Source organism: Pseudomonas guariconensis (assembly GCF_024127895.1).
Lineage (GTDB): Bacteria > Pseudomonadota > Gammaproteobacteria > Pseudomonadales > Pseudomonadaceae > Aquipseudomonas > Aquipseudomonas guariconensis_B.
Map to the genome: position 1 here is coordinate 114,229 of NZ_JAMYBK010000008.1, position 48,585 is coordinate 162,813.

Annotated in this window: 80 protein-coding genes and 4 tRNA genes (2 of these 84 cut by a window edge); 47 read left to right on the plus strand and 37 right to left on the minus strand. The window is 61.1% G+C overall.

All coding sequences use genetic code 11. The features are described from left to right. On the minus strand, positions 1–295 hold the beginning of the coding sequence (locus NJF35_RS11405; protein WP_225789204.1) for a LysR family transcriptional regulator. 629 nt of this gene lie to the left of the window's left edge; 295 of the gene's 924 nt are visible here — the first part of the coding sequence; it begins with the start codon at positions 293–295; its stop codon lies off the left edge, out of view. A gap of 158 nt (positions 296–453) precedes the next feature. On the opposite strand from NJF35_RS11405, the gene NJF35_RS11410 reads away from it, so the two are divergent. Together NJF35_RS11410 and NJF35_RS11415 are read left to right on the plus strand one after the other, a co-directional pair. Beyond that, positions 454–1,500 (plus strand): sigma-54-dependent Fis family transcriptional regulator, encoded by a 1,047-nt coding sequence (locus NJF35_RS11410; protein ID WP_225789205.1) that lies wholly within the window; start codon positions 454–456, stop codon positions 1,498–1,500. 84 nt (positions 1,501–1,584) lie between these two features. Then, positions 1,585–2,367 (plus strand): SDR family NAD(P)-dependent oxidoreductase, encoded by a 783-nt coding sequence (locus NJF35_RS11415; RefSeq protein ID WP_225789206.1) that lies wholly within the window; start codon positions 1,585–1,587, stop codon positions 2,365–2,367. A 33-nt stretch (positions 2,368–2,400) separates the two neighbouring features. On the opposite strand, the gene NJF35_RS11420 is transcribed toward NJF35_RS11415, so the two are convergent. The 8 genes from NJF35_RS11420 to NJF35_RS11455 all read right to left on the minus strand — a co-directional run bounded on the left by NJF35_RS11420 (position 2,401) and on the right by NJF35_RS11455 (position 8,259). Further along, complete coding sequence (locus tag NJF35_RS11420) at positions 2,401–3,363, minus strand: glutathione S-transferase family protein (RefSeq protein ID WP_225789207.1); 963 nt, start codon at positions 3,361–3,363, stop codon at positions 2,401–2,403. A gap of 96 nt (positions 3,364–3,459) precedes the next feature. Beyond that, positions 3,460–4,443 carry a glycosyl transferase family protein gene (locus NJF35_RS11425; protein ID WP_225789244.1) on the minus strand — a complete coding sequence of 328 codons (984 nt, stop codon included), beginning with the start codon at positions 4,441–4,443 and terminating at the stop codon, positions 3,460–3,462. Between the two features lie 14 nt (positions 4,444–4,457). Then, positions 4,458–4,793, minus strand: a complete 336-nt coding sequence (locus tag NJF35_RS11430) for a TusE/DsrC/DsvC family sulfur relay protein (protein WP_225789208.1) — start codon at positions 4,791–4,793, stop codon at positions 4,458–4,460. Further along, positions 4,790–5,086, minus strand: a complete 297-nt coding sequence (gene tusB / locus NJF35_RS11435; protein ID WP_225789209.1) for a sulfurtransferase complex subunit TusB — start codon at positions 5,084–5,086, stop codon at positions 4,790–4,792. The genes NJF35_RS11430 and tusB overlap by 4 nt, the downstream gene beginning before the upstream one ends. Beyond that, complete coding sequence (gene tusC / locus NJF35_RS11440) at positions 5,086–5,445, minus strand: sulfurtransferase complex subunit TusC (protein WP_253091048.1); 360 nt, start codon at positions 5,443–5,445, stop codon at positions 5,086–5,088. Before tusC ends, tusB begins: the two co-directional genes overlap by 1 nt. 1 nt (position 5,446) lies before the next feature. Continuing rightward, positions 5,447–5,839, minus strand: a complete 393-nt coding sequence (tusD, locus tag NJF35_RS11445) for a sulfurtransferase complex subunit TusD (protein ID WP_225789211.1) — start codon at positions 5,837–5,839, stop codon at positions 5,447–5,449. 91 nt (positions 5,840–5,930) lie between these two features. Then, positions 5,931–7,310, minus strand: a complete 1,380-nt coding sequence (locus NJF35_RS11450) for a nucleobase:cation symporter-2 family protein (RefSeq protein WP_225789212.1) — start codon at positions 7,308–7,310, stop codon at positions 5,931–5,933. Between the two features lie 277 nt (positions 7,311–7,587). Beyond that, positions 7,588–8,259 carry a Bax inhibitor-1/YccA family protein gene (locus NJF35_RS11455; protein WP_225789213.1) on the minus strand — a complete coding sequence of 224 codons (672 nt, stop codon included), beginning with the start codon at positions 8,257–8,259 and terminating at the stop codon, positions 7,588–7,590. 124 nt (positions 8,260–8,383) lie between these two features. On the opposite strand from NJF35_RS11455, the gene NJF35_RS11460 reads away from it, so the two are divergent. Continuing rightward, positions 8,384–8,471: transfer RNA gene (locus NJF35_RS11460), tRNA-Ser, on the plus strand. 111 nt (positions 8,472–8,582) lie between these two features. On the opposite strand, the gene NJF35_RS11465 is transcribed toward NJF35_RS11460, so the two are convergent. The 8 genes from NJF35_RS11465 to NJF35_RS11500 all read right to left on the minus strand — a co-directional run bounded on the left by NJF35_RS11465 (position 8,583) and on the right by NJF35_RS11500 (position 13,365). Beyond that, a complete protein-coding gene (locus NJF35_RS11465) occupies positions 8,583–9,644 on the minus strand; it encodes a tyrosine-type recombinase/integrase (protein WP_253091049.1) in 1,062 nt (353 codons plus the stop codon). Between the two features lies 1 nt (position 9,645). Then, positions 9,646–9,888: a DUF4224 domain-containing protein gene (locus NJF35_RS11470; protein WP_253091050.1), complete on the minus strand. Its 243-nt coding sequence runs from the start codon at positions 9,886–9,888 to the stop codon at positions 9,646–9,648. Between the two features lie 39 nt (positions 9,889–9,927). Further along, positions 9,928–10,251 (minus strand): hypothetical protein, encoded by a 324-nt coding sequence (locus NJF35_RS11475; RefSeq protein WP_253080872.1) that lies wholly within the window; start codon positions 10,249–10,251, stop codon positions 9,928–9,930. 58 nt (positions 10,252–10,309) lie between these two features. Beyond that, positions 10,310–10,789, minus strand: a complete 480-nt coding sequence (locus NJF35_RS11480; protein ID WP_253091051.1) for a class I SAM-dependent methyltransferase — start codon at positions 10,787–10,789, stop codon at positions 10,310–10,312. A gap of 341 nt (positions 10,790–11,130) precedes the next feature. Continuing rightward, positions 11,131–11,400, minus strand: a complete 270-nt coding sequence (locus NJF35_RS11485) for a hypothetical protein (RefSeq protein ID WP_253091052.1) — start codon at positions 11,398–11,400, stop codon at positions 11,131–11,133. Further along, entirely contained in the window at positions 11,397–12,191 is a 795-nt protein-coding gene (locus NJF35_RS11490) for a hypothetical protein (protein WP_253091053.1), read from the minus strand. Before NJF35_RS11490 ends, NJF35_RS11485 begins: the two co-directional genes overlap by 4 nt. An 83-nt stretch (positions 12,192–12,274) precedes the next feature. Then, entirely contained in the window at positions 12,275–12,463 is a 189-nt protein-coding gene (locus tag NJF35_RS11495; protein ID WP_253091054.1) for a hypothetical protein, read from the minus strand. Continuing rightward, positions 12,460–13,365, minus strand: a complete 906-nt coding sequence (locus tag NJF35_RS11500; protein ID WP_253091055.1) for a hypothetical protein — start codon at positions 13,363–13,365, stop codon at positions 12,460–12,462. The genes NJF35_RS11495 and NJF35_RS11500 overlap by 4 nt, the downstream gene beginning before the upstream one ends. 142 nt (positions 13,366–13,507) lie before the next feature. Here NJF35_RS11500 and NJF35_RS11505 point away from each other — a divergent pair, with 142 nt between their 5' ends. Together NJF35_RS11505 and NJF35_RS11510 are read left to right on the plus strand one after the other, a co-directional pair. Continuing rightward, positions 13,508–14,146, plus strand: a complete 639-nt coding sequence (locus NJF35_RS11505; protein WP_253091056.1) for a hypothetical protein — start codon at positions 13,508–13,510, stop codon at positions 14,144–14,146. 92 nt (positions 14,147–14,238) lie between these two features. Continuing rightward, positions 14,239–14,418, plus strand: coding sequence for a hypothetical protein (locus NJF35_RS11510; RefSeq protein WP_100413979.1), 180 nt, complete (start codon positions 14,239–14,241; stop codon positions 14,416–14,418). A 22-nt stretch (positions 14,419–14,440) separates the two neighbouring features. Here the strand turns inward: NJF35_RS11510 and NJF35_RS11515 are convergent, their stop codons facing one another. From NJF35_RS11515 to NJF35_RS11530, 4 genes are all read right to left on the minus strand, one after another. Continuing rightward, positions 14,441–15,442: an RNA-directed DNA polymerase gene (locus NJF35_RS11515; RefSeq protein ID WP_253091111.1), complete on the minus strand. Its 1,002-nt coding sequence runs from the start codon at positions 15,440–15,442 to the stop codon at positions 14,441–14,443. Positions 15,443–15,796: 354 nt separating this feature from the next. Beyond that, positions 15,797–16,150, minus strand: a complete 354-nt coding sequence (locus NJF35_RS11520) for a four helix bundle protein (protein WP_253091057.1) — start codon at positions 16,148–16,150, stop codon at positions 15,797–15,799. A 52-nt stretch (positions 16,151–16,202) separates the two neighbouring features. Continuing rightward, positions 16,203–16,799, minus strand: coding sequence for a DUF1566 domain-containing protein (locus tag NJF35_RS11525; protein WP_253091058.1), 597 nt, complete (start codon positions 16,797–16,799; stop codon positions 16,203–16,205). Positions 16,800–16,915: 116 nt separating this feature from the next. Further along, positions 16,916–17,392 carry a hypothetical protein gene (locus NJF35_RS11530; RefSeq protein WP_253091059.1) on the minus strand — a complete coding sequence of 159 codons (477 nt, stop codon included), beginning with the start codon at positions 17,390–17,392 and terminating at the stop codon, positions 16,916–16,918. Between the two features lie 112 nt (positions 17,393–17,504). On the opposite strand from NJF35_RS11530, the gene NJF35_RS11535 reads away from it, so the two are divergent. Beyond that, on the plus strand, positions 17,505–17,783 hold the full coding sequence (locus tag NJF35_RS11535) for a hypothetical protein (RefSeq protein WP_253091060.1): 279 nt from the start codon (positions 17,505–17,507) through the stop codon (positions 17,781–17,783). Here NJF35_RS11535 and NJF35_RS11540 read toward each other — a convergent pair. From NJF35_RS11540 to NJF35_RS11585, 10 genes are all read right to left on the minus strand, one after another. Continuing rightward, positions 17,764–18,291 (minus strand): hypothetical protein, encoded by a 528-nt coding sequence (locus tag NJF35_RS11540; protein WP_253091061.1) that lies wholly within the window; start codon positions 18,289–18,291, stop codon positions 17,764–17,766. The genes NJF35_RS11535 and NJF35_RS11540 overlap by 20 nt on opposite strands. A 41-nt stretch (positions 18,292–18,332) precedes the next feature. After that, positions 18,333–18,527 carry a hypothetical protein gene (locus tag NJF35_RS11545; RefSeq protein WP_253091062.1) on the minus strand — a complete coding sequence of 65 codons (195 nt, stop codon included), beginning with the start codon at positions 18,525–18,527 and terminating at the stop codon, positions 18,333–18,335. A gap of 2 nt (positions 18,528–18,529) precedes the next feature. Further along, positions 18,530–19,018, minus strand: coding sequence for a single-stranded DNA-binding protein (ssb, locus tag NJF35_RS11550; RefSeq protein WP_253091063.1), 489 nt, complete (start codon positions 19,016–19,018; stop codon positions 18,530–18,532). Between the two features lie 10 nt (positions 19,019–19,028). Continuing rightward, positions 19,029–19,526, minus strand: coding sequence for a siphovirus Gp157 family protein (locus NJF35_RS11555; protein ID WP_253091064.1), 498 nt, complete (start codon positions 19,524–19,526; stop codon positions 19,029–19,031). Next, on the minus strand, positions 19,523–20,275 hold the full coding sequence (locus NJF35_RS11560) for a hypothetical protein (protein ID WP_253091065.1): 753 nt from the start codon (positions 20,273–20,275) through the stop codon (positions 19,523–19,525). The genes NJF35_RS11555 and NJF35_RS11560 overlap by 4 nt, the downstream gene beginning before the upstream one ends. A gap of 466 nt (positions 20,276–20,741) precedes the next feature. Beyond that, positions 20,742–20,957 carry a hypothetical protein gene (locus NJF35_RS11565; RefSeq protein ID WP_253091066.1) on the minus strand — a complete coding sequence of 72 codons (216 nt, stop codon included), beginning with the start codon at positions 20,955–20,957 and terminating at the stop codon, positions 20,742–20,744. Beyond that, complete coding sequence (locus NJF35_RS11570; RefSeq protein ID WP_253091067.1) at positions 20,954–21,145, minus strand: hypothetical protein; 192 nt, start codon at positions 21,143–21,145, stop codon at positions 20,954–20,956. Before NJF35_RS11570 ends, NJF35_RS11565 begins: the two co-directional genes overlap by 4 nt. After that, positions 21,142–21,561, minus strand: a complete 420-nt coding sequence (locus NJF35_RS11575) for a hypothetical protein (protein ID WP_253091068.1) — start codon at positions 21,559–21,561, stop codon at positions 21,142–21,144. The genes NJF35_RS11570 and NJF35_RS11575 overlap by 4 nt, the downstream gene beginning before the upstream one ends. A gap of 20 nt (positions 21,562–21,581) precedes the next feature. Continuing rightward, positions 21,582–21,923, minus strand: coding sequence for a hypothetical protein (locus NJF35_RS11580; protein ID WP_253091069.1), 342 nt, complete (start codon positions 21,921–21,923; stop codon positions 21,582–21,584). 610 nt (positions 21,924–22,533) lie between these two features. Continuing rightward, positions 22,534–22,764, minus strand: a complete 231-nt coding sequence (locus NJF35_RS11585; protein ID WP_253091070.1) for a hypothetical protein — start codon at positions 22,762–22,764, stop codon at positions 22,534–22,536. A gap of 634 nt (positions 22,765–23,398) precedes the next feature. Here NJF35_RS11585 and NJF35_RS11590 point away from each other — a divergent pair. Both NJF35_RS11590 and NJF35_RS11595 read left to right on the plus strand, forming a co-directional pair. Next, a complete protein-coding gene (locus tag NJF35_RS11590; protein WP_253091071.1) occupies positions 23,399–23,725 on the plus strand; it encodes a DUF1654 domain-containing protein in 327 nt (108 codons plus the stop codon). Between the two features lie 74 nt (positions 23,726–23,799). After that, positions 23,800–24,405, plus strand: a complete 606-nt coding sequence (locus tag NJF35_RS11595; RefSeq protein ID WP_253091072.1) for a hypothetical protein — start codon at positions 23,800–23,802, stop codon at positions 24,403–24,405. Positions 24,406–24,455: 50 nt separating this feature from the next. On the opposite strand, the gene bamE is transcribed toward NJF35_RS11595, so the two are convergent. The 5 genes from bamE to NJF35_RS11615 form a co-directional block, all read right to left on the minus strand. Continuing rightward, positions 24,456–24,764: an outer membrane protein assembly factor BamE gene (gene bamE, locus NJF35_RS11600; RefSeq protein WP_253091073.1), complete on the minus strand. Its 309-nt coding sequence runs from the start codon at positions 24,762–24,764 to the stop codon at positions 24,456–24,458. Between the two features lie 185 nt (positions 24,765–24,949). Then, positions 24,950–25,186, minus strand: coding sequence for a type II toxin-antitoxin system HicA family toxin (locus NJF35_RS24855; RefSeq protein ID WP_061302602.1), 237 nt, complete (start codon positions 25,184–25,186; stop codon positions 24,950–24,952). 9 nt (positions 25,187–25,195) lie between these two features. Beyond that, on the minus strand, positions 25,196–25,522 hold the full coding sequence (locus NJF35_RS11605; RefSeq protein WP_253091074.1) for a type II toxin-antitoxin system HicB family antitoxin: 327 nt from the start codon (positions 25,520–25,522) through the stop codon (positions 25,196–25,198). A gap of 229 nt (positions 25,523–25,751) precedes the next feature. Then, entirely contained in the window at positions 25,752–25,991 is a 240-nt protein-coding gene (locus tag NJF35_RS11610) for a hypothetical protein (RefSeq protein ID WP_253091075.1), read from the minus strand. 2 nt (positions 25,992–25,993) lie between these two features. Next, the gene (locus NJF35_RS11615) at positions 25,994–26,812 is read right to left on the minus strand and encodes a helix-turn-helix transcriptional regulator (RefSeq protein WP_253091112.1); all 819 of its coding nucleotides are present in this window, start codon (positions 26,810–26,812) and stop codon (positions 25,994–25,996) included. A gap of 113 nt (positions 26,813–26,925) precedes the next feature. Here NJF35_RS11615 and NJF35_RS11620 point away from each other — a divergent pair, with 113 nt between their 5' ends. The 31 genes from NJF35_RS11620 (at position 26,926) to NJF35_RS11765 (ending at position 42,712) form a co-directional block, all read left to right on the plus strand. After that, positions 26,926–27,162 (plus strand): helix-turn-helix domain-containing protein, encoded by a 237-nt coding sequence (locus NJF35_RS11620; RefSeq protein ID WP_253091076.1) that lies wholly within the window; start codon positions 26,926–26,928, stop codon positions 27,160–27,162. A 30-nt stretch (positions 27,163–27,192) separates the two neighbouring features. After that, positions 27,193–27,387, plus strand: coding sequence for a hypothetical protein (locus NJF35_RS11625; RefSeq protein WP_085598710.1), 195 nt, complete (start codon positions 27,193–27,195; stop codon positions 27,385–27,387). A gap of 19 nt (positions 27,388–27,406) precedes the next feature. Beyond that, positions 27,407–27,586: a hypothetical protein gene (locus tag NJF35_RS11630; RefSeq protein WP_253091077.1), complete on the plus strand. Its 180-nt coding sequence runs from the start codon at positions 27,407–27,409 to the stop codon at positions 27,584–27,586. A gap of 94 nt (positions 27,587–27,680) precedes the next feature. Further along, a complete protein-coding gene (locus tag NJF35_RS11635; RefSeq protein WP_253091078.1) occupies positions 27,681–28,544 on the plus strand; it encodes a Bro-N domain-containing protein in 864 nt (287 codons plus the stop codon). After that, on the plus strand, positions 28,541–29,440 hold the full coding sequence (locus NJF35_RS11640) for a helix-turn-helix domain-containing protein (protein WP_253091079.1): 900 nt from the start codon (positions 28,541–28,543) through the stop codon (positions 29,438–29,440). The genes NJF35_RS11635 and NJF35_RS11640 overlap by 4 nt, the downstream gene beginning before the upstream one ends. Next, entirely contained in the window at positions 29,430–30,209 is a 780-nt protein-coding gene (locus NJF35_RS11645; protein WP_253091080.1) for a hypothetical protein, read from the plus strand. The genes NJF35_RS11640 and NJF35_RS11645 overlap by 11 nt, the downstream gene beginning before the upstream one ends. Continuing rightward, positions 30,206–30,397 carry a hypothetical protein gene (locus NJF35_RS11650; RefSeq protein WP_253091081.1) on the plus strand — a complete coding sequence of 64 codons (192 nt, stop codon included), beginning with the start codon at positions 30,206–30,208 and terminating at the stop codon, positions 30,395–30,397. Before NJF35_RS11645 ends, NJF35_RS11650 begins: the two co-directional genes overlap by 4 nt. Next, on the plus strand, positions 30,397–30,684 hold the full coding sequence (locus NJF35_RS11655) for a hypothetical protein (protein ID WP_155766711.1): 288 nt from the start codon (positions 30,397–30,399) through the stop codon (positions 30,682–30,684). Before NJF35_RS11650 ends, NJF35_RS11655 begins: the two co-directional genes overlap by 1 nt. Further along, the gene (locus NJF35_RS11660) at positions 30,684–30,947 is read left to right on the plus strand and encodes a hypothetical protein (RefSeq protein WP_253091082.1); all 264 of its coding nucleotides are present in this window, start codon (positions 30,684–30,686) and stop codon (positions 30,945–30,947) included. The genes NJF35_RS11655 and NJF35_RS11660 overlap by 1 nt, the downstream gene beginning before the upstream one ends. After that, a complete protein-coding gene (locus NJF35_RS11665) occupies positions 30,944–31,141 on the plus strand; it encodes a hypothetical protein (RefSeq protein WP_253080841.1) in 198 nt (65 codons plus the stop codon). Before NJF35_RS11660 ends, NJF35_RS11665 begins: the two co-directional genes overlap by 4 nt. Further along, the gene (locus NJF35_RS11670) at positions 31,138–31,605 is read left to right on the plus strand and encodes a hypothetical protein (protein WP_253091083.1); all 468 of its coding nucleotides are present in this window, start codon (positions 31,138–31,140) and stop codon (positions 31,603–31,605) included. Before NJF35_RS11665 ends, NJF35_RS11670 begins: the two co-directional genes overlap by 4 nt. Further along, positions 31,598–31,759 carry a hypothetical protein gene (locus tag NJF35_RS11675; protein WP_253080839.1) on the plus strand — a complete coding sequence of 54 codons (162 nt, stop codon included), beginning with the start codon at positions 31,598–31,600 and terminating at the stop codon, positions 31,757–31,759. The genes NJF35_RS11670 and NJF35_RS11675 overlap by 8 nt, the downstream gene beginning before the upstream one ends. After that, entirely contained in the window at positions 31,752–32,210 is a 459-nt protein-coding gene (locus tag NJF35_RS11680; RefSeq protein WP_253080838.1) for a hypothetical protein, read from the plus strand. The genes NJF35_RS11675 and NJF35_RS11680 overlap by 8 nt, the downstream gene beginning before the upstream one ends. Then, positions 32,210–32,812 carry a recombination protein NinG gene (locus tag NJF35_RS11685; protein WP_253091084.1) on the plus strand — a complete coding sequence of 201 codons (603 nt, stop codon included), beginning with the start codon at positions 32,210–32,212 and terminating at the stop codon, positions 32,810–32,812. Before NJF35_RS11680 ends, NJF35_RS11685 begins: the two co-directional genes overlap by 1 nt. Further along, entirely contained in the window at positions 32,809–32,934 is a 126-nt protein-coding gene (locus tag NJF35_RS24665) for a hypothetical protein (RefSeq protein WP_262924591.1), read from the plus strand. The genes NJF35_RS11685 and NJF35_RS24665 overlap by 4 nt, the downstream gene beginning before the upstream one ends. Beyond that, positions 32,925–33,458: an HNH endonuclease gene (locus NJF35_RS11690; protein WP_253091085.1), complete on the plus strand. Its 534-nt coding sequence runs from the start codon at positions 32,925–32,927 to the stop codon at positions 33,456–33,458. The genes NJF35_RS24665 and NJF35_RS11690 overlap by 10 nt, the downstream gene beginning before the upstream one ends. Continuing rightward, on the plus strand, positions 33,455–34,045 hold the full coding sequence (locus NJF35_RS11695) for a hypothetical protein (RefSeq protein ID WP_253091086.1): 591 nt from the start codon (positions 33,455–33,457) through the stop codon (positions 34,043–34,045). Before NJF35_RS11690 ends, NJF35_RS11695 begins: the two co-directional genes overlap by 4 nt. Positions 34,046–34,148: 103 nt before the next feature. Continuing rightward, positions 34,149–34,222: transfer RNA gene (locus NJF35_RS11700), tRNA-Ser, on the plus strand. Between the two features lie 5 nt (positions 34,223–34,227). Further along, a tRNA-Asn gene (locus NJF35_RS11705) sits at positions 34,228–34,302 on the plus strand. 3 nt (positions 34,303–34,305) lie between these two features. Further along, positions 34,306–34,381, plus strand: a tRNA-Thr gene (locus tag NJF35_RS11710). A gap of 27 nt (positions 34,382–34,408) precedes the next feature. Further along, complete coding sequence (locus tag NJF35_RS11715) at positions 34,409–34,735, plus strand: hypothetical protein (RefSeq protein ID WP_044069755.1); 327 nt, start codon at positions 34,409–34,411, stop codon at positions 34,733–34,735. Then, a complete protein-coding gene (locus NJF35_RS11720; RefSeq protein WP_253091087.1) occupies positions 34,732–35,079 on the plus strand; it encodes a hypothetical protein in 348 nt (115 codons plus the stop codon). Before NJF35_RS11715 ends, NJF35_RS11720 begins: the two co-directional genes overlap by 4 nt. Positions 35,080–35,125: 46 nt before the next feature. Further along, on the plus strand, positions 35,126–35,734 hold the full coding sequence (locus NJF35_RS11725; RefSeq protein WP_253091088.1) for a putative metallopeptidase: 609 nt from the start codon (positions 35,126–35,128) through the stop codon (positions 35,732–35,734). Positions 35,735–35,765: 31 nt separating this feature from the next. Continuing rightward, positions 35,766–36,242, plus strand: a complete 477-nt coding sequence (locus NJF35_RS11730; RefSeq protein ID WP_253091089.1) for a DUF2280 domain-containing protein — start codon at positions 35,766–35,768, stop codon at positions 36,240–36,242. After that, complete coding sequence (locus tag NJF35_RS11735) at positions 36,217–37,542, plus strand: terminase (RefSeq protein ID WP_253091090.1); 1,326 nt, start codon at positions 36,217–36,219, stop codon at positions 37,540–37,542. The genes NJF35_RS11730 and NJF35_RS11735 overlap by 26 nt, the downstream gene beginning before the upstream one ends. After that, positions 37,542–38,993, plus strand: a complete 1,452-nt coding sequence (locus NJF35_RS11740; protein WP_253091091.1) for a DUF4055 domain-containing protein — start codon at positions 37,542–37,544, stop codon at positions 38,991–38,993. The genes NJF35_RS11735 and NJF35_RS11740 overlap by 1 nt, the downstream gene beginning before the upstream one ends. Continuing rightward, a complete protein-coding gene (locus NJF35_RS11745) occupies positions 38,923–40,014 on the plus strand; it encodes a minor capsid protein (RefSeq protein WP_253080827.1) in 1,092 nt (363 codons plus the stop codon). Before NJF35_RS11740 ends, NJF35_RS11745 begins: the two co-directional genes overlap by 71 nt. 115 nt (positions 40,015–40,129) lie before the next feature. Next, complete coding sequence (locus NJF35_RS11750; protein WP_253091092.1) at positions 40,130–40,903, plus strand: hypothetical protein; 774 nt, start codon at positions 40,130–40,132, stop codon at positions 40,901–40,903. A 3-nt stretch (positions 40,904–40,906) separates the two neighbouring features. Next, positions 40,907–41,872 (plus strand): phage coat protein, encoded by a 966-nt coding sequence (locus NJF35_RS11755; protein WP_253080825.1) that lies wholly within the window; start codon positions 40,907–40,909, stop codon positions 41,870–41,872. 48 nt (positions 41,873–41,920) lie between these two features. Beyond that, positions 41,921–42,331, plus strand: coding sequence for a hypothetical protein (locus NJF35_RS11760; RefSeq protein WP_253091093.1), 411 nt, complete (start codon positions 41,921–41,923; stop codon positions 42,329–42,331). A gap of 3 nt (positions 42,332–42,334) precedes the next feature. Then, positions 42,335–42,712, plus strand: a complete 378-nt coding sequence (locus NJF35_RS11765; RefSeq protein WP_253080823.1) for a hypothetical protein — start codon at positions 42,335–42,337, stop codon at positions 42,710–42,712. Between the two features lie 6 nt (positions 42,713–42,718). Here NJF35_RS11765 and NJF35_RS11770 read toward each other — a convergent pair whose 3' ends face one another. Then, on the minus strand, positions 42,719–42,940 hold the full coding sequence (locus tag NJF35_RS11770; protein ID WP_253091094.1) for a hypothetical protein: 222 nt from the start codon (positions 42,938–42,940) through the stop codon (positions 42,719–42,721). Positions 42,941–42,979: 39 nt separating this feature from the next. Between NJF35_RS11770 and NJF35_RS11775 the strand changes: the two genes are divergently transcribed. The 8 genes from NJF35_RS11775 to NJF35_RS11810 all read left to right on the plus strand — a co-directional run. Then, entirely contained in the window at positions 42,980–43,372 is a 393-nt protein-coding gene (locus NJF35_RS11775; protein WP_253080821.1) for a hypothetical protein, read from the plus strand. A 1-nt stretch (position 43,373) separates the two neighbouring features. After that, complete coding sequence (locus tag NJF35_RS11780; protein WP_253080820.1) at positions 43,374–44,048, plus strand: hypothetical protein; 675 nt, start codon at positions 43,374–43,376, stop codon at positions 44,046–44,048. After that, entirely contained in the window at positions 44,045–44,473 is a 429-nt protein-coding gene (locus NJF35_RS11785) for a phage tail terminator-like protein (protein WP_253080819.1), read from the plus strand. The genes NJF35_RS11780 and NJF35_RS11785 overlap by 4 nt, the downstream gene beginning before the upstream one ends. A gap of 11 nt (positions 44,474–44,484) precedes the next feature. Beyond that, positions 44,485–44,688 carry a hypothetical protein gene (locus tag NJF35_RS11790; protein ID WP_253080818.1) on the plus strand — a complete coding sequence of 68 codons (204 nt, stop codon included), beginning with the start codon at positions 44,485–44,487 and terminating at the stop codon, positions 44,686–44,688. Positions 44,689–44,753: 65 nt separating this feature from the next. Beyond that, positions 44,754–45,410 carry a phage tail protein gene (locus NJF35_RS11795; RefSeq protein ID WP_253091095.1) on the plus strand — a complete coding sequence of 219 codons (657 nt, stop codon included), beginning with the start codon at positions 44,754–44,756 and terminating at the stop codon, positions 45,408–45,410. Between the two features lie 9 nt (positions 45,411–45,419). Then, on the plus strand, positions 45,420–45,803 hold the full coding sequence (locus NJF35_RS11800; RefSeq protein WP_253091096.1) for a phage tail assembly chaperone: 384 nt from the start codon (positions 45,420–45,422) through the stop codon (positions 45,801–45,803). 62 nt (positions 45,804–45,865) lie between these two features. Further along, complete coding sequence (locus NJF35_RS11805; RefSeq protein WP_410896949.1) at positions 45,866–46,117, plus strand: DUF1799 domain-containing protein; 252 nt, start codon at positions 45,866–45,868, stop codon at positions 46,115–46,117. 3 nt (positions 46,118–46,120) lie between these two features. Further along, positions 46,121–48,585, plus strand: the 5' portion of a protein-coding gene (locus tag NJF35_RS11810) for a phage tail tape measure protein (RefSeq protein WP_253091097.1). The gene runs 928 nt beyond the window's last position; 2,465 of the gene's 3,393 nt are visible here — the first part of the coding sequence; it begins with the start codon at positions 46,121–46,123; its stop codon lies beyond the right edge, outside the window.

Consider the following 48,585-nt stretch of genomic DNA (forward strand, 5'->3'; position numbering starts at 1 on the left):
TGAAACCGACCGACAGAGCCCCGGCCGCACCGCGGGCTGCGGCGAGGGCGTTGCGTTTGGCCTGCTCGAAGGCGGCGAACACCGTGCCGGTGTCCAGGTAGAAGCGCTGCCCGGCTTCGGTCAGTTCCACGCGCCGGCGCGAACGATCGAACAGCTTGACCCCAAGCTCCTCTTCCAGCAGGGCGATCTGCCGCGACAGCGGTGGCTGGGAAATGTGCAGGCGTTCTGCGGCACGGCCGAAGTGCAGGGTCTCGGCCAGGGTACGGAAGTACTGCAGGTGGCGGAGTTCGATCATGATGCTCGCAAAGGTATCAATGGATGCTTGATTATGTATTGGAAAATATAAGTGAGCCTCCCTAATGTGCAAGTGCAACACCCCATCGGCTTCGGCAACGCCATAAGCGTTGCCCGTCGACATAGTCACGAGCTATAGAACAACAAAAGGTGACGCTGATGCCCTCGCTGACCGAACCTGCTGTGCTTGCTCCCACCCCCGTAGTGCCCGAAACCGATATTGCCCATGACAGCGACCCTCAGGTACGCCAGGCCTTTCGCCGTGCGCTGCGCCTGATGGAGCGCGGCATCGCCGTGTTGATCCGCGGCGAAACTGGCACCGGCAAGGAAATTCTTGCCCGCGCCCTGCATGCCCACAGCCAGCGCCGTGCCGCGCAACTGGTGGCGCTCAACTGTGCGTCGATCCCGCAAACCCTGATCGAGAGCGAGCTGTTCGGCTATACCCGCGGCGCTTTCTCCGGGGCGCTGCCTGGCGGCAAGAAGGGCAAGGTGCAACAGGCCGACGGCGGTACGCTGTTTCTCGATGAGATCGGTGACATGCCCTACGAGCAGCAGACCCGCCTGCTGCGGGTGATCGCCGAGCGCGAGGTCACCCCGTTGGGCGGCGAGCGCAGCCTGCCGGTGAACTTCGCGCTGGTCTGTGCGACTCACCAGGACCTTGCGGCCCGGGTCGCCGATGGCAGCTTCCGCGAGGACCTGTTCTATCGTATCGCCACCGGCGTCGTGCACTTGCCGCCGTTGCGCGAGCGCAGCGACCGTGGCGAGTTGTTGTGCAACATGGTCGCCCACGAGTTGCCCGGCCGCGATCCACGCCAGGTGATCAGCGCTGAAGCATGGTCGTTGCTGTTGAGCCATGCCTGGCCCGGCAACCTGCGGCAGATGCGCGCCGTGGTGCGCTACGCCTGCGCGGTGATGGAAGGCACGCGAATCCAGCGTGGCGACCTGCCGGTAGATTTCCTGGCGCAACTGGGCGGCACTGCCATCGTGCCCCGGCCAGCGCTGCCGAACGTCACGCCAATCCGCCCGCAGCGCTCGGGCGACGAGCGTGCCAGCGTGCTCGAGGTGCTGCAGGCCTGTCGTTGGAACATGTCTGCCGCGGCCCGTGAGCTGGGTATCTGCCGGCCGTCGTTATATCGGGTATTGCGACGCCTGGATATCCCGCCGCTCAAGGAGCAATTGGCACTCGGTGCCTGCCGCAGCGCCTGATCCATCGTTATCGCTGTTTTTACATCATGCCCCCTGGGATGCAGGGGGTGGGCCTGGCTTCGTCCACATCAAGGGAAAACAACTATGAATGCCCCTGTTGTCTATGCACCTCTGAACTTCACCTTGGCCAACCGCACCGCGCTGGTCACTGGTGCTGCGCGCGGCATCGGCTACGCCATCGCCGTGGCGCTTGGCCACTGCGGTGCGCGGGTGGCCCTGGCCGACCTCGACCCGGAAGCCGTCGAGCGTGCCGCCGGCCTATTGCGTGAACAAGGTATCCAGGCGCTTGGATTGGGTGTGGATGTGGCCGACGAGGAGCAGGTGCGGGCCATGGTCGATCAGGTCGAGCGGCGCTTGGGCGGGGTCGATATCCTGGTCAACAACGCCGGCATCGTTTCCACTGCACCGCTGCTGGAGTTGACGACCGAGGAGTGGAACCGGGTCATGGCGATTGATCTCAATAGCGTGTTCTTCTGCGTCAAGGCGGTGCTGCCGGGGATGATGGCACGACGCGGCGGGCGCATCATCAACATTGCCTCGGTTGCCGGCAAGCGTGGCGGCGGGTTGTTGGGCAACAGCTGCTACGCGGCGGCCAAGGGCGCGGTGATTGCGCTGACCAAGGGCCTGGCGCGTGAGGCCGGGCCCTTCGATGTGACCGTCAATGCGGTTTCGCCAGCATTGACGGACACCGAGATGACCAGCGTGCTGGCGCCCCAGGCCCGGGCCCAGGTGCTGGCCCAGATGCCGCTGGGGCGCGCCGGCACGCCGCGAGACATTGCGGCGGCGGTGTGTTTCCTGTCATCGGCGGAGGCGGGATTCGTCACCGGCGAGATCATGGATGTGGATGGCGGCTTCATGCGCGATTGACGCGCGACAAGTCCTTCGGCCAGAACAGAAATTTCAACGACCCTGCCAGATACCACGGCCTGGCAGGCGCTCGCGGTCATGCGCCAGGTTGAAATCCTGCAGCGGCCCCTTGGGCACGATGCCGTTCGGGTTGATGGTCTTGTGGCTCATGTAGTAGTGCTTCTGGATATGCGCCATGTTCACCGTTGCCGCCACCCCTGGCCACTGATACAGCTCGCGCAACCAGTTGGACAGGTTCGGGTGGTCGGCGAGCCGGCGCAGGTTGCACTTGAAGTGGCCGTGGTACACCGCGTCGAAGCGCACCAGGGTGGTGAACAGGCGTACATCGGCCTCGGTCAGGTACTCGCCAGCCAGGTAACGCTGGCGGCTTAGCAGCTGTTCCAGATGATCCAACTCGTTGAACACGTCGTCGAACGCGGCCTCGTAGGCCTCCTGTGTCGTGGCGAAGCCCGCACGGTAGACGCCGTTGTTCACCGCCGGGTAGATACGTTCGTTGAGCGTATCGATGGTCGCACGCAGCGGCTCGGGGTAGAGGTCCAGGCGGTTGCCGGTCAGTTCGTCGAAGGCACTGTTGAAGATGCGGATGATCTCGGCCGACTCGTTGTTGACGATACGCTGTTCCTGCTTGTCCCACAGCACCGGTACGGTCACGCGCCCGGTATAGTGCGGGTCGTCCTGGGTATAGCGCTGGTGCAGGTACTGGAGGTCGTCCAGCTGATCGCCCGTGGAGCCCTGTTGCTGGTCGAAGGTCCAGCCTTGCTCGCCCATCAACCAACTGACCACCGACACGTCGATCAGCGGCTCCAGGCCCTTGAGGGCGCGAAAGATCAGGGTGCGGTGCGCCCAGGGGCAGGCCAGCGACACATACAGGTGGTAGCGCCCGGCTTCGGCGGCGGGCAGCGGGTTGCGGCGCTGGGCATTCTCGCGCTGGAAGGCGCCGTCCTTGCTGTTCTGGTACCACTGGTCATGCCAGCGGCCGTCGATCAAAAGGCCCATGGTGAGCTCCTCGGAACACAATCGTTGGTCGTTGGAGCCCAGTCTAGGCAAAAGCGTTCGAATGAATAGCGCAAAGACTGCACTGATCGGATCGAATTATTCGATGTTCTTGCGACCCGCCCAGTAGCCGCGAGCCGTCTCGAAGGCCGTTTCACGCTCCTGGCCAAGCCCGCGCAGGGCCAGGGCCATGGTCGCCACCACGGCCAACTCGCCGTAGCTGTCCCCGGCCTCGCCGCGCCATACCGTCAGCAGGTGCTCCGGCTGCAGGCTGGCCGGCTTGACATGCCGCTGGGCGCTCAGCGCTGGCCATTCCTCATCCCAGGCTTCGCCGCCCGTGGTGCCATAGAGATGACTGGCCACGTCCGGGTTGATCTCGATTTCGCCACCATCGCCCTTGATGACTACGCTATGGTCGCCGAGCAGGCGGCTGGCTTCGCGGTGCACCGCCTGGTAGCCAGGGTGGAAGATGCTCTGCAGGCCGCAGCGCGCATTCAGCGGGTTGAGCACCCGGGCCAGGGAGTGGATCGGCGAGCGCAGGCCGAGGGTGTTGCGCAGGTCGATCATCCGTTGCAGCGGCGGGGCCCAGTCCTGCAATGGAGCGAACGCCAGGCGGCGCTCGTCCAGGGCATTGGCCACCGACGGCCAGTCGCGGCACAGGGGGATCTCCAGCAGGGCCAGCAACTGCTCGGTGTACAGCCGCCCGGCGGTATGCGCGCCACCGCCGTGAAGGAGGATACGCACGCCGTTGCCGGCCAGGCACTTGGCCGCCAGCAGGTACCAGGGCAGGTGGCGCTTCTTGCCGGCGTAGCTGGGCCAGTCCAGGTCCACGGCGATATTCGGGGCTTGCAGCTGGGCACGCAGGGCCTCGGTGAAGCCGGCCAGCTCTTCGGCGCTTTCTTCCTTGTGCCGCAGGAGCATGAGGAAGGCGCCGAGCTGGGTATCCTCGACCTTGCCCTCCAGCAGCAGGGTCATGGCTGCGCGGGCTTCTTCACGGGTCAGGCCGCGGGCACCACGCTTGCCTTTGCCGAGGATGCGCACGAATTCGGCGAAGGGGTGCTCGGCCGGGGTTTCCAGGGTCAGCGGTCGGGGTTCGGTCATATGCAATTGGTCGGCTTGGGCAGGCCCGCCAGTTTGGCGGCGAGTTTGGCGGGCGTGCCGTTGAACAGGCGGTTCAGGTGTGGGCTGTTACCTTTCTCCGGGCCCAGCTTGAGCGCGGTGTACTTGATCAGCGGGCGGGTGGCCGGCGACAGCTGGTATTCCTCGTAGAACTGGCGCAGCAGCTCGAGGATTTCCCAGTGGGCCTCGGTCAGCGGGATATCTTCGCGCGCGGCCAGGGCCTCGGCGACATCGCGGGACCAGTCTTGCAGGTCGACCAGGAAGCCGTCCTTGTCCAGGGCGATCTGCCGATCGCCGACAGTCAGGGTGCTCATAGCCAGGTATTGACCTTGTCGTAGTGCAGTGACAACGCGACGAAGGCCGGGTAGTCCACGGCCTTGGCAAGTTCGCCGGTGAGGGCGCGAGCCTGCAGGTCCTCGTCGAGGGCGAACAGACGCTGGCCCAGGCCGGCCGCTTGCAGCCGACGATACGGCTCGCTGCCGGCACGCAGGGCGTACACGGCATCACCGCATAGCAACAGGGCGTCATCGACGCCAAGCAGGCGCAGGCAACTGGCCAGGCGATCATCGCCGAAGGGCGAGTGGCTGATTACATGAAGGGTCGTCATCAGAGCGTCACCACCTGGTCGAAACGGGCAATCAAGGCCGACAGGGCCGCATCGTCCAGCACCTGCACCGGCAGCTCCAGGGCGCCGGCGTCCAGGCCGCGCTCGGCCAGGCTGTGGCCACAGGCGAACAGCTCCTCGACGCCGAACATCGGCAGCGCCTGGAGGTTGGCGGCGAGGTTCTTCTGTTGCAGCGCGGCGGGTTGCTGGCCGGCGGCGAGCTGGAACACGCCATCATCGAGGAACAGCATGCCCAGGGGCAGGTCGAAGGCGCCGCCGGCCAGGGCGATATCCAGCGCCTCGCGGGCGCACGGGCCATTCCAAGGCGCCTGGCGGCTGATGATCAGCAGGGACTTGGCCATCTCAATCGCCTCCGAAGCAGACCAGGCGGTCGGCGACCTGCGCCGCCTCGTGCAGTTGACCCAGGCCGGACAGCTCCCACGGTGCCGGCAGGTTCACCGCCGGACGCTGGTAGCGGTTGGCCTCGGCTTCGTCGAGCACGCCCCGGCGCAGGGCCGCGGCGATGCACACCACGGCGTCGAGCTGGTGGGCACTGATGAAGGTGCGCCATTGGGCCGCCACGTCCAGTTCGTCCTGGGGGGCGACGATGTTGGCCGAGGCGCTGTGCACCCCGTCCTGGTAGAAGAACAGGCGGGCAATCTCGTGCCCGCCGGCCAGCGCCGCCTCGGCGAAGCGCAGGGCGCGCCGCGAAGAGGGCGCATGGGCTGGGGAAAAGACCGCGATGGCGAATTTCATGGGAAGCTCGTGCAAAGGAATGCGGCCATGATAAAGCAAAAAAGCCCGCACCTGTGTGGGCGCGGGCTTTGCAGGCCAGGCGAGGGGACGATCAGGCCGCTTCCTTGCCCTCGGGCAGGAACCAGTTCAGCACCAGCGCGCAGATGCCGCCAGTGGCCACGCCCGACTCCAGCACATTGCGCAGGGCGGCCGGCATGTGTGCGAGGAATTCCGGCACCTGCGCGACACCCAGGCCCAGGGCCAGGGAAACGGCGATGATCAATAGCGCCCGGCGATCGAGGCGGGTGCTGGCCAGGATATTGATGCCCGAGGCCGCCACCGCGCCGAACATCACCATGGCCGCGCCGCCGAGCACCGGCTCGGGCACCGCCTGGATCACCCCGGCGACGCTGGGGAACAGGCCCAGCAGCACCAGCATGACAGCGATCCAGATACCGATGTGGCGGCTGGCGATGCCGGTCAGCTGGATGACGCCGTTGTTCTGGGCGAAGATCGAACTGGGGAAGGTATTGAACAACCCGGCCAGCAGCGAGTTGGCACCGTTGACCAGCACGCCGCCCTTGATCCGCTGCATCCACAGCGGGCCTTCGACTGGCTGGCGCGAGACCTTGCTGGTGGCCGTGACGTCGCCGATGGCCTCCAGCGACGTCACCAGGTAGATCACCAGCATCGGGATGAACAGCGCCCAAGAGAAGCCCAGGCCGAAGTGCAGCGGCACCGGCACCTGGAACAGCGCGGCCTCGTGCATGCCAGTGAAGTCCAGACGGCCCAGGTAGCCCGCCAGCGCGTAGCCCACGGCCAGGGCGATGACGATGGCACAGCTGCGCATCCACACCACCGGGATACGGTTGAGCACCACGATGATCGCCAGTACCACGCCCGACAGCAGCAGGTTCTCGCCGTTGGCGAAGGTGCCGTTGCCCATGGCGGCGAAGCCACCGCCCATGCTGATCAGGCCGACCTTGATCAGGGTCAGGCCGATCATCAGCACGACGATGCCGGTGACCAGCGGGGTGATCAGCCGCTTGATGAACGGCAGGATGCGCGAGACGCCCATTTCCACGAAGGAGCCCGCGATCACCACGCCGAAGATCGCCGCCATCACGCTTTCCACCGGCGTACCCTGCTTGACCATCAGCGCGCCACCGGCGATCAGCGGCCCGACGAAGTTGAAGCTGGTGCCCTGGACGATCAGCAGCCCCGCCCCGAACGGCCCGAAGCGCTTGCACTGGACGAAGGTGGCGATACCGGAGATCACCAGCGACATGGACACGATCAGGTTGGTGTCCCGTGGCGACACGCCCAGGGCCTGGCAGATCAGCAGGCCCGGCGTGACGATCGGCACGATGATCGCCAGCAGGTGCTGCAGCGCCGCCAGCAGCCCGATCAGCGGCCGCGGCTTGTCCTCCAGGCCAAGGACCAGTTCATTGGCAGGCGCCGCCGCGCCCGGCACGTGTTCGATGGAACTCATGGGAAAGCTGCCCCGGATGAAAAAAGGAGCGCATTCTACGGGGCTTGGAAGGTTAGGGGTAGAGGTACCCCGCTGCTGCGGGCAAGGACGCGATGGTTGGGGCCACCGCCAAGCAGACGGACCCCCGCTTAACTGTCCGCCCCGTGATGTGGTTTGCGGGAACCCTGTGGGAGCGGGCTTGCCCGCGATGGGCTGCAAAGCAGCCCCAGTGGGTTACAGCGCTTGGCCACTGACGAAAAAGCCCGCCGAAGCGGGCTTTTCTCGACAAGAACCGCGATCAGTCGTCGCGCCCCATGATGCCGAACAGCTGCAGCAGGCTGACGAACAGGTTGTAGATCGACACGTACAGGCTGATGGTCGCCATGATGTAGTTGCGTTCCCCGCCATGGATGATGGCGCTGGTCTGGAACAGGATGCACACCGACGAGAACAGCACGAAGCCGGCGCTGATCGCCAGTTGCAGGCCGCTGATCTGGAAGAAGAAGCTGGCCAGCACGGCACCCAGCAAAACGAAGAAGCCCGCGGTGATGAAGCCGCTGAGGAAGCTCATGTCCTTGCGGGTGATCAGCACGTAGGCCGACAGGCCGCCGAACACCAGGGCGGTCATGGCGAACGCCGAGCTGACCACTTCGGCACCGCCGCTCATGCCCAGGTAGCGGTTGAGGATAGGCCCGAGGATGAAGCCCATGAAGCCGGTGAGGGCGAAGGTGGAGAGCAGGCCCCAGGCCGAATCACGCAGCTTGGCGGTGAGGAAGAACAGTCCGTAGAAACCGATCAGCACGACGAAGATGTTCGGGTAGCCGACCCGCATCTGCTGGGCGATGAAGGCCATGACACCGCTGAAGGCGAGGGTGAGCGCCAGCAGGCTGTATGTGTTGCGCAGGACGCGGCTGACCTCCTGCTGCTCGACCTGCTGGCCGTGTTGTACGGCATAATCCTGTTCGCGCATGGCGACACTCCTGTGGTTTGAAACGTATGGTTGCAAGGAGCATATCAGAGCCGTCGTGGCCCGCGACACAGAGAGTTTGACAGCTTGTTTCATTACGGTATGATTGCGGCCGCAAAATCGTTCTGGAAGCGTGGCCGAGTGGTTTAAGGCAACGGTCTTGAAAACCGTCGATGGGCAACTATCCTAGAGTTCGAATCTCTACGCTTCCGCCACTTCTAAAGCCCTGATTATTCAGGGCTTTTTGCGTTTTTGAGGCATAGAAAACCTACCCATACGAATGGGGTTTGTAATGGTTTGATTTGTCAGCGCTGACAATACTTTGGCTATTTGGTGGGTTTCGCCAAGGCTCCAACTCGGCGATATACCCGCTCGGTGATGTCGCCTTTGGTGTGGCCCAGCAGAAGACTGGCGTGGTCGACGTCGGTGATTTCCGAAGCTGCTTTTGGGCGGATGTCGCGGAACTGGAACTGGCTGATTCGGCCTGCCAGCACCTGGTCGCCGGCAGCGACTGCCTCCTTAACCGCTTCCTCCCTGGCGTCGTCCCAGCGGCGGCGAAGCATCGGCGCCGTTACCCGTTTTCCGTTTTCGGTTAGGAGTAGGTACGGCGAGCTATGCGGCCTGTTCCGCTCCAGTATCTTCCTGATGAGCGCGCCCAGGCTGCTCTCCACGCCATCCACCTCGAGCATGATCCGCAGCTTCTTGTGGGTCTTCTTCTGTTTCACGCCAAGGGCATTGCCCTCGATGTCATCCCTCCTCATTACCAGCACGTCCGCCGGCCGCTGGCCTGTCAAATACGCCAAGTCCATGGCGTCCTTCAATTCGTCCACCGCTTTGGCATACACCGCGTTCCAGATCGCGTCATTGGCGTAGAAGTCCCGCGGCACCTCTTTGTTCTTGCGCACACCCTGACACGGGTTCTCGTTGGTGGTAAGCCCCCATTCCCGGGCGATGTTGAAAATGTGCGACAGGGTGGCGATCTCGCGATTCGCCCTGACCGGCGCTGTCCTGGCGTCGCGGTACTTCGCCACATGCGCAGGCGTAATCCCGTCGATTGGCGCCTTTTCGAAGTAATTGCGCAGCTGGCGTATCTCGGCCAGGTTGTCCTTCTGGGTGCGCGCCGCCTTCTTCGGGATGATGTCGCGCTCGTAGCGGTCGAAGATCGCACCCATGGTAACCAGGTCCTTCGGCTTTTCCTTCGCCTCCAGCTCGGCCCACTTCAGTCTCGCCAGGCTCAGGTCGGTGCCCAGCGGCACCGGTTTCCCTGACTTGTCGAGGTAGAAGTAGCTGATCCACTCCTTGCCAGGGTTTTTCTTGCTCTTGCTGGTGCGCTTGCGCCGGTACATGCCCGGCGGCAAGCCCCGATTCTCGGTCTTCCTTGGGCGCATTTCACCTCACCTTCGAAATGTCTGGTGTCCACGTTGGGGCGGCTGGCAGCGGTGGCTTCATCGGCACCACTTCAAGAGCCACGCCCAGCTTCATGCGAACGTAGTGGCGACCAACCAGTGGGCGCCCGCTTCGGGTTTCAACGAATACCCAGCCACGTTCTTCGAGCCAGCGGCGCTGGTAGCCCCTGGCCTTGTAGCCGGTCAGTTCGGCCAGCTCTTCGTCCGAAAGGATCTCGGTTTCCATGGGATGGTCTCCACGCCGCCGGTGGCGGCAGGTTGGTGGTCAGTCCAGTTGGTAGTAGACGTAGCAGTCGACGCCCTGGTCCTTGAGCGACCGGTACATGGCCTGCACGCCGACGTACCGACGGTTGCCGATTCCTGCGAACGGCACTGACAGGTGCAGGCCTCGCGGGTGATAGGTGCTGGCCGGGTAGACCTCGCCAGGCAGGCCTTTGATCTGGCTGGCGCGCAGACCGCGCAGGGGGATGACAACCCGGTCCAGGTTGGCGCTGCCCCCATCATCGGTGCACGCAGCGGCTGCGGCCTTGCCTGCCTCAGTCGCGATCCGGATCTTTGCAGGCAGGCTGGCAAGCTCTTCTTTCGTCATGGCAATAGCTCTCCATGCCCGTGCATGTATGCGGCGGGCTTGAGTAGTAGGGGAAGGGTTAAGCTGGGCGCTTCATGAAGGTGATCCAGTGCGTCTTTTCGCGCTTACCGGACTTGTGGCCAAACAGGGGCTTTTCGGGGGTGAGGGCCAGCAACTCACTCACCAGCACCTGGGTTTCGTTCCACTTGAAGATCAAGATTCCTTCGGGCTCCAGAACGCGGAAGCACTCAGCAAAGCCCTGGCGGATGTCCTCTCGCCAGTCGCTTGTGAGCACGCCGTACTTGGCCCGCATCCAGCTATCTACACCGGCTCGAGTCAGGTGCGGTGGGTCAAACACGACCAGGCGGAAGCTTGAGGCCTCGAAGGGCAATTGGCGGAAGTCCATCAGCACGTCAGGCTCTACCTTCAGCACCCGGCCATCGCAGAGCAGGTGCTCCTCGTCACGGATGTCGCCGAAGAGGGCGCGCTGGTCCTGCTTGTCGAACCACATCATGCGGCTGGCGCTGCAGGGGTCGAGTACCTTGGCTGTCGCGCTCATCACGGCCACCTGTAGATCATATAGGCCATGTACATCAGGGGCAGGATCATGGCTGCTTCTCCTTCGGCGGATGAACCGGGCAAGGCCAGCGCAGCGAGCCGTCGCCGGATGGGCAGGTGCAGGTCTTCACTTCGATCAGGTCGGTCATGGGCGGCGCTCCAATGTCAGTCCGAAGGGGCGGTAGTTGGGCGTTTTTCGCGCCCACTTGTAACGACCGCCGCCAGTCCACCCAGCCTTGCCAGGTATCAGGATCGGCATCGACTCCCACCAGAACCATTCGCCGTCGCTGTCCTGGGCAAGCCATTCGGCCCACTCTGGCGCGTCGATCCAATGCGGTTTGCTCACAGCTGATACCTCTCATCAATCCAGCGCCCAGGCGCCAGAGCGGGTGTAGGTTCGGGTTGGGTTTCGTGCGGGGAGAGCTGTCGCTCGTTGCCGGCCTGGAGCTGGCTGTCGGGGATGCAGCTGATTCCGCCCTTGTAGATGTTCTCGCTGTAAATCCAGCAGGTTACGGAACGCTTCTGATCTCGGATCACCTCAACGCTCCAGGTCAATTGTTCTGCGCTGGCGCCGGTGGCCAGCAGCAGGAGGCAGAGGGCGAGGCGGGTCATGTGGTGAGCTCCAGTTGTGGGGCGGCCTTGGCAGCCAGTTCAGCGACGACGATGGCGTAGGCCTCGGGGTGTTGCTTATCGAATGGCGGCATGTTCTCGGTTTCGATCCAGGTTCCACGCACTGACCCGCGATCAAGCCAGCCAGGTTCGATGCCCCTTGGTCGCGTCCAGGCGGTCGGACTGATGCCGAGTTCCTGAATCTGCTTGGCCGCGATGTGACCCTGCGATCGCAGCAAGGCGATCACCCGCAGCGCTGCTTCCTTCCAGGGTGTGAGGCTGACCGGGGAGGGGACGCCGGCCTGGTGTGCACCAACCGCCATTGGCACCCGGCATCGCTCTGCCGGGTTCCAGTCGAACAGGTGCAGGTACTCTTCGTTGACGAAGAACGACATCCAGTTCCGGTTGTCCACGCAGCGCACATCGAATCCCCATCCGGACTTGTCGCCGCCACGAGACATCCAGCGGGGGAGCACAACAGGAATTCCGAGCAGACCCAGCATCCGGCAGATTCCGTGACTGGCTTCGCTGGCCTTGCCGACGATCACCAGGCGATGGTCCGGGCCAGGCCTTCCGTAAAAGTTCTCGTAGTCCTTCGGCAGGATCTGGTCGGCTACCTTGGCGTTCAGGCTCATCTTCGCCTCGACGCCGATCTGCCGACCGCTGGTGTGCACAGCTAGGATGTCGAAGCCTGCAGCCTCGGGGTAGCAAGTCCAATCGGCCTGCTTGTTCATCGACTGAATGAAGGCCGCGCACAACTCGGCCTCCGTCTTGATCGGTGTCCTTTCGAGCATGTCGATTCCTTGGCCGCCATATCGCGGCAGTGAATAGAGGGGAGAGGGGTTGCAGCGAAAGGAGTACAGATGTACTCCTGTGGTCAGGATGGCTTGCGCTCTTGCTTGGCGATGACCTTAATGCAGGTCTTACAGGTGACCTCGGACTTGAACCGGGCGGACTCCCATTCCTCGCCGTCACGGTGGCCACGGCCAACGCCGCAGGCCGAGAAGTGCTGGTTATCGTTGCCGTCGTGGTCGTAGTCGATGTGGGCGGCCCAGTGGATTTTCATGACTGGCGCACCAAGGCGCCGCGTGCGCACCAGGCCCCGTAGGCGTGACGCATCCAGTCTTGGATGAACACCCCGGCATCGGTCTTGCGATAGTCGGCTGCGGCGAAGTGGCGGTCGGCCCATTCACGGAACTCGCCTTCTTCGCATTCCATACATTGGTTGCCCAGGTCACGACAGATGGCGCAGTCGTTCGGCGCGCTCGGCTCTGCGCTGGCGGATAAGGCGGCCAGTTTCGCTGCCCATGTGCGGATAAAGTCACGCCCAGGGTTGATGCAGGAACCGTCCGTCTCAAGCTTGAATGCTTCCAATACTTCGCGCAGCAGCGAATCCTGCTCGGCCAGCTGGGCGCGCAGGGTTTCCAGCTCTGCCCGCTGGTCGCAGACAACTTTCCAGTGCTTGCTGATGCCTTCCCGCAGCCTCTCAACCTCGCCAGGATCGGCGTGGGTGTAGAGCTTTGCGCCGAGCCCAGGCATGCGCCCGGATGCCCAAGCAATCTCGTGCAACCCTTTCCCGAACGCCACGACCTCGCCAACCGGCTCGCCCTGACATGTCTCGGCAGTTGCGATGCCGGTCATCGGCCCCAGCCCAACAATCGGCAGCCCAGTCGCCGCCGCATCCCGCTCTGCCTCTTCTTTGGTCCACCAGATGGCAGTACCAACCATCCAGGCTATAGGCTCGGGGTGTTGTGGGGCTGGCTCGGGTGCAAGGTGGTGCCAGCTATCGACCTCGAACTCTGCCGGGCGAAGGCCGAGGCGGGTGCCGTCCTCCATTACCGCTGTGACGGCGCCGTGGCTATTCGTCCAAACGGGATAGGTTTGACCTGCTTTCGCCACCGGTGCATCGCCCTTGATGTAGGCGAGTCCTATCCCAGGCATAGGGTCGGCGGTGACTGTCTTCAGCATCCGGACCGTGCGCGGCACTCGGTCGCCAAACGGATAGCTGTCGCTGCGCTGGTGGAGTGCGGGACAATCGATTGTAGTTTCTGTGGGCATTGAGGACGTCTCGCGGCTATAGTTGAAACTCATTAATCTGAGGCAAACTAGAGTGAAATTGGACTTTGTATATGGTGTGGGTTGCACCCTGTTATTTGCTGTCGGTGTGCTGATCTCGCCTGTTCTGATTAAGGGCGACTCCAGTGCCTTCTTTAACGCAATCGGCTCTATCGCTAATGTTGCAACGGCAGTAGTTGCATTTGCTGCGTTGAGAGCATGGAAGCCGCAATTTCGGCAAGCAAAGCTCTCGTCTGCCTTGGATGAGCTGGCAGTCGCTGCAGATGAGCTTAAGGTCATCAAAAAGCATCTGCCTGATATGTATAATTATTACAGGTCAAAGTTTGGTAAGGATGATAGAGGGCTGCTTGCAGAGCATGAGGGCAAATTCCTAGAATCAGGCAGCCAATGGCATGAAGCTTATGCTCGCTATTCCCAGGCGTTGAAAACTGTTCGTATATACTTGTCGGGTTGTCAAGAGGCCGAGCGTCTCGACTCACTTGAGGATATAATGAGGATCTATCTGATAGAAAATGTTGGGTTTCTGAATGTTGTTGATAGCAATTCCCCAGGGTCTGCTGAGGTCGGACTGCGACTTGGCGAAATGAACGTAAAGCTGCGAGGTGCGCTAAAAGATATTAATGAAGCAATTCTTGAGTTAAGAGAAAGTGCTGCCTCGTTCAAATTAAGATAATCACATCTTTGAAAGGTGACGGCGACGCAGTTGGCGCGCGCTGTTCTGCTGAGCTATCAATTCATGGCTGACTCGACCCCGTGGAGGTCGTCATGACACTGAAAAGCGATACCGAGGCCCTTGCCTCGATCGAGGAAGAAGCCCAGGCCATGCTGAAAAAGATCGGTCTGCCGGATGACCACCTGAAGAAGGAAGTGGTCATCTGCCTGCGCCAGATCATCGCGATTGCGCGCTACCGGAAAGGCCTGGGTGCCGACCCCGTCGTTGAATAGGGGAAGGCGCTGGCGGGCAGCGCTATCGCTTCGGGTAGGTCTGTGTCAGCGCGCCATTGACCACATGCCCACGCCGCAGCACCAGGTTGGCCAGCGCGGCGCGGTCTTTCTGGCTGTGGCTGGCCTGGCCAAGCAGGCCGAAGTAGCTGTTGGCTGTCTCGCGCAGGTTCTCCGCTGGCGCGGCGGCAGTTCGCTTCAGGGCCTGGGCCACTGACTTCTTGCGAGTGGTACGCCGCCAGGGCTTGATCGCGTGCCCAACGAAGTCCACGCCGCGGTCAATTGGCTGCAGGATGGTCTTCGAAGGGTTGAGCCTGACGCCTAGGCTGGGCAGGAACTGCTCAATTTGCTGGAGCCATTCGTTCAGCTGTTGCGGCGACTCATGCAGCAGCACGAAGTCGTCGACGTAGCGGATGTAGTGCTTGGCCTTGAGCGTGTGCTTGCAGAACTGGTCCAGGGCGTCGAGGTAGACGTTGGCGAAGAACTGCGATGACAGGTTGCCGATCGGCAGGCCCAGGTATGCCGGCTGCGCTGTCAGCCGCTTGTGCTGCGGCACGCGATTGAACAGGCCAGCAGGGCTGCGCAGTTCGTAGTTCTCGCGTGGGTCGTGCATCAGCACCTGCAAGGCCAGTTTCCGCCACCAGGGATCGTCGATGCGGCTGGCCAGCTGGCGCCCGAGCACGCGCTTGTCGATCGACACGAAGAAGTTCGCCAGGTCGCATTTCAGGTAGAAGCCCGGCCGCGACCAGTTCTGCGTCTGGCTGCGGATCTTCGCCTCAAGGCGCTTCGCGGCGTACAGCGTGCCGCGCCCTGGGATACAGGCGCAGCTGTCCACTATGAAGCTGCGCTCGATGGCGGGGCCGATGCGGTTGTACAGCAGGTGATGCACGATGCGATCCCGGAACTCGGCGGCCCATACCTCGCGGGCCTTTGGCCGGGTGACCACAAAGCAGATCGAGCGGCCAGGCTGGTAGGTGCCACCCTGGAGCTCGTCGAATAGGTCGAGGAGGTTGGCCTCCATGTCCACTTCGAAGCGGCGAGCGCTCGCGGTGTTCCGCTTGTGCCGCCGGCAGTCGTAGTAGGCCTGGACCAATTCCTCGAAAGTGAAGGGTGCAACCGATGAGTCTGCGGACGGGGCGGACAAGACGCTCGTTGTTCTTGTCGTTGTTGTTGAGCCAGCCATTCTCAAAGTCCATGTTGTAGGCGTTGTTGGCGGAGAACTGCGACCTATCGTGCTATCCACGTCGCCAGGACGATTGCTCAGCCTGGAAACTGCGCCGGACCTACCAGCATCCGCTGGCGGTATCCGTGCTGCGCATGGCGGTGTCCATCGGACAGCGGCACGACCAGATTCAGCGCACAGGCAGGAGAGCCGTAACCCTCAAGCGGCGGGCGCGGTTGCGGATTTCTTCCAGGCGTTTGCCTGGCGGCCTACGGAGGCCGTGAGCTTCATTACTTTCGCGTGTTGGCCACGGCTGACAGCGCCGCAATCTGAAAGCGCCCTGAACAGGTAGTTGAGCGACCAGGTGCTTTCGATCACCTGGGTAAGGTGCGGGCGCTTGTCACGCGCCATGTTGGCTCGGCCGATCAGCAACAGAATTTCGAGGCATACGTCTCGGATCTTGTTGCCCGCGATCTGCTTCAGGTCGCGCGGGATGTGCCGAACCAAGGTGAGGGAAAGCTGGAACAGCTCCTCGGCCACCTTGTGGATCTCTAACTGGGTGTGCAGGGCCATCCTGGCCTCCTAGAAGCGAGGGCGCCGAGGCGCCCAGGAATGAAGAATTGGATTACTGAAGGAATCTGCGGACGGGGCGGACAAGACGCTCGATGCCCTTGCCGGTGTAGTCGAGCCAGCCAAGCGCAAAGTCCATGAGGTAGGCGCTGTCGGCGGAGAACTGCGAGCTCGACACATACCAGGCCTTCTCGAACGCCTGGGGCAGGTACAGGTAACCGTGATACAGCTCGCCAGACGCCGCCAGGTAGAAGTCGTTGTGCCCGTCTGCGGTGTAGCTAACTGCCGCGATGGCTGCCGGGTGCTTGCCTTCCTGGGCGATCAGGAGGGCAGTATTGGTGCGGCCGTCGATCTGGTTGGTGCCTTCCACCTCGGCGCCGTAATCGCCAAAGGCGTGCTTGCCAACATCGGTTTCAGCAAAGATGACGTGACACATGCCTTCGGGGTAAAGACGCAGGCCGCCGTAGATCCCGCCTTGACCCTTCCAGTATTCGCCGATGGCAGGCGGGGTTGGTTTGAGATCTTCGGAAGTTGCGCGCGTTTCGTGATTGCGATCCTTGAGCAATGCGCTGAACAGCGCGAACGCCAATGGGCTCAGGGACGGAGCGGATAGGTTAACGTTGAGGGTACCGATCAATGGCGCGTGGTCCATGCTGTGCTCCTGATGGAAATAGGGGCAGGCGGCCGGCGCTTCCCGGCGTGCTTCTGGTCTGATCGCCATTCCGACGAACCCGGAATCGCCTGCAGAGAAAGGAATGAAGGGGTGAATTACTGAATGGGAAGGCTGCGGACAGGGCGGACAAGACGCTCGAAGTCCTTGTCGTAGTAGTCGAGCCAGCCATTCTCAAAGCCCATGAGGTAGGCGCTGTTGGCGGAGAACTGCGTACTCAGCCAGTGGAAGCGGTCTTCACGCAGGGTCACCAGGCTGTCGGCCTTCGCGGCCATCACCAGCTGGCCTTCCAGGCAGGACGGGATATGCGCGCCCAGCTCCAGAGCCTTGATGGCGATCTCGCAGCCGGCCTCGGCCATGGCGCGGGTGTTCGCTTCACCGTCGCTGTAGCTGCCGGCGCCCGGAATCTTCACACCGTATTCGCCCCAGGGCCCCTTGAGCTCGTCGTCCAGCTGGATCAAGGCGCGTTCCTGGCCGTTCAGCCAGTAGCGGGTGAGGAAGATGCCGCCGGCGAGCGGCTGGCCGCGCTCGGGAAGGTCAGCAGCAGCAATGAATTGCGGTACAGGTTGGGTCATGACTTTCTCCAGGGTGTAGTCCGCTCTCCATAGCTGGATGCGGGATGGTGGCAATTTGGTTTGGGATGGGGTATTACGGGTGACCGGCATGGGGCCGGAACAAGGAGTTGGAATGGCTAGGGTAAGGGTGAAGCGATTGTCTATCGGGTCTGCTGCTGGGACAGCTCTCTATGATGAGCACACATGCAAGCCACTGTACGCCGATCAAATAGGACCGAAAGCGTTCAAGGTCACACTCACTGATGGCAATTACGACCATTCAGGCGATCCACTCGATGAAGGTCAATTTGAGATGGAAACTGAGGTCGGATTCTTTCATGGCTACGCGAACGAGCAGATGCCAGGACTGGGATTGCCCGAAACCATCATTCTCACGCTGATCGCTGAATAGTCGGTGCAAATACCTCGTCGCCAGGATCCTGCTGAATCATCAGCATGCTCTTCCGGTCGAAGGCCAGGGCCAGGCGCGGCGAGATGCTGATCTCATGCCGCGGCGGGGCGAGAAACTTCGCCGCGTGCAGCCTGCCAAGCGCGTGGATGCCATGGATCAGCGCCTCGATCATCTGGCTGTATGTGGCATCTGCCCAGCCGCATATCGCCCGCAGATGCTGACCCGTTCGCTTCCTGGCTGAAAGCCGCAGCGACTCAGTGCGCGCCACAGACCGATGAGCTTCGATTTCGTGGCGCGCGATCCTGAACAGCGCGTGATGCCCGAGTGCTTCGATGTGATGAATCATCAGCGTAATCGCCTCGCCCTGTTCCTCTATCCCGGCCCACTCCATCAGTTCCAGCAGGGCCTGTTTAGTCCCTGGTCGAACCTTCAAACGCAGGTCTTCTTCCTGCAGGCGTTCGGCCTTCTCGCGCCGTCGCCGGTCGCGTTCCGCCTGGTCCATCGCCATACGGCACCTCCTTCAATCCGCTGGGTGGTAGGTTGAACTGCTCACGCCGCCTTGTTCTTTGCAGCGCGTTTCGGGTTTTTCTGCTCAATTTCCAGATCCATGTCATTCCAGCCCGCAAGCCACCAAGAGCCGCGGAAGGTGTGAGCGGCGAATGGGTTGGCCATCTTGCCGCCACCGTTGCGGCGGCATTCCCGGCCTACGTAGTAGATGCTGGGGTGCTCGCCGTGATCGATCATGGCTATGCACCTGCCAGATGGTGGAGCGGAGCGAACGGGATATCGTCGTCGAAGCTTTCGTAGTCCGGACCGTTCGTGCCTTGCTGGCTCTGCTGCTGGGCGGCCTGGCGCTGCTGGGTGCGCTGTTGCTGTCGGGGCTGCTGGGGCGGCTGGTTGCCCTGCGATTGCTGAGGCGGGCTTCCGGCGAACTTGATGATGATCACCCGTCCGGTGAGCTTCACGCCCTGCGTCTGGTCGGACTTCGTGAAAACCTCTACGTGCGCATCATCGACGGTGAAGTGCACCTGCTGGCCTTTAACCAGGTATGGAGCCATGGCCTCAGCCTGCTTGCCCCAGAGCGTGGCATCCACCCACTGGGTGGGGCGCTTTCCATCCTGGCCCTTGCGGCCGTAGTCGCAGGCGATTGCCAGGTTGCAGACGGCATCGCCGTTTGGGGTGTGGCGCAGTTCAGCGTCGCGGCCAATGCGGCCGATATCGGTAAGTGTTGGCATGAGTTATCTCTTACTTGATGCGGATCGAAGACTTTCCGCGCTCCAGGTGAGCGCCCTTTACCTCCTGGCCGGACTTGATCCGCTCGGAGATAGCCTTCTTGTCAGGGACATAGGTCACGCGCGAATCGACCAAATCGTCAGGGAGGGACTTTTCGTCGTCGATGATTACTGACTCGCGGCCTTTGGCCAGAGTGATGGTGAAGAGGGGGCAGCTAATCTTGGTGATGTTCGCCGCCTCCATGTTCTCGCGCAGGTAGTCGATGATCTGCCCCTTGCGATTGGACATGATCCGCTTTCGCTCCTGGAGGCGATCGATCTCGGCCTCCACGGCCTCGATATCACCATCCATGTTCAGGATGACTCGACTTACGGCCAGGGCCTTGTCATTGAACTCAGCCTCAATGGCGCCCATGGTGTCGCGTACAGCGATGGCCATGTCTTCATCGGCCCCATCCATAAGGGCGGTCAACTCTTTGAATTGACCCGTCAGCTCGTAAAGAGTGCTCATGCGGCCTGCTCCTTCTTCTTGTCGCCTTCAAGGAAGGCTTTGCGCTCTTCGTATGCCTCGGTCAGGCGCCGAAGGAATGCTGTTTCGTTGCGTGCAGTGGCGCTCTTCACGTATCTGGTATTGAGCATTTTCAGCTCATGCATGGTGACGGCGCCTGCCAGGGTTTCTACAGCGGACTTGAGCCACTCCAGTCTTTCTTGCTTCTGGCGCTCTTCCTCAGCAGCTTTATCCTCTGCCTTCTCAATGGCCACCTCGCTGCGCACCGTCTCGACGTAGGAGGCGTCATCGAACATGCCCATGTGGATGTCAGCAGCGAAGCCAAGAGGTTGAAGGCACTTACCGATAGCGTCGGTGAGAGACTTCTTCGCAGCCTCCCAATCCGTGATGATCTTGCCCTGCTGGAGAAGAACAAACGGTGTGTGGCCGTAGTGCTCGACAGTGCATTTCTGCCCATCTTTTCCCAGGTACCAAAGCTGAATCTTGATCGTGTGCAGCTTGGCGTTGATTCGCGGCGCCTCCGGCCATTCCTTGGTAGGAGCTGAAAGCGGGGCGCCCTCATCGAATCGATCCTCAAGCACCTTCCAGCCCCATCCCTCACCGCAAGGGCCGAAGACCTCAGTTGCCTTGCGCATAAGGTATGTTGGTTTGATTGCGGTTCCTTTGAAGCCGCCCATCCCAGTGAAGTTTTTCGTTGCACTAGGGTCGGTCGTGTCAACCTGGTCCCAGATGCGCATGTTTGCATTGGACATTTGTCACCTCGCGCCAGGCCGGCGCCGTCAGTTGAAATAGGGGGAATGCCAGGTCACCCAGGCACGGAGGTACGCTCCAGGCCCTGGCTGCGGTGGATGGTTGCGCGCTCTCGCCGCTTACGCTCCCGAAGGGGTACGGTTATCCCGAAGGCCCGCCGTGCGCCGGGTGTGTGTTCAGGAAGTGATGCTGCCGGCCAGCGCGCTGGCGAGCATGAAGACGGAACAGGCGAAGAGCATGGAGAAGGAGCCGCGCCAGATGACCAGGCGGCGAGCGCGCTGGTAGCTGGTCATTTCAGCTCTCTCCAGCCCAATACGCCGCCGATGAAGATGCCGTCATGGGTTGCCCATCGCCCTTCATGGGAGTGGAATCGGCATCTCCATCGAACTCGTGATCCGTTGTCGAGTTGGCGTAGCGCTTGAACCACTCGGTTGCTATCAGGAACTCCTGATTTCCAGCCAACAAGCTTCATGCCCGAACCTCATAGGCCAGCGTGCACATGCCGCAGAGGTAAGCCCGGCCAGACCAGGCCGCAGGGTTCTCGATGTGGGCCAGGCGCGCCTGGTTCATGGCGTCCTCCAAGGTCAGGCCCTTGAACACCATCAGGATTCGGTCGTCTGGCACGGCCTGGGCGACCTCGGCAACCTGGTCGTCGATGATCGACTGGAAAATCGGCGTGGTCATGCAGCCTCCTTGCGCCCATCAACGATCTTGTTGAGGCGCCCGCAGTAGTGGTTGAACTCTTCGATAGTTATGCGCTGGTCAGCCATCATTTCGGTCAATAGCTTGAGCACCATGGAGTGCCAGGACATGGGTGTCGCTGGGTCGGCCATGGCGTCTAGCTCCTGATCGATCAGGACATGCGGGCTCATTGCTCAGCCTCGGCCTGCGCCAGCACTCCCTCTTTCGCGAAGGGCGTGAGTAGCGTCCGCGCAATCTCCTGCAGCATGGCGTCGGGGTTGGCCACGCTCATGATCTCATCGGCAGCTGCTGCGGCATCGCTGGTGATCTTGAAGTGCGCATCCAGGACCAGCCGCCCCAGAACCGAGTTGCTGATCTCCGGGAGACCGAGCTGACCCATCACGAACTCATCCACCGCCTGGGCGAAGCGTTCGTAGGTGACGCCCTGCTGCCGAAAGTTGCGCTGGAACACCACGTCGCGGCGCTCCATCAGCTCGGCGATGCCGTCGTCGATCCAGCGGGCCTCAGCCTGCTCGGCAGCGCTTTCGCTCACCGCCGGCGGCAACTGGTTGTCGTACTGCCATTGTGCTGCTCGAAGTGCGCCCATGGTCGCCTCCAGGTGGTGGGTTAGGTGTGCTCGGCGCCTGATTCGCGGAACTGCTTCCACAGATCCTTTTCAGGGCGGGTAGGGTGGGCGTAATGCAGTGCGGTCGGCGCTTTCTTCTCTTCGCGCAGCGGTGCAGAGAAGATCGACGCGTTGATGTGCGACCACGCCGTTACTGCGAGACGTGCTGTTTTCTTGCGCTTGCGTCGGTGAGGTTCGTCGCAGCCGCGCTCGTATTCGTACCAGTACTGGCCGTTGAACCAGCCAAGGAGGAAGCCGAAGCAGTGCTGCGAATCGGTTGTGCACAGGTACACGCCTGCCTTGCTCGGCACGACATCGCCCGCAAATGCGAAGTTGTTAATCATGGTGATTCCGTTCTGAGGTGGCCGCATTGGCCAGGAGCCAGGCGCGGGTGACCAAACCCACCGTGAAAGGTGGCCTGGCGCCTGCCAATGCGGTCGCATGTGAAGGGAAGGGGATGCGGGATGCATCGGGGTGCAAGTTCCGCGGAATCGAACCGCAATCTGCGCCGGACTTTCTCGGCCTGGTGATCAGGCAGGCCACGGCCAGGTCGCTTGGGCAGCTACTCCCTTGCTTACCAGCCCCGCGCGCAGATGCCTCCTGCGAACTTGCACTCCGATGAACCCCGCAATGGGGAACAGGGCATCGGGCCGTTCACCCTGGCCAGGGTCGCCCATTTGTGCATCGTTGAGAGGCTGGCGATAAGCGCCGTCTTTCCGGCTGTCAGGGATAGGTGGTGCCTCAAACTACAGCATCAGTCCGTTTTCGCGGCAGAACTGGATCTCTGCGTCGTATCCAGCACGATTCATAATCAGCTGGCCGTTGTGGTCGTAAACGGCCCTGTGAAAGCTAGGTCCGGTTTGGCTTGGAGTTCGCACGACCGTATACCCGTGCCGCTGAAAGCAGCCGTTGGGGCTGTTTGGCTGAGGATTCATCGTCTTGCCCTCCAGAGGTCTATACCTGACGTGCAGGCGCCTTCATCTTCGCCACGGCCTTGCCTACGGCCCGAGGCATCTTCTTTTCCCGAATGGCTTTGACTTGGCTGTCGGTCAGCATGTCGGCCATGTAGAGATCGGTGATTGCATGGTTCAGACGGTCGAGGCGTTCGGCTTCTTTCGCATCCATCTGCGGGAACTGCTCGGCGAACGGTCGCGCCGCCCAGCCTTGTTCGAATGTGCCTGACATCGATATGCCCTCCAGGGCTGTGGTTCAGTTGTAAGCTTCTGGTTTACAACTCAGGGGATTTCCCTGATACCCCTCGTGAGAAGGGCATCGAGGAAATCTGCTGCGACCCGCTACTGGCGTCGGTCGCTGGCTTAGGCTTCTGGCTGTCGGTACAGGGTTACTCGCCACCCTGGAAGGCATTACTGCTCACTGCTTCGAGCTGTGCCGGTGAATCGCCTCATCTTGGCTCCGGCAGGGAGCGCTAACAGCGCAGAACGATTGCCGCTGATTCCAGATGCGTCAGCAGGTCGTCCTGGCCCGGTATCCAGAGCCGGGCATGGGCCAGTCCTAACTGGCGTGGTCGACGGCTTAGCTTGTCCCGACCCAGGTAATGGCCTGGGTGCGTCGAGGTGGTCACGTCTGGTTGTGTAAAGAGCGGTCGGCCCGAGGGCCCCCGAGGGGCTGTGTAGCGCCTCGGTGATGTGAAATTTAGCCGTAAGCTAAAATATCGTCAATAGCTCAGAGCTAAATTATTTTCGCTGGACGACAAAGTGCTTGCGATCGATTACCCCAGGCTGACGTCTTTACGCTCCGCTTAGCGTTGAGCTATGATTCAGTAAAGACTGTACGGATATACAGTAATAGGGGTAGGAAAATGGCAGCAGTACTCGAAGAGCGGAATAGCTCATCTCGCGAAGAACTCACCAGCTTGGAGCGCCTGGGCCTGCGCGTATCAGCAATGATCAATTCGCCACTGGCCCAGCTAGGGAGGAGGGTGCTGATCCATCGCCTGGACACGGACCGTGATCAGGATTGGGATGCGATCATGGAGATACTGTCTGAAACCGAAGGCCTAGACATGACCTTCTGTGATGACGGATCGGTGATCCTGCAGTGGGAGAAGTCGGCTGATGATGAGCGAATGATCGAGCGGGAAGGGGATGAGGATTCGATGGGGCAGGAAGAGGGGGTGCCTTTCTGATGGGCATGAAAAGCCCGACTAGGCGGGTGATGGCTATCTGATAGAATCCGCACATCAAATCCATGGAGACAGCAATGAAACGGATCATGGCTTTAGCTGCCGCACTGACTCTAGGCGGGTGCGCAGCAGGACCAACCTGGCAGGCGACCGGTACCACAGACGAGTTCACCGACAAAACGACCATGATGGTTACGACTGGTGATTTTCCGTCTTCCGGGTCAATCGTCACCAGGTCGCTGCATTTCTATCCGGTGGTGCGCAAGGAGGGCGACGAGATCTATGTGGGTCTGATGTCAGGCGGCCGCTTCAAAATCCCGGTCGGCACAGTCCAGATGCGTATCGATCAGAATGAGGCCTGGACTATTACTCCGCAGGAAACTCCCGTTGGGCTAGTCCCAGCGGTGCCGCAGTATTCAATGAATTTGCCGCCAGAGCAGGCAGCAATTGTTAAAAGCGCCCAAGATCAAGCAATGACCAATGCGGCGCAAATGATGAGCCCGTACACTGTCACTGGTGGCGATAAGGCCAAGAAGATCCTCAAGCAGATGTTGTCCGGGCAAAACCTGAAGTACCGGACTGTAGGCATCAATCAGGCCGCCTCAACCACGGGAGAGGCCGTGATCGACCCATCGCTAGCTGAGTCTCTCCGGCTGATCGGTATCGACCCGACCTCTTTATAAGTCAGACAGCAAAAAGCCCGTCTAGGCGGGCTTCGATTAGTAAGAAGGGATTACTCGTCAGGGCTAGGCTTGGCGATGACATCCTTGGGGATGTATGGGACCTTGGTCACTTTTCCGTCCTTCGTCTCGAACGACACAGACTTTGCGCCGCCGAATGCCGTGGCATGGCTGTAGACCCACATCTGGCCGTCTTCCCTGGACGTGACCATGTATGGATTCCCCATGATCTCGTACAGTTGGGCCTCGGTCATGCCGACCTTGACCTGGCTAGCCTGGCCGAAGGTGAATGGGGTGCCAGCGCAACCTGCCAGAACGGCGACTACTGCGGCGAGAAGAAAGCGGTGGATGTGGCGGAGCATGGCGACCTCCCTGTGAATTGAGCCGCCATCCTACCACCCTGGCTATCCGCCATCACGCAGACAACAAAAAGCCCGCTCAGTGGCGGGCTCTCTGCGATGGGGGCTGATCCTTCAGCTTAGTTGGATTGTAGGACAGATGGTGGCAGATTGCCAGGTATGAAAAAGCCCGCCGAGGCGGGCTTCAACTAATCAACAAGCTTGTAGAACTCTTTCTTGCTCACGCCCGCCTGGAGACTCATGTACTTGATGAGGTCCCCGTGGAATGGGGCCTTGGGCTTGTCGACAGTGACCTTTCGAAAAGGGTTTCCGTCCTTCACCCACTGCTCATGGCTTCCTTCCTGATTTCGGAAGCGGAAGCCTAGCTTCTTCAGGACGCCGATGACTTCTCTATAGGTAAGGGGACGATGGCGCCCAAAGCCCATTCACAATCCTTAGCAAACGTACTGAAGCGTTGGCTCGTTGAAGAATCGAACCTTCTTCTTGGCGCTTCGGCGCTGCGCCAGAGTCCAGAAGAAAGCCTTAATGCTATAACCCAACCGCATGGATAGTGGGGCGCGTCGACCAAGCAGCTCGGCTGCATGCTCCTTGTCGACAGTGAGAGCCTCCACCACGTAGGACTTGATCTGTCCTTCGAGTTTCTCCTTGGCCTCTTCAAAGGTTTCACCTTGAGCGGCCAGGGTAAATTGCGGGCAGGCAGCAATCCAATAACCATCCTTCTTCTCTGCGTAGCAACGGAGAACGAACGGGTTGTTAGACATGATGCGAAACCTCCGACAATACTGGTGCACAGGTTATCCACAGACAACACTGGATGGCGATTATGGATACGTCGCCGTATAAGTCAACTGAAATCCGCGCCACGAAACCGAAGCTAACGATTTTGTGGCGCGTACAGTGACTATAGGTTAGGCAGCCGAAGGCGCCACTGGTTCGAACGAGCGGTAGCTATTTGGTCAATGAAGGAAACCAATGGCGCCTCAAAGCCCTCTAGGGCAATGGTTTCCGCATAATGCTGCCGGACCTAACCTCATCCCCATACCCCACCAACCTATCCTCCCCAGCTTGCATAACCTGGCAGATCCTGATCACCGCCTGGGCGTCATGCTCATTTCCAGCCAGGCTCAGTCGTTCGGCTATGCGCATCAGCTCGACCGCCGACCATTTCAAGTCGGAGGCCAGGCCTTGAAGGTCGCGGCGCAGGTCTTGGTTGGGCTTGGTGGGGGGCATGGCTATACCAGGTGCGCGTTCCAGACCAGCAGCACCCTGGCCTGGATGTAAGTCATGTCCCGCCGGATCAGCCGATCCTTGTGCCGCGGGTTGTCCGAAATCATCTCGAAGTGATCCTCGTCTGCGATCTGCAGTCGCTTGATGTACTCGTGCCCACCCCAGGAGAAGTAGTAGATCCCGTCGCCGACAAACTCGCGGATGCTCACGTCGACTATCAGCGGATCACGGTTCTTGATCGTGGGCGCCATCGACTGACCCCAGCCTGTCACCAGCTTCAGGTGGAAGTGCTCCTTGAACTCGACGCCCAATTCACGAAGGTGCTTGGGACTTACTCGGACATCCTGGAGCATCTCTGGATGGTCATGCGTGACCTGCCCTCCACCCATAGAGCCACGGACGTCGTAGTGAGCAATCCAGACCTCATCTCCGACCAGGCCTGGGCGAGAGAAGTCGGCGGTGATCACATTTGACGTAGTCGGCTCCTCTGCTGCGGCAAGCAGACGCTGGCGCGTCTCCTCAGAAATCCCTTTGCCACTCTTTGCCAGCATCTGCTTGACCAAGTCGGCTGCAGTCTTCGGGACCGGTTCCGCTATTTCGGTGTTGGCAGTCTCGTCAGGGATCGAGTCGAACCATCCGCGGGGCAGGCCTTCGATGCCTTCGATCCGCCGAGCTACATCGTCGCCTAGGTTCTTTGCAGTCTTGTCCGAGAGGATCTGGCTCAGGTGCGCAGGAGCCATCCCCCAGCGCTCAGCGCAGGACCCTTTCCTCTGGTTTCCGATCAGCTTGACCAGGTTGTGCTTGCGAATCTCATAGATATCCATGACGCGAAGAATGCCAGTGTTTAGCTTGCTGCTAAATGTGCGCACAGCTAAATTATCCTTGCTCGAATATTAGCCATGAGCTAAATTTCGCCATATGTGTAAGGAGAACCCTCATGAATGATCACCTCCGTGATTGGTTGAGCAGGGCCACCAACGAGCGGCGCCAGGCAGTTGCTGCCGCTGCGAAGACATCTGTGGGCCATCTGTGGCAGCTCGCAGGTGGTCACCGGAAGGCCTCCGCCGATCTCGCCGAACGTCTGCAAGACGCATCTGGTGGAGAAATCACCATTGCCGGCTTGCGTCCAGACCTCATTCCGTTTGCACGCAAAGCGCTGAAGGGCGCCGCGTAATTCACTTCAACAGCAAGGAACCATCACTCGATGAGCTACGACGATAGCCGCCACCTGAAAGACCGGGAGATCAAGTCTCGCTACGACGAAGACACCTACGAGGCAGTGAGGGCTGTAGCGAAACTTCACCGCCTGCAACCCGCTGTGTTCGTGCGTATGTGCGTGGAGGAGAAGCTCGCTCTGCTGATCGCTCAGGATGATAACGAGACTGCGCACACGGCCTGAAGGCCCGCAAGGGGGGCTCATGGCCGAAACGATGATTTGCCACGGCCTCGAGGAGCGCTTTTACCGAAAGCTTGAAGAGAAGGCGAAGGAAGCCGGGTTAACCCCGGAGCAGTACGCCGTCCAGATAGTGCGGGAAAGCCTCGTCGAGAAAACGAGGCCAAAAGGCGCCGGGAAGATCCGGCACCTGCCTCGGCCTTAAAAGGCCCTGAATAGGGAAGCCCTGGCAACAGGCACAAAAAAGCCGGGATTGCGGCCCGGCTTCTTCAACAACTACATCACTGTGGGGCAATTATATGCATACCTCGATACTTGATGTACAGGCCCTCAACAGGGGCGCGCCACAAAATGCGAACCACGATCCTGTGGCGCGCACAGTCAATCTGTTCAACTTCGAAGGCTTCGATGTTCGCGTCGTGCTCATTGACGGAGAGCCCTGGTTCTCTGCCAGGGATGTGGCGGAAGGTCTCGGCTACTCCAACCCACAGAAAGCAGTGCGCGACCACTGCAAAAGCCCGCGTCCTGTGGGGGTGAACGATTCGTTCACCCTCGGCCCATCTGCAAACATCATCCCCGAGCGTGACGTTTACCGCCTGGTGATGCGCTCCAAGCTGCCCCAGGCCGAACGCTTCGAAGAGTGGGTGGTGAGCGAAGTTCTGCCCAGCATTCGAAAAACTGGCGGATACAGCGTACCAAGCCAGCCCGCCGACCTCAGCAAGCTGGAAATCCTCCAGATGGCGCTGGAGTCGGAGAAAGCCCGCGTCCTGCTCACCGTCCAGGTCGAGGCCCAGGCCAAGAAGATCGACCACCTGGAGAACCTGTTCAAGGAAGGTATGAGTCACGTCCAGTTCTGCAAGGGCCTGAATGGGGTCAACGTGATGCAGGTGGGCCATTTCCTTGAGCGCCGCAACTGGCTCTACAACGAGAGCAAGTCCGGTACCCGCTACCGCGTCGCCGCCTACGCCCGCGACAAGTACATGACCGAGCACCAGCAGGAAATCACCCCACACGGGAAAGAGGCGTTCATCAGCTACACGCCGATCCTGCTGCGCAAGGGCGCCGCACGCCTGTACGAACTCTACCTGGCCGGCGAGCTACCCATGAAGAAGAACTGGGACGGCCTGCACACCCACGACAAAGTCGTACGAGGTGCAGCGTGAGCATGAGCCTTATGGTCGCCGCGATGAAAATGCGCGTCGGCAATCCATTGCGCAAGCTGGTCCTGATCAAGCTGGCTGATAACGCCAGCGACCAGGGAGAATGCTGGCCTTCGTACCAGCACATTGCTGATCAGTGCGAGATCAGCAAGCGTTCGGTCATGAACCACATTTCCGCTCTGTGCGACTCGGGGCTTCTTCGCAAGGAGGTCAGGAAGGGTGGGCCCAAAGGTAACTCGTCGAACGTGTATTTTCTAACCCTCGATGGTGGTGAATCTCCTGCACCAGGGGTAGTGCAGCAGATTCACCAGGGTAGTGCAGCAGGTTCACCCCCTAGTGCAGGAGATTCACTAGGGGGTAGTGCAGGAGCTGCACCCAGAACCAGTCACTCTCTTGAACCATTCAAGGAACCAGTCACTGAACCTAATGCGACCCAGGCTGTCGCCAAGGTCACGGCGGGCGAGGTTGTCCCGTTCTCGCCGCAGCCTCGCTGCGAAATCCCCGCTGACATGCCAGGCCCGAAAGACCAGTCCTGCAAAACCTTCAAGGCCTGGGCCAACTACGCGATGGCCTACCGTAGCCGCCATGGTGCATGGCCCGTTTGGAACGCCAAGGCTGGCGGCCAGATCGGCCAACTGATCGACCGTCTCGGCATCGACGTTGCTCACCACGTCGCCGCCTACTTCGTCCGGATCAACGACAGCAAGCTGGTCAGCCGTATGCACAGCCTTGGCGACCTGCTCCAGAACGCCGAGGCCTATCACACCCAGTGGGTGACCAACCGCCAGATGACCGGCACCACCGCCCGCCAGATCGAGCACACCCAAGCCAACTACAGCGCCGCCGAGCAAGCCCTGGAAGCGCTGCGAGCCAAGAGGGCTGCCACCCATGCTGAATGACGCCCAGCAAGAAAACCTGCTGCTGTCCCTGTTCGCCACAGCCGAGGTGATGGGCCAACAGCTCACCCAGGCCGCAGCACTGCTGATGGTCGAGGATCTGCGCGAGTACAGCGAATCCGTGCTGGCCGATGCGCTCCGCACCTGCCGCCGTGAAGGTGGCCGCCTGACCGTAGCGACGATTCTCAAGCATGCCCAGGCCGCTGACGGGCGCCCAGGAAAGGACGAGGCGTGGGGTATCGCTATGGCCGGCTTCGACGAGCGCGAGACCGTGGTGCTGACCGACGAGATGCGCGTGGCCATGAACTCGGCAGCCGCAACCTTCGAAGCTGGCGACAAAGTGGGTGCTCGCATGGCCTTCATGAGCGCCTACGAGCGACTGGTGGCCCAGGCTCGCGCAGAGGCTAAGCCGGTCAGCTGGGGAGTATCTCTTGGGTTTGATCCGAATAGCCGCACACAGGCCATCGAGCGCGCTGTGCGCTTGCAGCTACTTCCCCAAGAGCGAGCTGCCGTGTACCTGGCCGATCTACGCACAACCCCGATCACCGAAGACGGCCAGGCCATCGCTGGACTGATCACTGGCGAAGTCCGGCCCCAGGCCAGCCCCAAGGTCCGCGAAAAGATCGCCGAAGTGCGCTGCATCCTTGAGGCCGCCAAGGCCAAGAAAGACCGGGAGCGGGCCAAAGAAGCCCAGCGCCGCCGCATCGAAACCTACCTTCTCAAGCGTCAGGCCCGAGCAGCCCTGGCAGAACTCATGGAGAAACGCCCATGACTCCAATGCAAAGACAAGCCGTAGACGCGCTACGAGCCGATGGCTTCGCAGTTGTCGTTGAGAGCAAGGAAATCGTCCGCATGACCAAGGGCGCCGACCGCCGCGTCGTGATGGCCGATGGCAGCCAGAAGCGCGGGTATCACGTTGAGTTCAAGCGCGCCGGGCAGACGGCCGGGGAGGGGGTGTGATGCGTGACCATACAGATCGGGCAGGTGTTCGCTGCGTAATAACGGCCATATCTCTGTTCATGTTCGTAATTTTCGTCTGGGGCCCCCTAAACACCCTGTGGGTTGCTCCCTGGGTTTACTCAGGCACCGAATTTGGGTCGTTCGCCTGGAGGAAAGCATGGGTTATCAACGGCTGGATCCTGATCGCCCCATTTCTGCTCGCCTTTAGCTACTGCATCTTCACGATGACCCGGGCAATTCGCAGAGACGAGATCGAACGCGAAGAGCGCCGCAAGGAGAAGCACTGATGGACACCAACAAGATGCGCGCCGCCTTCGAGTCCATGATCCTGGCTGACGGAAAGTCCATCCGCCGCTGTGGTGACAGCTATCACTTCGGCACGATTCACCGCAAATGGCTGTTCTGGCAAGAGGCCTGGAGGCAATCCCGCGAGGCCGTGGTGGTGGAGCTTCCTAGTCCGTCAGGCATAGCTGCCGACGGAATGGGCGCTTTCGCTGCTTGCAGGCACGCCATCGAGGCCCAGGGCCTGAAGGTCGAGGTGAAGCCATGACCGCCGACAAAGACCAAATCATCAAGGCGCTGACTGGCGAGGAGCCGCCTTTCAAGTCTCCATTTGTCGAGGGCCTAGAAGCCGCTGCCGATGGTACTGCGTGGACTCAGTGCCCGTATGTCGGGGCAAGCCAAGACTACGAGCGCGGCGAATGGCTGCGCGGGCACAGCGCACACGGGAGGTGGTACGCATGAACATCGACAAGAAAGAGATCAAAGCGATTGCCCTGGCCTGCGACCCGACCAAATGCTCAGACGAGGCCGAGGAAGACCATCGCCTCGCTGAGTTTTACAGCGAGCTGACGCCTGAAACCGCTCTGGCCCTGCTCGCGGAGATCGAGCATGCCGATGTGCGCCTGCATGAGGTGGCGACTCTGTGTGCGACAGTCGAGCAGGAGCGCGACCAGCTCAAAGCCGAGAACCAGATGCTTCGCGATGAAGATCTGAAGTGGCAGGGGCTGCGCGAGCAAGAGGCGGAAATCGAGCGACTCAAGGCCGAGAACGAGGCGCTGCGCAATGATTCCGAGCGGTATCGGTGGCTGCGCAAGAAGGATTGGATTCAGGTCGAGGTCGACGTTCGCTGCGGGGAATCTGAAACGCTGACTGAAATGGATGCGGTGATCGATGCGGCCATGACCAAGGAGGCATCCTATGGATAAGTTCGGCCTCCTTTTCGCGCTGCTGGTTGGCGTATCCATTGGCTGGGTGTGGGCGCACTACACGGTGGCCAACGAGTGCGAACGCCTGGGTAGGTTCTATGTCGGCAAGCGCACCTTCGAGTGCAGCAAGATCGAGGGTCGCGACCATGGCTGAGAAGATCCGCCTCAATCAGATCAGCGACCTAGCCGAGCTCCAGGCCGCGATCCGCAAGAAGGGCTTCCCCTGCAACGTGGCTATCACCGGGGCTGGGCGGAGCCTTCCTCAGAACGCCCTGTTCCACAAGTGGTGCGAAGAGATCGCCCAGTTCTTCGTGCGCATGGGCAAGACCACCTTCGCCACCGGTGCCGCGATGAACATGGAGAACGTGAAGCGCAACCTCAAGCAGACCTTCTTGGGCGAGGAGGTGATCAGGGATATCAACCTGCAGACCGGCGAGATCACAGAGCGTCACGAGCTTCGCCATACCAGCGAGTTGGACAAGGGCGCAATGCACGCCTTCATGACTTGCGTGGATATGTGGGCCAATGACCATGGGATCTACCTCTCGCACCCGGAAGACAGTGAGTACATGAAGATGCGGATCGAGTTCGGGGAGGCCGCGTGATGCTTGCCAAGGAGATCAAGCCGAAGAAGTGCAAGGCGCCAGGCTGTGGTCAGCGGTTCAAGCCCTCTCTGTCGACGCAGACGGTTTGCAGCATGGCCTGTGCTCGGGCAATGGCAAAAGACCCGAAGCTGCAGAAGGTTGCCGCCAAGGCCATCACCAAGCAGGCCAGGGAAGACCTCAAGGCGCGCCGTGAGAAGCTGAAGACGAAGGGCGACCACCTGCGGGAGGCACAGCAGGCTTTTAATGCGTACATTCGCGAACGCGACGCAGGCCTGCCGTGTATCAGCTGCGACTCAAACCCAAGCGATCATGACCTGATCACCGGAAGCCGCTGGGATGCTGGACATTACCGGTCGGTGGCCGCCTGCCCAGAACTCCGATTCGAACCGCTCAATGTCCACAGGCAGTGCGTCAAATGCAATCGAAACATGTCTGGGAACGTCGTCGAGTATCGCATCCGATTGGTGAAGCGTATCGGCGCAGAAGCAGTTGAGTGGCTGGAGGGCCCTCATAAGGCCCTGCGCCTGACCATCGAAGACCTGCGGGCCATTAAGGCCCTGTACAGGCAGAAGCTCAAAGACCTACGGAGGGCCGCAGCATGAACTGGACACAAATCGCCTGGGCCTTCTTCGGCCTGCAAGCGGTCTCCTGTCTGCTGACCGTGGTCATGGGGATGAAGATCGCAGCGAATCGCAAACGCAAGGAGGGCCGCCAATGCAACTGAACAGCGCTCGCCAGGCTTGGCGCCCAGTGGTTGGATTCGAGAGCACCCACATGGTCTCTGATCTCGGGGTGGTGATGACGCTGGATCAAGTAGTGGTCGACAGCCTTGGTCGGAGTAGGCCGGTAAAGGGGAGGATTCTAAAACCAACTCGCAAGTCAAACGGCTATTACCACCTGACGCTCAACGCCGAAGGCCAGCAGAAGACGGTTCACGTTCATCGCATTGTGCTTGAAGCGTTTTCTGGCCCATGTCCGGAGGGGATGGAGGCGCTTCATCGGAATGGAGACCAAGGCGACAACAGGCTTGAGAATTTGAGATGGGATTTCCACGTGGAGAACTGCGCTGACCGGTCTCGGCATGGCAGGTGCCAGCACAAGCTGTCCTTCGAGCAAGTGAAGGAGATAAAGGCTTTGATAGGGACTATACGGCAGGTGGATATCGCGGAGAGATTTGGCGTATCGCAGCCAGTTATCAGCGCGATAAAGCTTGGACGGATCTGGTACACGGACCGGGAGGCGGCATGAAACTGAATTCAGCAAGATCCGCGTGGCATGACTGCTACTACCAGCCTCGCGATAGCCAGGGTGCAGTGATGCAGGAAATGGGGCTACTCGGCCGCTTGATCCAGAAGACCGACAGACAGCGGAAATCAGGCCATCAGGCGCACCAGGCGGTTGCCGGCCGCATTCAGCAGGCGATCGACACGCTTCCCGCCCACCTGAAGGCGTTCGGCAACCACATGTACAGCCCGATGGCTACAGCGGACGATGCGGATGATGCTCAAGCGGCAGTCTTCCAGATGGCATACGCAGCGGGGCCGAGGATGTACGCCAAGAAGTTCGAGAAGGCCCGCCTGGTCGCGTCGGGCGTGCTCCACCGGTACCGCCGCATGCACCAGGGCGGACAGAGCGAAGGGATTGATCCATGCCCTACGCCTGAATCATTCAGGGCGTGGCTGCTGCATGTGCTGGGCCTTGAGCTGTCGTCAGAGCAATGGGGCAGGGAATGGGAAGGTTTCATTCAGGCCTGTTTCAACGCTTGCAATGACCTTGACAAGGAGGCGCTTGTGCCTGTCTCTTCAGCGATAAAAATTATGAAAAATGCTGCTTGACGACAAATGTCCGGCTCAGGCAGACTTATTCCCATCGTGACAATTTTGCCTTCGGCAAACATCACTTCGAAGCCCGGCCACTGCGCTGGGCTTTTTCGTTTCTGCGGGTAAGCGTCCGGTTCGTCGCCAGCCTTCCAAGCTGAGCAGAGAAGGGTTCGATTCCCTCTACCCGCTCCAACCACTGGCAAGTAGCACAGCGGTAGTGCTCCCGGCTGTTAACCGGGTGGTCGTAGGTTCGAATCCTGCCTTGCCAGCCATTCGCCGCCATAGCTCAGCCGGCAGAGCGTCCGCCTTGTAAGCGGAGGGCCCAGGGTTCGAATCCTTGTGGCGGCACCATTCATGCCCAGCTACGGAGTCGAGCGCATGGAGTTTTTTCACCGCCTGCTCGAAAAGCTCGACTGGGCCATTGCGGGCCTCATTGGGGCCGTAGTCGCCAGCTGGTGGCACCGTGACGACCTGACAGACCGAAAGGCCTGGCTGCTGTTCCTGACCACGGGCGCCGCCTGTGCGCACTACCTGACCGGCATGGTCAGCGCCTATTTCGGAATCGTAGAGCCTCGGAGTGTTGCCGGTGTCGGCTTCCTCCTTGGCACCTTTGGCGGCTCTCTCATCGCTGCCATTCACCGTGCAATCAAAGCCGCCGACCTTTGGTCCCTGATCAAATCGAGGTTCGGGGGAGGTGCGGGATGATCCTCGAGTACATCAACGCGGCCTCATCCGGAATGATCGCCATCTGGGCGACCTGGTGCGTGCTGAGCGGAAAGGTTCGGGATGGGGTGGTGGGGAAGGTCATCTATGCGGTTATCGCCCTGAGCGGCTATGCCGTGCTGGCCCGCAGTGACCGCATCTTCTTCGCACCCTCGGTCGCAGGAACAACCCTGCTGGCCTTTCTGGCCCTGGCTGGAGCCCGACACATCTTCATCGTCATGTACTGGCAGCGGGTCAAAGCCTGGCTGTGCCGCGTGCTGAATTGCGAGCACTGCCTGAAGGATTGCCGGTACGGCCCTGGTGGTATCGAGCGGCGCAAGTCGTAGCGCGCCACAAAATCTAGAGATGCCATTTTGTGGCGCGGGAGCGATCATGAGCAGACCGATGCCGCCTGGCGAATTGCTTGAATCCCTCTGGCTTACCCTGGAGCCTGCTCCCGAAGTATGGGACTGGATCCAGCGAGAAATACTGGCCGAGACAGGTAGCATCCACAACCCCGAGCATGCGCACCTCATCGACGCCAATATCGGCGTTCTGTGGGCCTCCTCTGCGTTTACCAAGAAAGGTCGCAATGTGCTTGGCCAGGCCGAGCAACTGATGATCCGCGCTGGCGGGTGGCAGAAGGCGCGCCAAGAGCAGCAGATGCGGGACTGGTTCGGCGAAGAACCTGACTTCCTCATCACCCTGGCTGCCGACTACTGCGCTCAGTGTTCCGATCTGGAGTTCTGCGCCTTGGTCGAACATGAGCTATTCCACATAGCACACAAGCTCGATAAGTACGGCGCACCAGCGTTCACCCAGGACGGCATGCCCAAGCTTGAGATGCGCGGACACGATGTCGAAGAGTTCGTCGGAGTGGTTCGCCGCTACGGTGCTGGGCACGACGTACAGCAGCTGATCGAAGCTGCAAGCCGGCCGCCCGAGGTGGCCAAAATCAACATTTCGAGGGCCTGCGGAACCTGTCTACTCAAGTCGGCTTGATCCTTGACAGCCCTTGACGGAACCGAAACCTATGGCAGTCCTGAAAAATGAGGTGAAGGCCTTTATTGTTCAGGCTCTGGCCTGCTTCGATACACCAAGTCAGGTGTCGCAGGCCGTCAAGGATCAATTCGGGATCGATGTCTCTCGGCAACTGTGCGAGCGATATGACCCTACCAAGTACTCAGGACGCGACCTGGCTCAGAAGTGGAAAGACTATTTTCACGAGTGCCGGGTGCGGTTTCGCGAGGAAACGAGCGACATCCCGATTGCCAACCGTGCATACCGGCTACGCGGCCTGGGCAGGATGGCCGAGAAAGCCGAGAACATGCGCAACCTGGCGCTGACTGCCCAGCTGTACGAGCAGGCAGCTAAGGAATGCGGCGACATGTACGTCAACCGCAAGATCGAACCCGACAAGCCCCTGGGCTCCCAGGCGGCCCAGCAGCACGCCGTTGCTGAGTACAAGCTGGAGCCTGATGAGAATGTCCCCGCTACCCCGTACCTATGAGGCACCGGTCAGGCTGACGCCCAAGCAGGCGAACATCTATGTGTGGGGCTTCCAGCGTAATGCGCGCTTCCGGGATGCAGTGTGTGGTCGCCGATTCGGCAAGACGTTCCTCGGTAAGGCAGAGATGCGCCGCGCGGCCCGCCTGGCTGCGGAGTGGGGCGTGAGCGTCGAGGACGAGATCTGGTATGCAGCCCCGACGCAGAAGCAGGCCCGCCGGGTGTTCTGGCGCCGGCTGAAGCAGGCCATCCCGCGTGAGTGGCGGGAATGCAAGCCGAACGAGTCGGACATGCTCATCACGCTCAAGAGCGGTCACCTGATCCGCTGTGTGGGCCTGGAGAACTACGACGACCTTCGAGGCTCCGGCCTGTTCTTCGTCCTTGTGGACGAATGGGCGGACTGCAAATGGGCGGCTTGGGAAGAGGTGTTGCGCCCGATGCTGTCGACGTGCGAGTACGTCGTGCCAGGTGTCGGTAAGTGTAAGGGCGGCCATGCGCTGCGAATCGGCACCCCAAAAGGCTTCAACCACTGCTTCGACACCTACCGCGACGGCCAGGCCGGCGGCGAGCCAGACCACAAGAGCTGGCTGTATACATCGCTGCAGGGCGGCAACGTCCCGGCTGAGGAACTGGAAGCGGCGCGCCGGAAGATGGACCCGCGCACGTTCCGGCAAGAATACGAGGCTAGCTTCGAGAACTACGCCGGCGTTGTCTACTACACCTTCAACCGGAATGAGTGCCGCACCAGCGAGCGCATCAAGCCCGGTGAAGCGCTGCATATCGGCATGGACTTCAACGTCATGAAGATGAGCGCGGTGGTCTACGTGGTCCGCGACGACCTGCCCCTGGCCCTGGATGAGTTTCACGCCGTGCGAGATACGCCGGAGATGATCGAGAAGATCAAGGCCCGGTTCCCTGGCCATGGCATCGCGGTTTACCCAGACGCAAGCGGCCAGAACACCAGCAGCAAGAATGCCAGTGAATCCGACCTGTCGTTGCTCAAGAAGGCGGGTTTCACCGTGGTGGTCGACTCGTCCAACCCGAGTGTCAAGGATCGGGTGAACGCGCTGAACGCGATGCTCCTAAACACGTACGGCGAGCGCCGGCTGAAGGTCAACATCGACCAGTGCCCGCAGCTCACGCTTTGCCTGGAGCGGCAGACCTACAACGACAAGGGCGAGCCGGACAAAGACCCCAAGAAGGGCCATGACCACATGAACGACGCCGCGGGCTACTTCATCGCCAAGCGGTACCCAATCAAGAGCCAGTCGGCCGGCACTCGCCGCATCGGAGGTTTGGCGTAATGCCTGTTCAATCAACGAATCCAGACTACGACGCTCACATCGAAGAGTGGCGGATGATGGACGATGCCCTGGAGGGCGAGGGCGCTATCAAGCGCAATCCGCGCAACCTGCCAAAACCTAGCGGCATGGTTGAGGCCGAGAAGCTGGACAGTACGGGAAACGCCTACCTCTACATCAACTACACCGACCGCGCTCAGTATGAGCACTGGGTGCGCGATTCTCTGCGCTCAATGATGGGCCTGGTATCTCGCCTGATACCCGAAGTGAAGCTGCCGACAGGCCTGAAGGGGCTGGAAGAGAACGCCACTGCCGATGGCTTTGGCTTGAATCAGCTGTTCCTACGCATTGTGCGCCAGGCCATTTCCCATGGGCGTGTGCCGCTGGTGGTGAATGTGGATGACTCGGGACAGCCGTATTTCGCCACCTATGCTGTGCGCAACGCCATCAACTGGGACACTGCCGATCAAGGCGGGCGCCAGGATCTTGTGCTGGCGGTCTTTCGCGAGTTCCGGAAGAAGGATGCAGAAGACCGCTACAGCCATGAGTGCGTGACGGTATATCGCGAGTTCTACATGGAGGGCGAGGTCTGCTACACGGCCGTGCGCAACGAAGGTGGGGAGCTCATCGATGACGCGCGTCCACTGGGCACGGTCGGCACGGACAACCAGCTGGTACGGGGTCTGGAGTACATCCCGGTCATCTACTGCGGATCGACCGACAACTCGCCTGACGTGGACGAGATCCCGCTGCTGACCATGGCGCGGGCGGCGCTGAAGTCCTACCAGCTCAGCGCCGACTACTTCACCGCGCTGCACCAGACCAGCCACCCGCAGCCGTGGGTGTCGGGGCTTGATGAGAGCGTCGAGCTCAGTGTCACCGGACCCTCTGCTGCTTGGGACCTTGGCCCGAAAGGCTCCTGTGGCTACCTGGAGTTCCAGGGCGCCGGCATTGAGGCCGTCCGCAAGGCTATGGCAGACCAGAAGAACGCAGCGCTAGAGGCTGGCGCAAAGGTCATGGACGTGGGAGGTACCGAATCGGGCGAAGCGCGCAAGACGCGTCAGAACGACCAGCACGCCACGTTGCACAGTATCGTCATCACCGCGGCCGCCGGCATCGAGCAGGCTTTGCGGTACGCCGCTGAGTGGACTGGCTACAACCCGGATGAAGTGGTCTTCACAGTCAAGCCAGAGTTCGTGATTCCTGAAGTCAACGCCCAGGTGCTGGCCGAGCTGCAGAAGAGCGTCATGGCTGGCACGATCAGCGCCGAGACCTACTGGCAGTACCTCACCACCGGCAAGCTGCCGGAGCGACCATACGACGAAGAGGCGTCGCTGATCAGCGACGAACGCGAGTCGGCTGGCATCAACCTGGACAATGACGATGGCGAAACTGGAGCAGACGGCGGACGAGAAGCTGCTGGAGCAGGTAAGTCGCCACTCGGTGCTGCTTGAGCGGCTTAAGGCCGGCGAGGTCAAGAAGTTCGAGGCCGTGCTTCGCAAGGTCGACACCCAGGTCCGCGACCAGCTTACCCGCAAGGAGTTGACCACCTACAGCCGAAGCCGGCTCGAGGAGTTCTTGGGGCGGGTGGGCGGCAAGTTGCTGGATATCTACAAGGCCTTCAGCAACCGGATGCAGTCAGACCTAGTGGACATCGCGCTGTACGAGGCTGCCTTCGAAGGTCGAAGCCTGGCGAAGGCGCTGCTGATCGATGCTGTCATGCCGGCCGATTCCCTTATCCGGGCCGCGATCAACACCCAGCCGCTGCAAGTGTCCGGGATCGATGGTGGCACCTTGCTAAAGCCGTTTCTCAATGGCTGGACGCGGACCGAATCGGACCGAGTGACGAATGCTATACGGCTCGGGGTTGTCCAGGGCCAGACCAACGCAGAGATTACCCAGGCCATTCGCGGTACCGCCGCGCAGAACTTCACCGACGGCGTGTTGGCGGTCAGCAACCGCAACGCCAAGTCGGTGGTGCACACCGCCGTCCAGCATGTAGCCGCTACCGCGCGCATGGAGACCCTGAAGGCAAACGCTGAATTTGTCCGTGGCTACCGCATCGTGGCCACACTGGACCGGAGAACCAGCCTGCTGTGCAAGAGTCTGGATGGTCGCGAGTACGAGATGGGCAAGGGACCTGTACCCCCGTTCCACATCCACTGTCGAACGACCATAACGCCGATCACCAAGCTGTCCGCGCTGTTCGGTCAGGGTGCTACGCGGGCTTCCGTAGGCGCTGGCGGAGGCGCTCAGGTCTCGGCAAGCCTCACCTACTACCAGTGGCTGAAAACGCAGCCTGCGGCGTTTCAGGATGCTGCGCTGGGTCCGGTCCGAGCGAAGCTGTTCCGGGATGGCGGGCTTACTGCTGAGCGATTCGCCTCGCTGCAACTCGACAAGAACTTCAAGCCGTTGACGCTGGACCAGCTCAAGGAGCTGGAGCCGTTGGCGTTCGCAAAGGCGGGGATCAACTGATCCTGCGCCACAAAGCCCAACGTCACGATTTCGTGGCGCGCACATCCAGGCCGGCCAATGAGCCGGTTTTTTAATGCCCGCCAGGCGGGCCCACCAATCCCCAGGGGATAACCACATGCCTTTTGAATTCGACCCGGCCGCCCACGGCCTCACCCTCGATGAAACCCAAACCGCCGCGCTGAAGGCAGCATTGGGCGGCGAGGTGCAGAAATTTCTGGATGGCGAGGTTTCGGGCCTTAAGTCCAAAAACACCGAGCTGATCGGCTCCAACAAGGCCATCAAGGCCGAGTTGGACAAGCTGAAAGGCCAGTTCGACGGCCTGGACATCGAGGCGGTCAAGGGCTTGCTGGTCAAGGCCGGCCAGGACGAAGAGACCAAGCTGATCGCTGAGGGCAAGCTGGACGAAGTCATCAGCCGCCGCACCGAGCGTTTGCGCAGCGACCTGGACAAGCAGGTCAAGGCCGCCAACGAGCGTGCGGACAAGGCCGAAGCCTTTGCTGCCAAGTACAGCGACAAGGTGCTGGCTGACTCCATCCGCGCTGCTGCCATCAAGGCTGGTGCGCTGCCGGAGGCTGCCGAGGACATCATCCTCCGCGCCCGCGGCACCTTCAAACTGAGCGAAGACGGCGAGCCGATCGCCACTGACCGTGATGGCGAGGTCATCTACGGTAAGGACGGCAAGACTCCGCTGTCTCCCCTCGAATGGGCGGAATCGCTGCGCGAAACCGCTTCCCACCTGTGGCCAAGGGCTCAGGGTGCCGGGCAGACCGGCGACAACGGTGGCAAGGCCACGAAGAAATGGGGCGAATACACGGAAACTGAGCGCGCCGCTCTGGCCCGTGACAACCCCGAAGCATTCAAGAAACTCCTCGCCACTAAAGGAACCTGATCCATGGCAACTACTCAGCTGTCGGACATCTTCGTCCGCGACTACTACGGCGCTCTGGCGCCGGTAAATTCGCCCGAGAAGACTGCCGTCTTCGAATCGGGCATCGTTACCCGCTCCCCGACTCTGGACAACATCGCCAACAACGGCCAGGGCACTTCTGAGATCGCTTACTGGCAGGATCTCGATGCCGACGAGGAGCCGAACATCTCCAACGACGATCCGGATGACCTGGGCGAGGTCGGCAAGGCCGAGCAGGGCAGCATGCGCGCTCGCACGCTGTTCCTGAACAAAGGCTATGGCGTTGCCGATCTATCGGCTGAACTGGCGAACTCTGAGCCGATGCAGCACATCCGCAACCGCTTCGGCACCTACTGGACCCGCCGCTGGCAGCGCTATCTGCTGGGCGCGGCTCGCGGCATTATCGCCTCCAACGTCGCCAACGATGACGGCGACATGGTGATTGATTCCGGCGCGACCATCAGCGCTGAAGCTTTCCAGGATGCCGCCTTCACCGCTGGCGACGCTGCTGACATGTTCGGTGCAATCGGTGTGCACTCGGTGGTGATGAACCAGATGGTCAAGCAGGACCTGATCGAATACCTGCGCGACTCCACCGGCAAGATCATCCTGGCCACTTATCTGGGCAAGCCGGTATTCATGGATGACAGCCTGACCTATGCGTCTGGACAGTACCTGTCGGTTTTCTTCGGCCAGGGCGCTTTCGGTTACGGCGAAGGCACACCGCATGTCCCGGTCGAGCTGCAGCGTAAGCCGGATGGCGGCAACGGTGGTGGTGCGGAAGTCCTGTGGGAGCGCAAGACCTTCATCCTGCAGCCGGCCGGCTTCAGTTGGGTGGGCAGCAACAACCTGAACCTGAGCCCAACTGCTGCCCAGTACGCCAACGCTGCGAACTGGGAGCGCGTGTTCGACCGCAAGCAGGTTCCGTTCGCTGCCGTCATCAGCGGCTAACCGCGTTGGTGAGGGGTGATCAGTCGCCCCTCAATGAGGAGGCTTCCTATGTCATACGTTGTTTACAGCGATAGCGATGCTATCGAGAAGGTCCAGGGAATCACCTACCGCAAGATCGCCCAGTTTTACGGTGTTGTATCCGGAGCAACGGGTGTTTTTGTGGATGGCGATGCCGAGGCGATCGTAGAGGCCTACGAGGCGGCTGGCATCCAGATCCTGGGCGAGCTGCCGACGAGTCCACCCGCACCGCCTGGTGCGCAGGTGAACTGGGGCGATATCCAGGGCAAGCCTGACCTGCTGCAGATCGGAACCACCGCAGATACGGCGGCCGCTGGCAACCACAACCATGCCATCACCGCTCATGCCGGATCGGGCCTGGCTGCGGCCGCGAATCTGCAGGCCGGATTCCAGGCAATGTCCACGCGGGTGAAGGCGCTTGAAGACGCAGCCGCAGGGTAAGCCATGACCGACTTCATCACCGTAGCCGACGTAGACTCTCTGCTGGGGCCTGGCTGGGCTGGCTCCGGTGATCCAGTCCTTGCTGTGGCAATGGCTAACGCCTGGCTCACAGCCAAGATTAATAGGACAGTTGCCGACCCGACCCCTGATGCCATCAAGCTTGCTGGTGCCCAGGTCGCGAAAGAGGCGGCTGCTGGCAATCTCTACAAAGCCACCGAGAAGGAAGTGCTGAGTAAAACGGTCTCAGCGACAGTCGGTACTTCCGTCAGCAAGACCTATGCTCAGGGTTCAACCGACTTGACGGCTGGCGAGAACTTCGCGCTGGACCTGATCGCTCCCTGGACGCGCCGGTCTGGCACGGTGTTGCTGAAGAGGGTTTGAGCAGGATCAGTTTCGCCATACCTGCTTTAGCTCATCGTCGAACCATCGCTCTGCCTCATCGCTGGCCGGCATGTTGCTCCTGAATTCCAAGTAGTGGCCATAACCTCGGCTTTCGAGCCAGCGCTTGAAATCGTGGAAGCTGGGGTGCCAGCCGGGCTGTTGATCTTGGGTTCTGGCCCACTCTCGGGCGAGTTGGCGGATGGCGGGTTCGCAGTCGGTTTTTTTCATATCAAGGCTCAAAAAGGCTTCGGTGGGAGTGTATTTCAAATGGGTATGCGCGAAGAACTGCAGGCCGATTTGGCTGAGGCATTCGATGACCTGGATGGCCTGGCGGACGCCGTGAGGCCGGTGACTGGGAGCCGCATCGTCAATGGTGGGTATGACCCCGAGATCGGCGGCACGGTACCTGCCTCGACCATCCATTACAGCGGTCGCGGGGTGTTCGGCAGCTACTTGGTCAAGGAGATCGACGGGTCACGCATCCAAACCGAGGATGTGAAGTTGCTGGTGCTCCAGAACGAGCTGTTCGAGGAGCAGGGCGGCGCTGCCACTGAGATGCCGGCGACTCCAAAGATCGGCGACCAGGTGAGCGGCTATCGCGTGCTGAACGTGACCGAAGACCCGGCTCAGGCCACCTGGACTATCCAGCTGAGGAAATGAAATGGCGCGCGGCTCGCACATGTCCCAGCGATATGGCGGACAGCAGGGCGGCTTCGCTGAGGCCATACGGGCGTTCGCCGAGCAGGCGGAACAAGCCTTGGACGCTACCTTCCGCGAGATCGTGATCGAGATCGGCAGCAGCGTTATCCGCATGTCGCCTGTTGGCAATCCGGAGCTGTGGGCCGCCAACGTGGCTCACCGGACCAAGGCTAACAAAGCTGCTGATGACTACGACTTCAAGGTCGCGGTGCGTAACACGCTGATCAATCTGAATCAGGACAACTTCACCAAGGCTGGCAAGCTGCGCAAGGGCGTGAAATACGCCAGGCCTCTGACTAAGACCGAGCGCGAGCAGAATTTCGCCGTGAACGGTCTGGTCGCAGGTCAGGGCTATGTAGGCGGCCGCTTCCGGGGTAACTGGCAGTTCTCCATTGATTCGCCTGCAACTGAAGAGCTCGACCGCATCGACCCATCGGGAAGTGAGGCCATCGCCGAGCTCGTAACCCAGGTGCAGGCGCTGACCATTGGCCAGACGGCGTACATCGTGAACAACCTGCCATATGCGATCCCGCTGGAGTACGGCCACTCGTCTCAGGCTCCGGCAGGCATGGTCCGGGTAACCCTTGCCAATTTCCAGCGCATTGTCGACGAAGCCATCAGGAACAACCGCATATGAGCCAAGCACGAGCCCGACAGGCTATCGAGATCAAGCTGATGGCCTGGGCCGCGGCGCGCCCGATTCGTGTGGCGAACTTCGAACAGGACTTCGAGCCCCAGCAGGGCGAAACATACCTCAAGGCGTTCCAGCTTCCCGGAGCAACCACCTGCCGCTACCTGGGTGGCGAGGCCTACGAGTACGCCGGCGTCTATCAGGTCAGCATCGTTTGCCCGGCTGGACAGCCACTGGCTACCGCCGAGAATCTGGTTGGCGAGCTTTCAAGTCTCTTCCGGGTGGATTCTGAGCTCAGCCGTAACGGCTTCGAAGGACTGATCTCAGAACCAGTTGACCAGGGTCCAACCATCACTGATTCGGCGACTTATACGGTCCCGGCCAGCTTCACCTATCGCGGTGTCGCGGACCAGCTGCCCGCTGGGGCATAGCAGGAGAAACCATGGATATTCGTGAGCTGCCTGAACGAAAGCGCGCGCTCGAAGATGCTCTTCGGGAGTCCATTCGCTCGGAGATTGAGCTATTTCGTAGCGAAACGGGCGTTGATGTTGCCGCTGTCGATGTGAACGTGTTCCGCGTTCACACAGCAGGGGAAGAAGCGCCGCCAAGATCCATCGGTACCGTGAGTGTAACGCTCGACCTCTGAGGGTCGCCAATTCAACCAGCTCGCCGCGTGCGGGCTTTTTCGTTTCTACTCAAGAGGAAAATACCATGGCCGCACGCATCCCGCTGCCAAACGGCGCCGTGCTCGAGATCGCTTCCATTCTCGGCTCCGCTGTCGCTTTTACCGCACTGACCAATGCCAAGCCTCCTGTGGCTAGCTCGGCTGGCCACGACATTGAGGACGGTGACGTCCTACTGGTTAACTCCGGCTGGGCTCTTATCAATGACCGCGCTGTCAGGGCGTCCGGTGTTACCACTGACGCCTTCGCTCTGGATGGCCTGGACACCACCAATACCGACCAGTTCACCGCAGGTGCTGGAGTGGGCTCCGTGGTCCCTGTATCCGGATGGGTTCAGATTCCGAAAGTAACCTCGTTCACCTCCTCCGGCGGTGAGCAGCAGTTCCTGACTGTTGGCTACCTGGAAAACGACGATGATCTGCAGTTTCCGACCAACCGGAACCCGGTCAGCCTGTCGATTGTGGTCGAGGACCAACCGACCGCGGCATATGTCGAGACCGTTGAGGGCTACGACGCATCCAAGGAGCTCGCTGTGATCCGCATGAAGTTGCGAAACGGCGATCAGATCCTTTATCCGGGCTATGTGAGCATCACCAGCACCCCGACCATGGAGCGCAACCAGCTGATGACCCGTACCATCAGCGTCGGCCTGTCCGGGCGCCCGACTCGCTACAACGCGGTGTAAGGAGGGCTCATGCCAAAGATCAAGATCGCGCAAGATCCCACATTCACCGCGCCGGTCAAGGTGCCGCGTATTGGCCGCGAGCCAGAGTCTGTCGATTTCCAGTTCCGCTACATGGATCGTGTGGAGCTGGCCGCCTTGTTCGACCGCTGGAACAAGGCTCGTGACGCCTGGGCCGAGCAGATACAGAAGAGCGGGGCCAGTTGGGAGGAGGTTACGGCCGGCGAAATCAGTTTGCAGGCTGAGCAGTTGAAGGACATCGTCGTTGGCTGGGATCTGGAGGACGAATTCAGCGACGAGGCGATTGTCGAGCTGGTCCGTACCTGCACCGGCTCCCCGAAGGCGGTCACCGACGCCTTCCAGGCGGCCTATAACCCGGCTCGCCTGGGAAACTGAGGGCGGCGGCTCGGGCCTGCTACGAGCGAGGGCCGTCCGCCGAGCAACTGGCGGCGTTGGGCCTGACCCCTGATGACATCGAGGAGGAGGTGGTAGAGGTCTGGCCGGATGCATGGCCGGCCTTCCGCCTGTTCGATGCTATGGGCACGCAGTGGCGGATGGGGCCGTGCGGCCCGTCAGGCCTTGACTACGCCGCCATACCCGCATTGGCCTCAATGCTAGGCATCAAGCGCCGCGACCTTACCGAAATTTTCCCCGATCTCCGCATCATGGAGGTCGAGGCCTTGGCCGTCATGGCCGAATCGATGGAGTAGATCATGACCACCATTGCCTCCCTCGGTTTTCAGATCGACTCCGGTGATGCCGTCGAGGCCAAGGACAACCTCGACCAGCTGACGGACGCCGGCAAGCGTAGCGAGGAGTCGGCCGGGCGAACTGGGCGCGCCTGGGAAACCGCTCTTGGCAGCTTGCAGGGCGACACCCGGCAGATTGTGCAGGAGCTGCAGGCGCTCAACGCCAAGCAGACAGAGCTGGCGCAGCAGATGGCCACCGTGGGGCGCGCCGTTACCAGCGCCTCCACTGCCTTTAGCAGCGCCGCAGCGAACATGGGCTCTTTCCGGGCCGAGGCCGCGCAGGCGGGCAAGGTACAGGAGGCGCTCACCACCGCCACGGATGCCGGTGCCCAAGCCGGCCGGCGCGCCGCCGAATCTGCCGACGAGCAGCAGGCAAGGATTCTGGCCGTGGCCAAGGCCTCACTGGAAGCCAGCCAGTACGTTCAGTCGCTGAACCGGGCGACCGAGCAGAGCGCCGAGGTCACCGCCCAGGCGAATGCCGTTCTGTCGGATAGTGCCAGCCGTCAGGCGTCCATCAACAGCCGGGCCCAAGCTCTCATCGCCACGGAGGAGCGCCAGGCGGAGGCGGCGAAGAAGGCTGCCGGCGCGCATCGGGAGGAAGGCCAGGCGCTGGAAGAGCTGCTGGGTAAGATCGATCCGACGGTTGCAGCCATGAGCCGGCTGGATCAGATGGAGCAGAAGCTGAAGGGCTTCCGCACCAGTGGCGCGCTCGATGCTGAGACGTTCGGCGAGTACCAGGCGAAGATCGACCAGGCGCGCACGGCCTTGGGCGGCGCCGATACCGCACTTAGCAAGACCGGGATGACGGCCAAGGCCACGGCTGCCGCGCTGCGCGGCGTGCCAGCGCAGTTCACTGATATCGTGGTGTCTCTACAAGGCGGCCAGGCCCCGCTCACTGTGCTGCTGCAACAAGGCGGCCAGCTCAAGGACATGTTCGGTGGCATCGGTCCGGCCGTTCAGGCCCTCGGCGGCTATGTCATGGGTCTGGTGAACCCGTTCACTGTCGCGGCTGCAGCAGTGGGTGTGCTCGGATACGCCTATTACTCGGGCAGCGAGGAGGCGGTTGGTTTCCAGAAGGAGCTGATTAAGACCGGCAATGCCGCTGGCGCCACCGCGGACCAGATGTCTGGTATGGCGCGGCAGGTGGCAGCGACCGTCGGCACCACCGGCGCTGCAGCGGAAGTTCTCACGCAACTGGCCGGCAGCGGCAAGATCGCCTCCGACAGCTTCGTCGAGATTACCGAGGCGGCTCTTGAGTGGCGCGAGGCAACTGGCCGGGCCGTAGAAGAAACGGTCGCCGAGTTTGTGAAGATCGGCAAAGACCCAGTGTCCGCGGCCAAGGACCTCAACGAGCAGTACAACTTCCTGACCGCCTCGACCTACTCGCAGATCGTGGCATTGAAGGAGCAGGGCGACACCATCGGGGCCGCCAAGCTGCTCACCGACACCTATGTCGATACCATCAAGAACCGCAGCAAAGAGGTCACCGAGAACCTATCCATCTGGGAGCGCGGATGGAAAACGCTGCGTGGCGAGGTTGCTGCCACGGTCGATTCGGTCAAGAACATTGGCCGGGATCAGGATATCGCGAGTCGCATCATCGAAGCCCAGCAGCGCGCAGCAGCGGCACAGAGCGTGTTGAATGGCGATCCTGATGATACCGCGGCAAAGCAGAAGCTGACCGACGCCAATCTTGAGCTCAAGGCGCTTATCCAGCAACGAGACACGCAGCAGGCAATTGCCAAGGCCCGGGAGCTTGATGCGGAGCGGCAGCAGGCTGCAATCGTCGCTATCGGCAAAGTCGACGCCCTGGAGAAGTCGGCGAGGACGAATGCCGAGAAGCGGGCGGACGCATTGAAGGAGTACAGCAAGGCTCTGGATGCGATCCGTAAGGTCAACCCTAATGATGAGCGGCTGAAGCCCGAGAACATTGCCCGGGTGCAGGCCGACATCGCCAAGCAGTTCAAGGATACTGCTGGTCGGACTTCATCGGTCGATCTGTCGGGGTTCAATGACCAGAAGAATGCGTTGAACGCCATCCTGGCCGAGTACAAAAACCACCAGAAGGAACTGGAAGCGGCGCAGAAGGCCGGGCTGATCTCGCAGGAGTCGTACGCCGCCCAGCGCGCCGCAATCATCGAGCAACAGAAGGCCGAGATTACGAACGCCTATGAGGCCGAGATCAAGGCCCTGGAGGAGGCCAAAGGGCGGAGTAGTACCAGCGCTCAGCAGCGCATTCAGTTGGACCAGAAGATCGCTGACGCCCGGGCCGCCATGGTCAAGGCGCAGAAGGACGCCGACTCGGAGCTGGCGGTGCTCGCCACCAATGAGCAGGGCCGGCTGGCAAAACAGGCCCGTGCTGTGCAGACGTACACCGACGCCCTTGATCAACAGGTCAACGCTCTGCGTCTTCAAGGGCGGCGTGCTGC

Excerpts from the sequence above, each read along its gene's own strand:
- NJF35_RS11670 (WP_253091083.1), top strand. The coding sequence starts at position 31,138 with ATGAACATCGACAAGAAAGAGATCAAAGCGATTGCCCTGGCCTGCGAC.
- NJF35_RS11635 (WP_253091078.1), top strand. The coding sequence starts at position 27,681 with ATGCATACCTCGATACTTGATGTACAGGCCCTCAACAGGGGCGCGCCA.
- NJF35_RS11500 (WP_253091055.1), bottom strand. The coding sequence starts at position 13,365 with ATGCTGAAGACAGTCACCGCCGACCCTATGCCTGGGATAGGACTCGCC.
- NJF35_RS11415 (WP_225789206.1), top strand. The coding sequence starts at position 1,585 with ATGAATGCCCCTGTTGTCTATGCACCTCTGAACTTCACCTTGGCCAAC.
- NJF35_RS11770 (WP_253091094.1), bottom strand. The coding sequence starts at position 42,940 with ATGAAAAAAACCGACTGCGAACCCGCCATCCGCCAACTCGCCCGAGAG.
- NJF35_RS11575 (WP_253091068.1), bottom strand. The coding sequence starts at position 21,561 with ATGGGCGCACTTCGAGCAGCACAATGGCAGTACGACAACCAGTTGCCG.
- NJF35_RS11490 (WP_253091053.1), bottom strand. The coding sequence starts at position 12,191 with ATGCTCGAAAGGACACCGATCAAGACGGAGGCCGAGTTGTGCGCGGCC.
- NJF35_RS11545 (WP_253091062.1), bottom strand. The coding sequence starts at position 18,527 with ATGATCGATCACGGCGAGCACCCCAGCATCTACTACGTAGGCCGGGAA.
- NJF35_RS11570 (WP_253091067.1), bottom strand. The coding sequence starts at position 21,145 with ATGAGCCCGCATGTCCTGATCGATCAGGAGCTAGACGCCATGGCCGAC.
- NJF35_RS11800 (WP_253091096.1), top strand. The coding sequence starts at position 45,420 with ATGCCAAAGATCAAGATCGCGCAAGATCCCACATTCACCGCGCCGGTC.
- NJF35_RS11495 (WP_253091054.1), bottom strand. The coding sequence starts at position 12,463 with ATGAAAATCCACTGGGCCGCCCACATCGACTACGACCACGACGGCAAC.
- NJF35_RS11650 (WP_253091081.1), top strand. The coding sequence starts at position 30,206 with ATGACTCCAATGCAAAGACAAGCCGTAGACGCGCTACGAGCCGATGGC.
- NJF35_RS11675 (WP_253080839.1), top strand. The coding sequence starts at position 31,598 with ATGGATAAGTTCGGCCTCCTTTTCGCGCTGCTGGTTGGCGTATCCATT.
- NJF35_RS11610 (WP_253091075.1), bottom strand. The coding sequence starts at position 25,991 with ATGCCCCCCACCAAGCCCAACCAAGACCTGCGCCGCGACCTTCAAGGC.
- NJF35_RS11625 (WP_085598710.1), top strand. The coding sequence starts at position 27,193 with ATGAGCTACGACGATAGCCGCCACCTGAAAGACCGGGAGATCAAGTCT.
- NJF35_RS11590 (WP_253091071.1), top strand. The coding sequence starts at position 23,399 with ATGGCAGCAGTACTCGAAGAGCGGAATAGCTCATCTCGCGAAGAACTC.
- NJF35_RS11780 (WP_253080820.1), top strand. The coding sequence starts at position 43,374 with ATGGCGCGCGGCTCGCACATGTCCCAGCGATATGGCGGACAGCAGGGC.
- NJF35_RS11455 (WP_225789213.1), bottom strand. The coding sequence starts at position 8,259 with ATGCGCGAACAGGATTATGCCGTACAACACGGCCAGCAGGTCGAGCAG.
- NJF35_RS11555 (WP_253091064.1), bottom strand. The coding sequence starts at position 19,526 with ATGAGCACTCTTTACGAGCTGACGGGTCAATTCAAAGAGTTGACCGCC.
- NJF35_RS11795 (WP_253091095.1), top strand. The coding sequence starts at position 44,754 with ATGGCCGCACGCATCCCGCTGCCAAACGGCGCCGTGCTCGAGATCGCT.
- NJF35_RS11615 (WP_253091112.1), bottom strand. The coding sequence starts at position 26,812 with ATGGATATCTATGAGATTCGCAAGCACAACCTGGTCAAGCTGATCGGA.
- NJF35_RS11750 (WP_253091092.1), top strand. The coding sequence starts at position 40,130 with ATGCCTTTTGAATTCGACCCGGCCGCCCACGGCCTCACCCTCGATGAA.
- NJF35_RS11725 (WP_253091088.1), top strand. The coding sequence starts at position 35,126 with ATGAGCAGACCGATGCCGCCTGGCGAATTGCTTGAATCCCTCTGGCTT.
- NJF35_RS11740 (WP_253091091.1), top strand. The coding sequence starts at position 37,542 with ATGCCTGTTCAATCAACGAATCCAGACTACGACGCTCACATCGAAGAG.
- NJF35_RS24855 (WP_061302602.1), bottom strand. The coding sequence starts at position 25,186 with ATGGGCTTTGGGCGCCATCGTCCCCTTACCTATAGAGAAGTCATCGGC.
- NJF35_RS11510 (WP_100413979.1), top strand. The coding sequence starts at position 14,239 with ATGACACTGAAAAGCGATACCGAGGCCCTTGCCTCGATCGAGGAAGAA.
- NJF35_RS11410 (WP_225789205.1), top strand. The coding sequence starts at position 454 with ATGCCCTCGCTGACCGAACCTGCTGTGCTTGCTCCCACCCCCGTAGTG.
- NJF35_RS11450 (WP_225789212.1), bottom strand. The coding sequence starts at position 7,310 with ATGAGTTCCATCGAACACGTGCCGGGCGCGGCGGCGCCTGCCAATGAA.
- NJF35_RS11755 (WP_253080825.1), top strand. The coding sequence starts at position 40,907 with ATGGCAACTACTCAGCTGTCGGACATCTTCGTCCGCGACTACTACGGC.
- NJF35_RS11620 (WP_253091076.1), top strand. The coding sequence starts at position 26,926 with ATGAATGATCACCTCCGTGATTGGTTGAGCAGGGCCACCAACGAGCGG.
- NJF35_RS11695 (WP_253091086.1), top strand. The coding sequence starts at position 33,455 with ATGAAACTGAATTCAGCAAGATCCGCGTGGCATGACTGCTACTACCAG.
- NJF35_RS11785 (WP_253080819.1), top strand. The coding sequence starts at position 44,045 with ATGAGCCAAGCACGAGCCCGACAGGCTATCGAGATCAAGCTGATGGCC.
- NJF35_RS11765 (WP_253080823.1), top strand. The coding sequence starts at position 42,335 with ATGACCGACTTCATCACCGTAGCCGACGTAGACTCTCTGCTGGGGCCT.
- NJF35_RS11720 (WP_253091087.1), top strand. The coding sequence starts at position 34,732 with ATGATCCTCGAGTACATCAACGCGGCCTCATCCGGAATGATCGCCATC.
- NJF35_RS11475 (WP_253080872.1), bottom strand. The coding sequence starts at position 10,251 with ATGACGAAAGAAGAGCTTGCCAGCCTGCCTGCAAAGATCCGGATCGCG.
- NJF35_RS24665 (WP_262924591.1), top strand. The coding sequence starts at position 32,809 with ATGAACTGGACACAAATCGCCTGGGCCTTCTTCGGCCTGCAAGCGGTC.
- NJF35_RS11525 (WP_253091058.1), bottom strand. The coding sequence starts at position 16,799 with ATGGACCACGCGCCATTGATCGGTACCCTCAACGTTAACCTATCCGCT.
- NJF35_RS11560 (WP_253091065.1), bottom strand. The coding sequence starts at position 20,275 with ATGTCCAATGCAAACATGCGCATCTGGGACCAGGTTGACACGACCGAC.
- bamE (WP_253091073.1), bottom strand. The coding sequence starts at position 24,764 with ATGCTCCGCCACATCCACCGCTTTCTTCTCGCCGCAGTAGTCGCCGTT.
- tusD (WP_225789211.1), bottom strand. The coding sequence starts at position 5,839 with ATGAAATTCGCCATCGCGGTCTTTTCCCCAGCCCATGCGCCCTCTTCG.
- NJF35_RS11690 (WP_253091085.1), top strand. The coding sequence starts at position 32,925 with ATGCAACTGAACAGCGCTCGCCAGGCTTGGCGCCCAGTGGTTGGATTC.
- NJF35_RS11605 (WP_253091074.1), bottom strand. The coding sequence starts at position 25,522 with ATGTCTAACAACCCGTTCGTTCTCCGTTGCTACGCAGAGAAGAAGGAT.
- NJF35_RS11485 (WP_253091052.1), bottom strand. The coding sequence starts at position 11,400 with ATGACCCGCCTCGCCCTCTGCCTCCTGCTGCTGGCCACCGGCGCCAGC.
- NJF35_RS11680 (WP_253080838.1), top strand. The coding sequence starts at position 31,752 with ATGGCTGAGAAGATCCGCCTCAATCAGATCAGCGACCTAGCCGAGCTC.
- NJF35_RS11470 (WP_253091050.1), bottom strand. The coding sequence starts at position 9,888 with ATGGAAACCGAGATCCTTTCGGACGAAGAGCTGGCCGAACTGACCGGC.
- tusB (WP_225789209.1), bottom strand. The coding sequence starts at position 5,086 with ATGACGACCCTTCATGTAATCAGCCACTCGCCCTTCGGCGATGATCGC.
- NJF35_RS11630 (WP_253091077.1), top strand. The coding sequence starts at position 27,407 with ATGGCCGAAACGATGATTTGCCACGGCCTCGAGGAGCGCTTTTACCGA.
- tusC (WP_253091048.1), bottom strand. The coding sequence starts at position 5,445 with ATGGCCAAGTCCCTGCTGATCATCAGCCGCCAGGCGCCTTGGAATGGC.
- NJF35_RS11760 (WP_253091093.1), top strand. The coding sequence starts at position 41,921 with ATGTCATACGTTGTTTACAGCGATAGCGATGCTATCGAGAAGGTCCAG.
- NJF35_RS11730 (WP_253091089.1), top strand. The coding sequence starts at position 35,766 with ATGGCAGTCCTGAAAAATGAGGTGAAGGCCTTTATTGTTCAGGCTCTG.
- NJF35_RS11430 (WP_225789208.1), bottom strand. The coding sequence starts at position 4,793 with ATGAGCACCCTGACTGTCGGCGATCGGCAGATCGCCCTGGACAAGGAC.
- NJF35_RS11655 (WP_155766711.1), top strand. The coding sequence starts at position 30,397 with ATGCGTGACCATACAGATCGGGCAGGTGTTCGCTGCGTAATAACGGCC.
- NJF35_RS11580 (WP_253091069.1), bottom strand. The coding sequence starts at position 21,923 with ATGATTAACAACTTCGCATTTGCGGGCGATGTCGTGCCGAGCAAGGCA.
- NJF35_RS11790 (WP_253080818.1), top strand. The coding sequence starts at position 44,485 with ATGGATATTCGTGAGCTGCCTGAACGAAAGCGCGCGCTCGAAGATGCT.
- NJF35_RS11565 (WP_253091066.1), bottom strand. The coding sequence starts at position 20,957 with ATGACCACGCCGATTTTCCAGTCGATCATCGACGACCAGGTTGCCGAG.
- NJF35_RS11715 (WP_044069755.1), top strand. The coding sequence starts at position 34,409 with ATGGAGTTTTTTCACCGCCTGCTCGAAAAGCTCGACTGGGCCATTGCG.
- NJF35_RS11660 (WP_253091082.1), top strand. The coding sequence starts at position 30,684 with ATGGACACCAACAAGATGCGCGCCGCCTTCGAGTCCATGATCCTGGCT.
- NJF35_RS11530 (WP_253091059.1), bottom strand. The coding sequence starts at position 17,392 with ATGACCCAACCTGTACCGCAATTCATTGCTGCTGCTGACCTTCCCGAG.
- NJF35_RS11535 (WP_253091060.1), top strand. The coding sequence starts at position 17,505 with ATGGCTAGGGTAAGGGTGAAGCGATTGTCTATCGGGTCTGCTGCTGGG.
- NJF35_RS11595 (WP_253091072.1), top strand. The coding sequence starts at position 23,800 with ATGAAACGGATCATGGCTTTAGCTGCCGCACTGACTCTAGGCGGGTGC.
- NJF35_RS11520 (WP_253091057.1), bottom strand. The coding sequence starts at position 16,150 with ATGGCCCTGCACACCCAGTTAGAGATCCACAAGGTGGCCGAGGAGCTG.
- NJF35_RS11735 (WP_253091090.1), top strand. The coding sequence starts at position 36,217 with ATGTCCCCGCTACCCCGTACCTATGAGGCACCGGTCAGGCTGACGCCC.
- NJF35_RS11420 (WP_225789207.1), bottom strand. The coding sequence starts at position 3,363 with ATGGGCCTTTTGATCGACGGCCGCTGGCATGACCAGTGGTACCAGAAC.
- NJF35_RS11745 (WP_253080827.1), top strand. The coding sequence starts at position 38,923 with ATGGCGAAACTGGAGCAGACGGCGGACGAGAAGCTGCTGGAGCAGGTA.
- ssb (WP_253091063.1), bottom strand. The coding sequence starts at position 19,018 with ATGCCAACACTTACCGATATCGGCCGCATTGGCCGCGACGCTGAACTG.
- NJF35_RS11775 (WP_253080821.1), top strand. The coding sequence starts at position 42,980 with ATGGGTATGCGCGAAGAACTGCAGGCCGATTTGGCTGAGGCATTCGAT.
- NJF35_RS11585 (WP_253091070.1), bottom strand. The coding sequence starts at position 22,764 with ATGTCAGGCACATTCGAACAAGGCTGGGCGGCGCGACCGTTCGCCGAG.
- NJF35_RS11665 (WP_253080841.1), top strand. The coding sequence starts at position 30,944 with ATGACCGCCGACAAAGACCAAATCATCAAGGCGCTGACTGGCGAGGAG.
- NJF35_RS11480 (WP_253091051.1), bottom strand. The coding sequence starts at position 10,789 with ATGAGCGCGACAGCCAAGGTACTCGACCCCTGCAGCGCCAGCCGCATG.
- NJF35_RS11645 (WP_253091080.1), top strand. The coding sequence starts at position 29,430 with ATGCTGAATGACGCCCAGCAAGAAAACCTGCTGCTGTCCCTGTTCGCC.
- NJF35_RS11685 (WP_253091084.1), top strand. The coding sequence starts at position 32,210 with ATGCTTGCCAAGGAGATCAAGCCGAAGAAGTGCAAGGCGCCAGGCTGT.
- NJF35_RS11465 (WP_253091049.1), bottom strand. The coding sequence starts at position 9,644 with ATGCGCCCAAGGAAGACCGAGAATCGGGGCTTGCCGCCGGGCATGTAC.
- NJF35_RS11540 (WP_253091061.1), bottom strand. The coding sequence starts at position 18,291 with ATGGCGATGGACCAGGCGGAACGCGACCGGCGACGGCGCGAGAAGGCC.